Raw genomic sequence first — 50,871 nt, 5'->3', positions numbered from 1 at the left:
ATTGATATTTCAGGTTTATCAGACGGTTACCATCATCTCGCTGGTTTTATCCACCGACACAAACAAAATGAATTTACTTATTACTGTGTTTCGATCCAAGTCAAAAGCCAAGAATTAAAAGGCCATTGGAAAAAGTTTTATCATATTCCCATTCAAAAACTCAAATTAATTTACAAAGAATGCCTGCAAAAAAACCAAACACTTTATGCTTTTACAGCAGATACGGAATTTACTTACTATGAAATTCAAAAAGGATTCAACTACTATTTCAACTGCTCCTTTACGGAATACGAACAAAAATTAAAAATGTTGAAAGCAGCTGCGAATAATTGGATGATTAATGCTTCCCAATACACTACACATTCAAAATTTACAACTCAAAAACCATTAGACACATCCATCAACAAACGATACGACGAACCTTTATAACCAAATTGTAATGCTATGATCAATTATCAAAAACTATTATTTCACCTGGAACAACAAGGACGTAAACATATTCACCCGAATTACACTTTTCAAAAAGAGGATTTCCCATATATTGTCCGTTTAGCAGCCTATTTCCTAAACGACGAAGAAAAATGCAAGGAGTTAGCAATAGACCTAGACAAAGGAATTTTATTGACTGGACCTATCGGAATCGGTAAAACAACTTGGTTCAGATTAATGCAACGCATCATGGTCAAAGAACAAAAGTTCTTTTACACAACGTGTAGAGATGTATCATTTGAATTCATCAAAGAAGGGTACAACACCATCGACAAATACAGCAAAGGAATCCCTTTCGATTTCCCCATGAAAAACATTTGCTTTGATGATCTAGGTACAGAAAACAACATCAAATATTTCGGGAACGAATGCAACGTCATGGCAGAAATTATCCTTTCTCGCTACGACCTCTTCATGAACCTCAACATCAAAACCCACATCACAACCAACCTCTCCGCTTCCGAAATCGAAAAGTATTACACCGAACGTGTACGCTCTCGCCTTCGTCAGATGATGAATGTACTTTCTGTTCCTGCGGATAGGAAGGATAAGAGAAGTTAAATACAATATGATCTTTTCAATAAATTATTATATTCGTGTAAAGTATTTGTATTATGAAAACTTTCATTTTAGATATCATTTCAAAAATAACTTCATATTCTAAAGAGTTAGATGATAAATCTTTGATTATAAATAAAAAATGGATATTAGTAGATGAATCAGACGAAAAATCCTCGTTTATTTTTAGAGAAAATAATCAATTATTAATATCTGAAAATGGAATTATTCAAAAATCAAGTTGGGATTATATAACAAATGATTTGGTTTCATTAGAAATTAAGAATATAAACTACCTTTTTACACCTTCATTTTTAGATGAAAACCTGTTTATTTTAAAATTAGATGGAAGAAATGAATATGTAGTATTCATTAATGAAAATAAAGTTCAGGGAATTATTAATTCTCTTCAACAAATTAATGATTTTATTGATTATAAATACATTAAAAATAATACTAGTGAAAAATCCTTTAAGAATGAAAATATTGTACGTCCAGATTTTTATTTAAATACTATTAATACGTTAGATGGAATTCAGTTAAATATAAAAACGAAATTATCTATAGGATATACTATAGGTGATAAAGTTTTTATTAATGATAAACCAGCTCCAACAGGTAAATATAAATTAGGATGGTTAGATTATTTATACGTAAAAGATGGTGAAATTTCTAGTTTATAAATTATTTTAATCATCTTCAACTCCCCAGTTGAGTTTTTTTATTTAATACTTTCCTAATCTCTGCAATTCTATTGCACACTTATATCTTTACTTTGCCGTTCGAAGCAATTTTTATTTTATTAAATTTACAACTATTCATATTCGTTTATGGCTGTCAACAAAAACGCATTAATCAGATACAAAACATTAGACCAATGTTTCAGTAATCCATACCGTAAGTTTTATATCAACGATTTGATCGAAAAATGTAATGAAGTCTTGTCTAATCATTACGGTGAAGAAACATCTGTTTCTCGTCGTCAAATTTTATATGATATGGAGTTTATGGAAAGCGATGCAGGATATGAAGCACCTATCATTGGAATAAAAGACGGCCGTAAAAAATTTTACCGTTATGAAGATCCTAATTTTACAATTCAAAATAAACCATTAAACCAAGAAGAACAACTAGCCTTAGAAAATACGTTAGAATTACTTTCTCGTATGAAAGGGATTCCTGGGATTGATGCAATAGAAAATATTGAAGCTAAATTAAATGAAGTGAAAGATAACAAAGGCAATCAAAAATTAATTTCATTCGAGGAAAGCGAATTTTTGATAGGATTAGAACATCTAACACCCTTATATAATTTCATCAAAAACAACCAAACAATCAAAATAGTTTATCAATCATTTAAAACAGAAAATGAACAAGAATTCTGTATTTCACCTTATCACTTAAAACAATTCAATAAACGTTGGTTTTTATTTGGGTGGAACCATAAGGATCAATACCTTCAAAATTTGGCATTAGATCGAATTCAAGGGATCGAAATTAATAAGGAAACTTACATTCCAACAGAGGTGGATTTTGATGAGTATTTTGAGGATATCATTGGGGTTACAAATAATATAGAGAATAAACTTGTTTCTGTTAGGATAGAGCTGTCAGATCATATCATCCCCTACATCAAATCAAAACCGATTCATGGTTCTCAAAAAATAGCAGAGAATAGATTACAAATTAAAGTTAAGTTAAATTACGAATTAGAATCTTTAATTCTTTCGTATGGCGAAAATATGAAAGTAATAGAACCAATAGAATTAGTTCAAAATTTAAAATCAAGAATAGAAAAATTAAAAGATTTCTATTAATGCAATTAAGCTGCATAGATCAAAACTAGTTTGCAAAATAATCTTTTAAAAAAATTCAAATCATGAAAACAAAAAGAGAACATTTAGCAAACTTTCATATTGCAGGACTTACATTTTACGAAGCTGCATTATGTTTCAAAAAACTAAAAGTTGGAACAGAACTTAGGTTAGAATTAGAAACCGAAAATAAATTCGATGCCAGAGCCGTAGCTATATATTACAAAGATTACAAATTAGGTTTTGTACCACGTACCGAAAATAGAGTCTTTTATAAATTGCTTACGATGAACTATAATAAAATCTTTGACGCAGCGATACAACAAATAGATCCGACCGAGCATCCAGAACAACAAATTCGTGTGGTTGTGCATTTAAAACATAATAATCCAGAAAATATCTAATCAGTCGCAAACACTCATATACTATGCATTTTTATCTATCTTTACCCTTCAAACTTTTACCATGTTCACACAAGAATTACAGTCTAAAATAGACCAAGTTTGGTTAGCTTTTCACAGTGGAGGATTATCAAATCCTTTATCTGTTATTGAGCAAATCACTTTTTTACTTTTTATCAAACAATTAGATGAGTTACAGAATAGAGCCGAACAACAAGCTATTATTACAGGTAATACATCAAACTACATATATACAGACGAAAACCAAGATTTAAGATGGAGTAACTTTAAGAATGTTTCTCCTGAAGAAATGTATAAGCTTTTCCAAAAAGAGAATGGAGTCTTCGACTTTATGAAAAACTTTGGAGGGAAAAGTACTGCCTTTTCTAAGTTTATGAAGAATGCCAACTTTATGATTCCTACTGCTCGCTTATTAGCACAAGTGGTTGAGATGTTAGATAAAGTGGATATGGATGACAAAGATACCAAAGGTGATGTCTACGAGTATATGTTAGGCAAAATTGCTTCAGCAGGAAGTAATGGACAATTCCGTACACCAAGACATATCATCAAAATGATGGTAGAAATGATGAAGCCTACTCCTGAAGATACCATTTGCGACCCATCATCGGGAAGCTGTGGATTTTTAGTTGGTGCTGCAGAATATCTACAAGAAAATTATAAAGAGGATTTGCTAAAACCTGAAGTACAAAAACATTACTTAAATGAAATGTTTACAGGAATGGAGTTTGATCCAACCATGATTAGAATTGGGGCAATGAACTTAATTCTACATGGGATTGAAAACCCTCAACTAAAAGATGTAGATTCTTTATCACAAGCTAATGCAGATTTTGAAGAAAAAGTTTCTTTAATCTTAGCTAATCCTCCGTTTAAAGGAAGTTTAGATAAAGATGCTGTAGACGAAAAAGTGATTGCGTTAGTCGATTCTAAGAAGACAGAATTACTTTTTCTTGGTTTAATGCTAAAAGGACTGAAAGTTGGAGGTCGTTGTGCTGTAATTATTCCTGATGGTGTATTATTTGGTTCTTCTACTGCACATAAAAAGATTAGAAAAGAAATTGTAGAAAACCAAGCCTTAGAAGCAGTGATTTCTATGCCAAGTGGTGTGTTCAAACCGTATGCAGGTGTTTCTACTGCCATCTTAGTGTTTACAAAAACCAATGCAGGTGGTACAGAAAATGTATGGTTTTATGATATGAAAGCAGATGGGTATAGTTTAGATGATAAACGTGCACCTGTTAAGGAAAATGATATCCCAGATATTATTACAAGATTCCATACAAGAGAGAACGAAGTTGATAGAGCAAGAACGGAACAAAGTTTTTGTGTACCAAAAGAAGAAATTGCAAAGAATGCGTATGATTTAAGTATTAACAAATACAAAGAAGTAATCTACGAACAAAAGGTATATGCTAAACCTGCGGATATTATAGCTTCTATACAGCAATTGGATAAGGAAAGAAATGATTTAATGGTAGAATTATTAAATCTAAAATAATGTTTAAGACTGTAGAATTAGGTGAAGTTTTAAATTACGAACAGCCTACAAGATATATAGTAGAAAGTGATATTTATAACGATGAATATGATGTTCCTGTATTAACAGCAGGTAAATCTTTTATCTTAGGTTATACTAATGAAAAAGAGAATATTTATCAAAATTATCCTGTAATTATTTTTGATGATTTTACAACTGCAACAAAGTATGTAGATTTTCCATTTAAGGTGAAATCTTCTGCAATGAAAATTTTAAGTTGTGATGAAAATATAGCTGATATTAAGTTCTTATTTTATTTAATTCAAACTATTAAAATAAATTCTGAACAACATCAACGATATTGGATTTCTAAGTTTTCAAAAATCCAAATCCCCCTTCCACCATTAGCAACTCAAAAAGCAATTGCAGAAAAGTTAGACAAAGCAGATGCTTTACGCAAAAAAGACCAAGAACTTTTAAAGCAATATGATGAGCTAGCACAATCTATTTTTATAGAGATGTTTGGTGACCCTGTACATAATGAGAAAGGGTGGGATTTAATAAATTTTGAAGAAGTTTTAAAGTTAAAAAGGGGATATGACTTACCAGTTCAAGATAGAAATCAAAATGGTAATATACCTGTTTATGGCTCAAATGGAATTTTAGATTATCATACAATTTCAAAAACTAACAAGCCTTGTATTGTTACAGGTAGATCAGGTACAATAGGGAAAGTTCATAGAACTGAACAAAATTGTTGGCCTTTAAATACTACATTATATAGTTATGAAATTTATGATAATAACATTACTTATTTAGAATATCTATTAAATAATCTAAGAATAGATAGATTTGCTCATGGGGCAGGTGTTCCTACTTTAGACAGAAAAATAGTTCATAAAGAATTCATACCTAATATTAAAGTTGAACTCCAAAACCAATTTGCAGAAAAAATCAAGAATATAGAAGCGCAAAAAGAATTGGTGAAGAAACAAGCTGAAGCATCAGAAAACTTATTCCAAGCCTTGTTACAAGAAAGTTTTAGCTTCACATAAAAAAGCAAATAAAATTACGTAAATACGCAAATGTTTTATTTTAATCGTGCAAAAAATTGCACGATTTTTTTTTATATAAACTCTTGATAGTAGAGCATTTGTTGTTGTTGTTTGGCAAATAATTATTTTTTTATTGGCAAATAATTGTTTAATTTGGTGCAAATAATTTTATCATGTCAGCAACGTTTAGTCCTTACGAATTAAGTCTAATTCAACCAGATTTCGATTCGCCTCTTACCGACCTCATCATAGAGTTAGAACATTTACGTAAAAAAGACCTTGGTGGTTCTACACATCCTGCTGTTTTTTTTCAGTTAAAAAGTATTTTTCATTGGTTAGAAAGTATGGGATCTGCAAGGATTGAAGGAAACAATACAACAATTGCTGAATATGTAGAAACCAAAATTGATGATTCTCCAAGAGCGCTAACGTCAAAATTATTAGAAATAGATAACATTGATGAAGCAATGGAGTTTATAGAAGACAAGGTAAAAGAATATCCTATCAACAGAATAATGATTAGCGAATTGCATAAAATAGCTGTTAACAATTTACCTCCTCCACCTTATGGTGAAGGCGATTTAACACCTGGAGCATATAGAAATCATTCTTTAAAAATTAATAATTCTACCCATTTGCCACCAGAACCTTATTTGGTAGAAAGTTATATGGAAGAATTATTTTCGTTTATCAATTCAGAAAATTCAACCAAATACGATTTGTTAAAAGCAGCAATTGCGCATCATCGTTTTGTTTGGATACATCCTTTTGGCAACGGAAATGGAAGAACAGTACGCCTTTTTACTTATGCTATGCTTGTAAAAAGTGGACTTAACATAAATGCTGGTCGTATCATAAATCCAACTGCCGTTTTTTGTAGTAACAGAAACATATACTACGATATGTTATCAAAAGCTGATACAGGAACAAAAGAAGGAATCTTAGAATGGTGCGAATATGTATTGAGAGGATTAAAAGAAGAAATAGAAAAAGTAGATAAATTATCTGATTATAATTACCTGAAATCTAAAATTCTTATTCCTGCAATTAATTATTCTTTAGAAAGAAAATTTGTTACAGACGTAGAAGCAAAAATTCTAAAAAAAACGGTAGAATTACAAGTCATCAAAAACGATGATTTAAAAGATATTTTATCGAATAAAAACACTTCTCAAATTTCTAGAGAAATTAAAAAATTAGTTGATAAAAAGATGCTGATACCAGAAGAAGAAGGTGCAAGAAGATATATTTTGATGTTTCAAAACAATCACCTTCTAAGAGGAGTTATACATTTGTTAGATATAGAGGGGTTTTTACCAGTTAATGATAATTAAAACAACATGAGTAATTTTTATAATTATCCTACTGAATTCGAATTTGTTATTTCATCTGCCAAAGAAGCAGAAAAATACATCTACGAGAATTTAGACATTGCAGGTTTATATTTGAGGAAAACATTAGAAACGTGGGTAAACTTTATCTACGAGAGTGAGCCTACTTTGCGTTTGCCTTATGACACTTCCATCAATTCTTTGATGAAAGAACCTGCCTTTATAGAAATTATAGAAAGTCCAGAACTGTTGTCTATGATGCACGCTATTCGCCAATTAGGGAATAAAGCAGTGCATAATACAGGTAAAACCAAGATAACAGAAGACCAAGCTTTACATGTTTTGCAACTTTTGCATTCGGTTAGTTATTATTTAATGACCTTATATAGTGGAGATGTTGTTAGCAAACCTCTTTTTCAAGAAGATTTAATTCCACAATCTTTTTCTTCTCAGGTGAATGAGCAAAAAAAGATGATTCAACAACTGCAAGAAGAATTAAATGCAAAGACAGAACTTGAGAAAAAACAAAAAGAGGAACAAGAAGCTTTAGAAGCCAACAGAAAAGAAACGCAACAACAAATATTACCACCTGCCGATCCTAATGAAGCCAAAACAAGAGAACTTCTAATTGATTATATGTTAGAGGAAATGGGTTGGGATATCTCTCAAACCAATGTCAAAGAGTTTCGTGTAGAAGGTATGCCAAACAACAAAGAAGAAGGTTTTGCAGATTATGTCCTTTGGGGAGATAACGGAAAGCCTTTAGCCGTTGTAGAAGCAAAAAGAACATCAAGAGATATAAATTCAGGCAGACATCAAGCCGAATTATATGCCAAATGTTTAGAAAAAACTTTTGGTCAATTACCAAATATCTTCTTAACAAATGGGTACGAAATTTCTTTTTACGATTGGTTTTACCCAATTAGAGAAGTTCAAGGATATTATACCAAAGATGAGTTACAACTTAACATTCAAAGAAGAACCAATAAGCGTAATCTAAATGAAATGCCTATTGATGAAGATATTACCAATCGTTATTATCAGATAGAAGCCATAAAAGCTGTTGCCGAAAGATTTGAAGACAGACACAGAGGTGCTTTATTGGTAATGGCAACAGGTACAGGAAAAACAAGAACTTCTGCTTCTTTGGTAGATGTGTTATCAAAAGCCAATTGGGCAAAGAAGATTTTATTTTTAGCAGATAGAACAGCTTTAGTTACACAAGCCAAGAACAACTTAAACGATTATTTGCCTAATCTTCCTTCTGTAGATTTACGAGAAGAAAAAGAAGATGTAGGAAGTAGAATTGTGTTTTCTACCTATCAAACGTTAATCAATTTAATAGACGAAGATAAAACAGGAGATACTCGCACTTATGGAGTTGGACATTTTGATGTGATTATTTTTGATGAAATTCACCGTTCTATTTACAACAAATACAAAGCAATTTTTAATTATTTTGATGGGTTAAAGATTGGTTTAACTGCAACTCCTGTCGATTTTTCAGAAAGAAATACCTACGAATTATTTGGATTAAATGTAGGTAATCCTACTTACAATTATGATTTAGATAAAGCCATAAAAGATGGTTACTTAGTACCTTACAAATCTTTTTCTGTTCAGACAAAATTTCAAAGAGAAGGAATTAAATATAGTGAATTATCTCCCGAAGAACAGAAAGAATACGAAGAAGAATTTGCAGACCCTATAACAGGAGAATTTCCTGATGAAATAGAATCTACAGCTTTAGACCAATGGATTTATAACACCAATACTGCTGATGCTATTTTAGAGTATCTGATGGAGCACGGAATAAAAGTAGATGGTGGTAATAAATTAGGGAAGACAATCATCTTTGCTAAGAAAAATAAACACGCAGAATTTTTAAGACAAAGGTTTAATGCTACTTATCCTGAATATGGAGATCAATTCTTAAAAGTAATCGATTATACGGTAGAATACAGACACGACTTATTAAATGATTTCAAGATTAAATACAAAAATCCTCAAATAGCTTGTTCAGTAGATATGCTAGATACAGGAATTGATGTACCTGAAATTGTAAATTTAGTGTTTCTAAAACCTGTAAAAAGTAGAGTGAAATTCTGGCAAATGATTGGTAGAGGAACTCGTTTATGTGAAAATCTATTTGGTTTTGATGAACATAAAAAAGATTTCTTAATCTTAGATTTCTGTCAAAATTTTGAATTCTTCGAAGAGAATCCAAAAGGAATAGAACCTGTAAAACAAATGTCTTTAGCTGAAAGAATTTTCAGAATCAGACTGAATCTTGCACAAGTTTTATTAATTCAAGAAGATGAAGAATTAAAAGCTTTAGGCGAAGAATTATTAGCTTATGTTCATCGACAAGTTGTAAATATCAACAATGAAAAGAGATTAAGCTTTGTCGTAAAACCTTATCTAAGAACTTTAGATAAATACCAGGAAAAAGAAAAATGGTATGACCTGTCTAAGGCTGATACTTATGAGTTATTAAATGAGTTAGCACCTTTAGTCTTTGAAAAGAGTCAAGATACTTCTGCATTATCTTTTGATTTGATGATGTTAGATTTTATGACAGCTAATCTTAATGGAGAAAGAAGACAAGTTTATTTAACAGAAAAAGTCATAGGAATATCAAATAAATTAAAGAAGCAAACTTCAGTTCCTCAAGTAAAAGCAAAGTTGAATACCTTAAATCATATTACACAAGAGGATTATTGGAGTGATATGAGTGTATTAGGTTTAGAACATATAAGAGTTGAACTAAGAGATTTGATAAAGTTTTTAACAGAAGAAGCGAAGAAAATAGTAACTACAAGCTTCGAGGATAATATAATCGCTGTTAATGAATCACCTGAAATCTATGAAGCACATTCTTTTGATAAGGAAGCTTACAAAGAAAAGGTGGAAAGATATATCAAAGAGAATCAATTTGATTTAACGATAGATAAAATTAAAAAGAACATCAAGATAACTCCTGCTGACTTAACCTATATAGAAAGCTTCTTATTTGAGAAAGGAAGTCTAGGGTCTAAGTCATTATTCCAAGAGGTCTATGGAGATAAGCCATTAGGTGAATTTATACGTTCAGTGGTAGGATTAGATAAAGTTGAAGCACAAAATGCATTTTCTAAGATGGTAAATTTTGCAAATTTAAATACTCAACAAATTCAATTTATGAATTTAATAATAGATTATTTTGCTGTTAATGGAGTGATGGACTTAAACCAGTTATTTAATTCACCTTTTTCTGATGTGTATTCAGGAGGAATGATTCAACTATTTGGTCAAGAAGTATCAACGAAGATAGCAGGTACGATCAGAGAAATAAATGATAATTGTGTTGCGTAAAATTAGATAACATATATTTTAAATATAAACCTCAACAGAAAACCTGTTGAGGTTTTTTTATGAACTAATATTTTAAAAATGTGGTTTATTTTTTAATAAAAACATCTATGCAAATAGACTGCACTGATGAGCTGTAAACTTGCAATAGAAATTAATTAGCGTTTAAAACTAAATTCAAATAACGATGAAAAAAATTCTATCATTAGCTGTAGTTCTACTATCAATTAATATGTTGTATGCTCAAGAAAAAATCGAACAATTAACATATGAGAATACACAAGATATAAACTACTTTAATACCGTTAAAAATGGTACAGAAGTTACTCAATATATTACCAGTAGTAAAAATACTGTAAGTATTGGCGATACTTTAATTTTAGGTTCTCCTACGTCCGAAGAGATTAGAACAAAAACTGTAGCTGGTTCTTATGGTAATCAATTAAGAGGTGGTATAGGACAATCTAGAGGTGTTTCAAAAAAAACTTACGAATTTATACAAATGGGAAGACCTGCTGGTTTTGGTAATATAATGGCTGCAATGAATGGTGATGCTCCTAGTATGGCTGATAATAGTTTTAAAAATACGAAAGTCATTGTTAAAGAGATAAAAACGTTTCACAGAGGGAGTAAAAATAAACCTTTATATGTAGTAATGGTACTAGGTGAAATAAATGGAAGAGCATTTGGTGTTAATAAATATTTAAGTGTCATGGATTCAGAATTAGCAATAGAGTCTGGTGAAATACTATTAAAGAATAGAAAAATGACTCGTGAAGAAGCTATCGAAAAACTTAAAGAAGCTAAAGGATTAATGGAAATTGAAATGATGACGAAAGAAGAATTTGATCAATTAAAAGAAGAGTTAACTCCTATTATTAAACAATAAAAAACAATTACCAAACCTTAACTCCTTAGTTGAGGTTTTTTATTAATCCCCTCGTATAATTTTCATTCCCCATTAAAGAAATTTGTATCGAGAAGTAAGACGATAAACAGAATAAAATTATTTTTGAGTTATTTTATTGACACAAAAAAACCTCGAAAATAATTTTCGAGGTTTTGTATTTATTATTGAAATGATCTTCTTATTCTGCAATACTTGGAACTGAAATCAATTCGTTTGTATCAGCATCATAATCGATTTCATCAAAACTAAATCCAAACAATTGTAAGAACTCATCATGATAACCTTTGATATCAGAAATTTCTTTAATATTCTCAGAAGTTACAATTTTCCACAAATCATCCACTTCTTTTTGTACATCTTCACGCATTTCCAAATCATCAATACGAATACGTCCATTTTCATCCAAAGGAACTTCTCCATTTGCAGTATACAAGCGCTCTGCAAACAAACGTTGCATTTGCTCGATTGTACCTTCATGAATTCCTTTTGCTTTCATTACTTTGTACAATAACGAAATATATAATGGCACAACTGGAATCGCAGAACTAGACTGTGTTACCAAAGCTTTGTTTACAGAAACGTAAGAAACACCATTTAAATCTGCTAATAATTCGTTGATAACAGGAACCGTTTTTTCTAAATCGTTTTTAGCCATTCCAATCGATCCATCTTTGTAGATTCTATGCGTCAATTCTGGCCCTATGTATGAATAAGCAACAGTTTTTACTCCTTCAGCTAAAACACCAGCAGCTTTCAAATCTTCCATCCAAAATTTCCAATCCTCACCTCCCATTACAGCAATTGTATTATCAATTTCTTCTTGAGATTCAATCGGATCAATTGTAATATCTGTAACTTCTGCTGTATGAAAATCTACTGTTTTATTTGTAAATGGTTCACCAATTGGTTTAAGAACTGATGAATACGCAACACCTGTTTTTGGGTGTGTACGACGAGGCGAAGCTAAACTGTAAACTACTAAATCTACTTGACCTAAATCTTGTTTGATTAAATCAATCGTTTGTTGTTTAATCTCATCAGAAAAAGCATCTCCATTAATACTTTTTGCATACAAACCAGCTTCGTGTGCTTCTTTTTCAAAAGCAGCTGTGTTGTACCAACCCGCAGTCCCCGGTTTTCTTGGCGCAGCAGGTTTTTCAAAGAAAACACCTATTGTTGCAGCATTATATCCGAAAGCAGCTGTAATACGAGATGACAGACCAAAACCTGTCGAAGCTCCAATTACCAATACTTTTTTTGGTCCTTCGGCTGAAATATTTTTTGATTTTACGTACTCAATTTGATTGTGAACATTTTTTGCAGTTCCCTCAGGATGAGTCGTAATGCAAATAAAACCTCTTGTTCTTGGTTGAATAATCATTATACTTAATTTAGTCGCATAAATTTATAAAATAAATTCTATATAACGAAACGATCTTTTTGTACATAAAATCATTCTATTTTTGAGATAATTAATAGGAAAACTGATTTCAATTTCCTATATTTACGATTACTCAAAACCTACTAACCTATGAAAGATATTCACATGGGCTCTTTAATCAAAAAAAGAGTCGACGAACTTGGAATTGATATATCCCGTATCAAGGGCTTCTTCAAAACTTATTCTGAAAAGGAAATTAATGCCCAATAGTTAAGCAAAAGTATACAAACAGACGATTTATTAAAATGGTCGAAGTTGTTGAAATATGATTTTTTTTAGAATTTATACACTGAAGAAAAAAAGAAATTTCTAATGAATACAATATCCCTAAAAACACTATTCATAATTGGATAAAAAACTCCTACCAAAAAATTAAATCTTATGATTTGAATTCTGTTTTAGAACTTTTAAAAACTTCAACAAAAAAATACATCTATTGCTGATAAGTTTAAAATCAGTCGAAACACTGTAGCTAAATGGCGTAAAATATATGAGTATAAAAAAACGGTTTCAAAAAGAAACCGTTTTTTTTATTTATCTATTATTTTTATCCTCTTTTATTACTTTATGTACCGCCAAAGTTGCAAACGGAATAAATGCGTACATCACATAAATAATAAAATCTTCATCGTCCCATTTATATATTCTTCTGACTCTAAAAAGTAAAATCAAATAAGCTGTAAACCAAAAACCGTGAAAACAACCAGCAAATGGCATTGGCAAAACATAACCGAATTGATATTTTATTGGCATTGTGACCAAAAATAAGAGCGTACAACTTATCGTTTCCCACACACATGATGTGCTAAACCATTTTTTTAACTTTTCGTCAGATACGTTTAACATTTTGCAAATTTAATCGTTTATTGATAGTAGAGGTATGATAATCATTAGTTAAAAATTTTATTTTTACTCAATTATTGAAATAACTATTAATATTTATGATTATTAAACGTTATAATTATTACTATTCATGATAATTACACATAATAATTATCAATATTATTTATTAAATTTGTAAAAATCCAAAACCTTATAATTAATGCATGTAGATAATTTTATTTCAAAAAAATTCAATTTAGCTTTACCCTACTGGACAATTATCTGTCCCATTCTTGCCATTTTTTCATTAACAATAGCCGAAGGATTTAAAGATCAGATGTGGTTTTCTGGAGTCTTAGGAATCATTTTAATTTCAGCTGTTTTATCAGCTGTACATCACGCAGAAGTTGTAGCGCATAAAGTTGGAGAACCTTTCGGAACCATTATATTGGCTTTAGCTATTACAGTTATAGAAGTTTCGCTAATTGTTTCATTAATGATGTCCGAATCTACCGGCTTCCCTTCTGTTTTGGCAAGAGATACCGTTTTTGCTGCTGTAATGATTATTCTTACCGGAATTATCGGAATCTGTTTATTGGCTGGAGGAGTTCGTTATAGAGAACAGAACTTTATCAAACAAGGTGTTTCAACTGCTTTAATTACTTTAGTTGCAATATCTATATTGACCTTGGTTTTACCAAATTTTTTGACATCAGAAAAAGGAGGTGAATTCTCTTCTTCCCAGTTAATCTTTGTCGCAATTATTTCTCTTATTTTATATGGCGGATTTATTTCTGTCCAAACCATTCGTCATCGCGATTATTTCTTACCGCAAACTAGCAAAGATAATGTGACATCAGAATTACATGTCGAAAAACCAAATTTATTGACTACAATCTCGAGTTTAGTTTTATTATTAGTTGCTTTGTGTGCAGTTGTTTTATTATCAAAAAAATTATCGCCAACCATCGAAACAATTGTGATGGATTTAGGTGCTCCAAAATCATTGGTGGGAATTATAATTGCCGTAGTTATCTTATTACCAGAAGGTTTAGCCGCATATAAAGCCGCAAAACAAGACCGTTTACAAACAAGCCTTAACTTGGCTTTAGGCTCTGCTTTAGCATCAATTGGATTAACAATTCCTGCTGTAGCAATCGTATGTTATTTTACAGGACTAGAAGTAACATTAGGAATAGATGCAAAATCATCTATCTTATTAGTATTATCCTTATTCACTGTTTATTTATCATTAAATTCTGGTCGAACAAATATTCAGCAAGGAATTGTTTTATTAACACTTTTTGCTACGTATTTATTTACAACAATAGTTCCTTAAAGGAAATTTAAAGACATAAAAAAACGACTCAAAATTTAATTTTGAGTCGTTTTTTATTATTTTTTTGGTAAAGAAACCATATTCGAATCTAACTTTTGATCTTTTTCTAAGAATATTTTTCCTCTCAAAATACTTTGAATTGTATTGATTAATTCTTTCTCGAAAGAATCTCTTAATTGAGATTGATGAAAAATTAACGAAACTTCACGTGTTGGAACTGGCGACTCAAAGTTTTTAACAAATTTCTTATACTCTTGTGGCAAATCATCTGCAACCAAAGCAGGCAACAAGGTCATTCCATATCCATCATTTGCTAATTTAACTAAGGCTTCAAAACTTCCTGAATCTAACTTAATCGGACGATTTTTCAGATTAGAAGTATCACATAAAGCCAACACATTATTTCTGAAACAATGTCCTTCTTGCAAGATTAATAAATCAGAAGTGTTTAGATCATCTTCATTAATTTTATCTTTATCAGATAATCGATGTCCGTTTGGTACATAAGCTACCAATGGCTCATAATAAAGCGGTTTTTCGATAATTTGATCCTCGAAAAGTGGCGAAACCACAATTCCAAAATCCAACGAACCATCTTTTATTCCTTTTATAATTTTATCCGTTTGCAATTCTTTGATAATAAGATTTGATTTCGGATTATTTTTCTGAAATGTTTTATAAAATAAAGGTACCAAAGAAGGTAAAACAGTAGGAATAACACCAATAATGAAATCACCTTCTAATAAACCTTTTTCTTCGTTTACCAAGTGTTTCATTCGGTTAGCTTCCATTAAAATTGTTTTTGCTTGCGCAACAATTTTCTCTCCAATTTGAGTGATTTTGATTGGATGCGATGTTCTATCGAAAATATCAATATTCAATTCTTTTTCCAATTTCTGAATCTGCATACTCAATGTCGGTTGAGTTACAAAGGATTTATCAGCAGCAATTGTAAAGTTCTTATGCTCAGCCACTGCCAGCACATATTGTAATTGTACTAATGTCATATATAAAAATTGATATCTATAAATTTTTGTGATAAAGATATACATTATTATATTATCAATCTATATCATAAATCATAATTTAATCCATAAAAAAAGCTCGAATAAATTCGAGCTTATCATTAAATATAAATTTAATTATTTGTTTAATTGTTTCTGAATTTCAGCTGTCCAATCTTGTAATTTTTTAGCATCTTCTGGTTTCAAAGTTTGAGTAAAACCTTGTAATTCTTTTTGAAAATCTACTGATTGTTTTGTCAATTCAGCTAATTTATTTGCATCACCAGCAGTTGCAGCTAATTTCATGTCAGCAGCCCATTTGTTGTATTTTCCAACAAATTCAGTAATTTTTGGATCAGAGAAAGTTGGTAAATCTTTTGCTACATCAGCAACTTTATCCATTGTCTCTTTACCAGCTTCTACTTGGTCTTCTACTGTATTCGCTACATTTTCTTGTGTGTTTTCTACTTTTGCATCTACTTTTTCTTTTTCAGATTTACAAGAAGATAAAGAAACTACACCTAATACTGCAGCAGCTAAAAATAATTTTTTCATTTTTAATTAGAGTTTTAAAGTTAATATTTTTGATTGTTCAATTTAAACAAATCTAACGATTTATTTCTGTTAAATTTTTAATTTTCTTTCGAGAATTGGACTTCATATAAATTGGCATAATAACCTTTCTGTGTCAACAATTCGCTATGTGTACCTTGCTCAACAATCATGCCATTATCCATCACAATAATTTTATCTGCATTTTGAATCGTCGCCAAACGATGCGCAATAATAATAGAAGTTCTGCCTTGCGTTAGCTTATCAGTCGCTTTTTGTATCAATTCTTCCGACTCTGTATCAATAGAAGACGTTGCCTCGTCCAACACCAAAATCTCTGGATTATAAATATATGCTCTCAAAAATGAAATCAATTGACGCTGACCTACAGAAAGTGTCGAACCACGCTCGCTTACCTCACTGTAATAACCTTTTGGTAGTGACATGATAAAATTATCAATTCCAATAATTTTCGCAGCATTTTGGACTTCTTCCAACGAAATATCTTTATTACCTAAAACAATATTGTCATAAATCGTTGTATTAAACAAGAAAACATCCTGCAAAACAACTGCAACGTGTTGACGTAAATTCTTCAATTCCATATCATGAATATTTACATCATCTATTTTAATTGTTCCAGAATCGATGTCATAAAAACGACTCAATAAATTAATTATAGTAGATTTTCCAGCTCCGGTTGCTCCTACAATTGCAATTTTTTCTCCTGGTTTTGTCGAAAAAGAAATTCCTTTCAACACCAAATTATTCGGAACATAAGAAAACTTCACATTTTCAAAATCGATTTTACCTTTCACATGATCCAATTTTATTGTTCCATTATCTGGCAACGTTTGATCATCATCAATAATTTTGAACACACGATCTGCTCCTACCAAACCACGCTGAATGGTATTGAAACGCTCTGCAATTGCACGCATTGGCGCAGTTAACAACGTAACATATTGTGTAAAAGCAATCAAATCACCGACAGAAACATCTCCATAAACAGCAGTTCTAAGCCCTCCAAACCAAATCAAACTTCCCGTTGCTAAAGCCGAAATAATATCGACAACAGGAAACATTAATGAAAAATAGAAAACTGTTTTTAGATAGTTTTTCTTTAAATCATTATTAATCGAAACGAATTTATCATATTCTGCTTGCTGACGATTAAAAACCTGAATAATATTCATTCCAGTTAATCGTTCTTGCACAAACGTATTCAATTTCGCCACAATTGTGCGTTCTTCTTGGTAAACATTTTTCAATGCTTTTTGGAATAATCGTGTAATAATCATCATCAACGGAAGAATCACAATCACAACCGTTGCCAAAACCCAGTTCATCCAATACATCACAAAAACGATGAAAACGATTTTCAATACATCGCCTAACATCACTAAAATTCCATCATTGAAAACCTCAGCAATCGTTTCGATATCAGAAACTGAACGCGTTACCAAAACTCCATTTGGCGTTTTATCGAAATACCCAAGCTTGAATTTGATCAAATGATTGTACAAACGAACGCGCAACAAACGGATAACTCGCTGTGCAACAACATTCGCTAAATAAACCATAAAAAAGGATAAAATACCTTCGAAAACTAATACCAAAGATAGTTTCACGATTTGCATTTGAAGCCCTGGTAAATCTTTTGTCTGAATATAATCATCGATGATATTTCCCGTTAAATACGGACGATAAACAGAAAAACACGCACTAAAAACCGCTACAAAAACCACCGACCAAAACATCACTTTGCTTTGCGCCCCGATTTGTAAAACACGTTTTAATCCATTAAAATCAAACGATGTATTCTCGTTATTTGAACTCATTTTTAAATAATTCTTTTGGATATTGAACATCTACCAAATACAATCCTTGCGCTGGCGCAGAAGCTCCAGCCGAAGAACGTTGTTTTTGTTCAATAATTTCTTCAAAATCATGGATAGAAATTCTTCCTAATCCAACCTCAACCAATGTTCCAACAATTGCGCGCACCATATTTCGCAAAAAACGATCGGCAGTGATTTGAAAAATCAATTGTCCGTTTTCATTTTTGCGCCAAAACGCCTCTCTTACATCGCAAATATTTGTTTTCACATCGGTATGTAATTTAGCAAAACTTCCGAAATCTCCTTGCTTAATTAACAATTTTGCTGCTTCATTCATTTTTTCAATATCCAATTCACGGTTAAAAATCCAAGCGCTATCAAACGCAAAAGGATCTTTGAAAGGTGAAATAAAATAATTATATGAACGCGAAGTCGCATCAAAACGCGCATGCGCTTCATCATCCATCAAAAATAAACGATAAGCAGCGATGTCTTTTGGTAAAAAAGAATTTAATTTTTTGATTAAATCAACCGATAATTCATCTTCATAATCAAAATGAATAAACATCTTTTTCGCATGAACACCAGAGTCTGTACGCCCTGCACCGACAATCGAAATTTCCTTTCTTAAGATTTTAGACAATCTATCTTCAATAACTTCTTGAACCGAAATTTGATTGGGTTGAATTTGATAACCAAAATAATTTTTCCCGTTGTATGCTAATTCTAAAAAATATCGCAATTGTTGTAAATTTGAGCAACAAAAATACAACCTTTTGAAGAAAATTCTTTTACTTTCGGACACGCATTCTTATATCGACGATAGAATTTTGGAATATGCGCAACAAGCAGACGAAATTTGGCATGCTGGAGATATTGGCGATATTTCTGTAACCGATAAATTAGCTGAAATAAAACCTTTGCGTGCTGTTTATGGAAATATTGATGATAATAAAGCGCGCGCAGAATTCCCGCTCAACAACAGATTTACGTTGGAAGGTGTTGATGTTTGGATTACGCATATTGGTGGTTATCCAGGAAAATATAATCCTGCAATTCGAAAAGAAATCACAGAAAATCCTCCGAAATTATTTATTTGTGGACATTCACACATTCTAAAAGTGATGCCTGATAAGCAATTGGGTTTAATTCATATGAATCCTGGCGCAGTTGGTAAACACGGTTTCCAGAAAGTTCGTACGATGTTACGTTTTGAATTAAATAAAGGAAGAATTGAGAATTTAGAAGTGATTGAATTTAAGAAATGATTTTCGAATCTCGCATTTCGAGATTCGAAGTTCGCATTTCGCTTTATTTCGCCAACTTGAATTCTTTCAGAATTGTAATAAACTTCGGATTAGTGATATATTCTCTAAATTCGTGCGAATCTTGTCCGGAAAAATCAGTTTCTTCTAAAAATGTATAATTTTTAGAAAGTTCATCAAACAAATCTTTTTTGTAACCAAAATCTGTCGCAATCAAACTTCGAGATAAAAATCCAATCTTTACTTTCCCTAATACATAATCCGTGTCATTTATCGTGATATGCATACGTTTTAATTGAGGTGTAAACGTTTTTAATTGATTATTATCCAACGTAAAATCAATTTTTCCAATTGCAGGCGCCAACATAATACTATAAATTTTATTGTTATTTTCTAACAAAGTTTCTGCATTCGTAAAATCCACATGATGCGCATTTTCAGCACGTTTTATTTCACTTTCGCGTAACGAAGGATTCACAAGTGAACTCAAAACAACCGATGCGCCACGACTATGCGAAATCAAATAAACATCTTTGTTATGAATGACATTCAAAATTCTACGAAGTCCAAAAACGCCCGCCATTTGGCTATTTGTCGTTGCACTTACCCAAACTTTTGCTGCTCCAAAAAGACTTTCGTTCACCAATCCATCCCAATAAAAATTAATTACCTCATCATTCGAAGAATTAATATTCATATAAGTTTTGGCTTTGTTGTAATTTTTCAAGCTAAACATATAATCATTGTCAATTCCATGCACAAAAATGATGACACGTTTCTTATTTTTAACTCTTTTTTCGATATTTTTCAAACGCAAACTTTCATAAGAAGTTAATTGATTTTGAAAATTGCTTTCAGTCGCAATTTTCATTAATTAATAATCTCTACGACTTGCATTTTTAGGAGGTTTACCATACGATTTCAACCAATTATCTGGGTAAAAATTTCCGTTTTGATCCACAAAAGAACTTGTTGTATTTGGTTGAATAAAATTATTTGGATTCTGAGAGGTTGGCACATTATGTATTGCTGCACATGACGTTAAAAAACTAATCACGAAGATATAAAACAAGTTTTTCATATGATAAAAATTGGTATGCGAAGTAACTACAATTTTCTTTATTTCGCAATAGATTTTGTACCTTCAACCATAAGTTTAACAAGGTTTTAAGTGAAATATACAATCAAACAAATTTTAGACGAAACAAATCATCGTGCTTGGAAATATCCTTCAAAATCATGGAAATATTATCAAGAATGGAACAAAGCTTTATTTTTTCATTACAGAATTGACAAAGAAATTTTGAGAGAATTAGTTCCAAAAGATTTAGAAATTGATGAAATAAATGATTCTGCTTGGGTTTCTCTTGTCGCCTTTACAATGGAAAAAATTCGACCTCGCTTTTTTCCTGCATTCTCTCCTATTTCTGATTTTGACGAAATTAATTTGAGAACCTATGTGACAAAAGACGAAAAACCTGGCGTTTATTTTTTATCGATTGAAGCTGGAAAATTATTTTCTGCAATTTTAGCTAAATCATTATCAGGTTTACCATACGAAAAATCAAATATCAACAGAACCGAAAATTCTTATCAAGCCAATCATCCCAAACGAAATTTCTCTTTATTAACGGATTTCCATGTTGGAATGCAAGTAAAACACAAAACTGAATTGGATTTATTTTTGACTGAACGATATTGTTTGTATTTGGAAGATCACAATCAATTGTTTCGTTATGAAATTCAACATTTACCATGGAAAATCAATCAACTTGAATTAGATTTTTTAACGATTGATTACCAACCTCAAGATTTAAATATCCATTCGAGACCAGATTTAGTGCATTATTCAGAAGGTGTGCAAGTTGTCGCTTGGGAGAAAGAAAGAGTTTAACAATTAAATTTTCTTCTTCAACAAATGTTGCATTCCATTGAACCATTCACGTTGAGAACCGTCATCTATATAACCGACTTTTAGATACAAATCATATGCTGATTTATTGTTGAAATTAACCGCTAAAACCAATTCATCAATTGTAGGAAAATTATCTTTTACAAAATCATCCATCAAATTCATCGAAATTTTTCCGTAACCCTTTCCTTGAAATTCTGGATTTATCGATAAAGAACGCAACAACAACGAATTCGTATTATTCGTCATCTCCAATTTATCGTCACCATAATCTAACACAAAAAAACCAATTGGCACTTCATCTAACAAAATTGTAATTGGTTTTGCATGTCCATCTGTGCGTAATTTCAAACGCTCAAAAGTCTCGATAGGCAAGGCTGTAAAAGGAATTTGGTCTTCTGGCAAATTGTATAACAAAGCATCGTGATGTTTGGTTTCTGTATGTTTGAGTTGAATTGTCGACATGCTAATTATTTTAATTAAAATTAATCAAAACATTCTAAATCTTATGTAAAAACAACAAGGTTTATCTATTAAATTTTAACGAATTATCAATAAAAATTTAAAATCATTCTAACTAAAATACTTTTTAAATTGTAGATAATTTCAATCTAAAATCTACAATTATGGATAATCAAAATAAGTTAAATATTCAAATCGGGACAACTCAAAATACAGATGGTATCTATGTAGAAGTCACAGAAAATGGACCTTATATCTTGCACGGAAAACCTAAAATTGTTCAGCAATTTATCGTTCCAAATCAGCAAGGAATTTCTATCAATTACCAAGAAGGAGAAGAATTTGAAGCAAAAGATGCAACTTATATTTGTCGTTGTGGATTATCCCAGCACAAACCTTATTGTGATGGTTCGCATAAAAAAGCAACAGAAAATGGTGTGGATTTAACTGAAAAAGCAACTTTCAATCCCGAATTATTAACTGCAGAAGTTATAGAAGGACCTGTTGTTTCGCTCACTGATGACGAAAAATTATGTGCTTTTGCTCGATTTTGTGACAATGGAAAACGTATTTGGAACCAAGTTGAAGATTCTACACAAAACTCTGTTGATTTGAGTGTTGAAATGGCACATCATTGTCCTTCTGGACGGTTGATTGTTTGGGATGAAAATAATCAACCAATTGAAGATGATAACACCTCAGCTTCTGTTGGAATTATTGAAGATGTTGCGAATGATTTGAGTGGTCCTTATGCATTATGGGGAGGAATTCCGCTAAAAAGTGCGAATGGCGAATATTACGAAGTGCGAAATCGACAAACAATTTGCCGTTGTGGACAATCTTCTAATAAGCCTTTTTGTGATGGAACACATGCTTCTATGAGATTTCAAGATGGATTACCAAAGCAACCAAAAGCAGACGGGAAAGTTTTTTAATAAAATGATATTAACATAAAACGCTCAAGAAAATCTTGAGCGTTCAATATAATAATGATGTTTATATTTTTTAATTATTAATTACACCAGAACCTAAAAGTTCATCTTCAACATACCAAGCACAGAATTGACCTTCTGTAATTGCTGATTGAGGTTTTTCAAATTCAACATACATTCCGTTTTCAGCTTTGTGTAAGATTGCTTTTTGCAAAGGTTGACGGTAACGAATACGCGCCATCACTTCCATTGTTTCGTTCGCTTTTAAAGTTAAATCTTCGCGAACCCAATGTACTTCTTCCTCTTTTATAAACAATGCTTTCTTCAACAAACCAGGATGATCAGCACCTTGACCTGTGTAAACAACATTTGTCTCTACATCTGTATCAATAATAAACAAAGGTTCTACTTTTCCTCCAACTCCCAATCCTTTTCGTTGACCGCGAGTGAAATAATGTGCACCTTGATGTTTACCTACAATTTCTCCGTCTTCTTGTTTATATGAGAAACCTTTTGCTTCGAAATCTAATGCTTCATATTTATTTGCAAAAGTTGGAATTTCTCTTTTATATCCGTTCCAATCTTTGGCTATTTCTACAATTACACCTTCTTTTGGTTTTAATTGTTGTTGCAAAAATTCGGGTAAACTAACTTTTCCAATAAAACATAAACCTTGCGAATCTTTCTTATTCGCTGTAACCAAGCCTTGCTCTTGCGCAATTCTTCTTACTTCTGGTTTTTCTATATCTCCAATTGGGAATAATGCTTTGCTTAATTGATCTTGCGACAATTGACACAAGAAATACGATTGATCTTTATTGTTATCATAACCTTTTAACAATTGAAAAATCTCTTTTCCATTTTCATCAATTGTAGAAGTTTTTCGTGCATAATGTCCTGTTGCAACGTAATCTGCTCCAAGTTCTAAAGCTGTTTTCAAAAACAAATCGAACTTAATTTCTCGGTTACACAACACATCAGGATTTGGTGTTCTTCCTTGCTCGTATTCATTGAACATATAATCTACAATACGTTCTTTGTACGAATCAGACATATCAATTACCTGAAAAGGAATATCTAATTTTTTAGCTACCAACAAAGCGTCTGCACTATCTTCTATCCATGGGCATTCATCTTCCAACGTTACCGATGCATCGTTCCAATTACGCATAAATAATCCGATCACATCATAGCCTTGCTCTTTTAGCAAATAGGCTGTAACACTTGAATCTACTCCTCCAGAAAGTCCTACGACAACTCTTTTCATCTTAAAAAATTTCAGTCTACAAAGTTATAAAATAATATTCGACGAATGACGATCCAACATCAATCTATTTTTTGAATGAGTTTGACTGAAAAAATAGGATAAAAATAAGGGTACAAATTCCAGTTAAAAATGGATAATATAAGTTTGATAAAACATCAACCGAAGAAACCTTTGTTCTACTTGAAATTGTATTTGCAGCAGCAACAGCAGCCAAAACTTGTGCACCATAAGGTAAGATTCCTTGTACAAAACATGAAACCGTATCCAAAATACTTGCCACACGTTTTCCCTCTAAATCATGATGATCAGAAATATCTTTTGCAATTTTACCACAAATCAAAATTGTAATCGTGTTATTTGCCAAACAAGTATTCGCCAAAGCTGTAAGCGACGCAATACTCATCTCAGCCTGACGTTTTGTTTTAATATTTTTGGTTAGATGATAAATGATAAAATCTAATCCACCATTTAGACGAATAATTCCAACAATTCCACCAATAATTAAACAAATAATACTCAACTCAAACATTCCTTTAAAACCTTCATTAATAGAAGAAACTAAGTCTAGTAAAGGTACACCTGAATAGAACAAACCAATTCCAAAAAACGAAAGAATTCCTACAATTAAAGCCCAAATCACATTAATTCCAGACATTGCAAGTCCAAAAACTAATAGATAAGGTAAGATTAAAATCAAGTCAAAATCTAACTGTTTTCCTTGGAAATTGGTTGTGTCAAAATGTTGAGAAAGTGAAAAATATATAATCGTCGAAACAATAGCTGCTGGAACTACTATTCGAAAATTAGTTTTAAATTTAGATTTCATACTAACTTCTTGCGTGCGTGTTGCAGCAATTGTTGTATCAGAAATAAACGATAAATTATCGCCAAACATTGCTCCACCAACCACTGCTCCTAACAAAATTGGCATAGAACCTGGAATCATTTTATCCATTTGTACTGCAATCGGCGCAACGGTTACAATTGTTCCAACCGATGTGCCCAAAGCCGTCGCAATAAAACAAGACAACAAAAAGAATCCTGCTACAATAAAGGAAGCTGGAAGGTAATTCAAGAATAAATTAACTGTTGATTCTACAGCACCAATTGTAGATCCTAAACTTCCAAACGCTCCAGCGAGAAGAAAAATTAAAATCATCAACATAATTGTTTCTTCACCCGCATTCTTACAAAAAGCCTCGGCTTTCGTATGAAATGAAACCTTAGGGAATTGAACAAATGCAATTACGAGCGCCAACATGAAAACAACCAATGCTGGAACGGAGTAAAAATCGTTTAGATAAATAGATGCCGAAAAATAGACAAGTATGAAAATGATTAAAGGCAATAAAGCCCAAAAATTTCCTTTTTTTATGATCATATTACTAAAAATTCAGAAAAATATTCTGCAAATATCTATCGAAATTTTAAAACATGAAAATCAAATATTTATTGATTTATAAGTTTTTAGGACAGTAGAATAAAAAAAGGAACATCTTTCGAAAGATATTCCTTCATTTAGAAAAATTTTCTAAAAACTGTATTTTTATTTCGCAATTAATTTATTTGTTTGTGTAATTGCGCGCTCATTTTTTTCTTCAATCCAAGTTTTACCTTTTATTTTTCGCATCACATTATCGTATGTACGCATCAAAAATATGTTATAAATCGCTTCGGACAAATTTTTTGGTTTATGTGCCAACGAACGCAAACTCATCGAGAAACCTGGCGTCAAATATTTCATATAATGCCACCAACCTTCTGGCATATAAAGCATTTCTCCGTGTTTTAAGTCTGCTACCATCGGATTTATATTTTTCAACGCTGGCCATTTATCAAAATCAGGATTATCAAAATCAATATCTTCTCGACAAATTACCGAATGTGGAATTTTGTACATGTATTTCGAATCCTTTGGCGGAACAATAATACAACGTTTTTTTCCTGCAAAATGAAAATGTAAAATGTTCGCTAAATCGATATCATAATGCATAAAAACATTCGATCCTTCACCTCCAAAAAATAACATTGGCATCGATTTGAAAAGATTCAAACCCAAATCTGGCATTTTATAATCTTGTTGCAATTGCGGAACTTGACTCATCAAATTGTACAAAAATATACGCAAATCTGTCGGCTCACTTTGCAACAAATCTACATATTCAGACATTTTCATCTTTGCTATTGGTTCATTTACTTTCTTCGTATAATCAACCGGATCATTATTGTATAAAGGGACAACCTTGTTGCCTGCAACTTGTTTTATATACTCAAAATTCCACTTTTCGTACGCAGGCCAATCCTCTGTAATTCGCTCTACTACAACTGGTTTTTGAGGTTTAACGTAATATTTCTGAAAATCTTTTGCAGAAATACTTTCTACTCTTTCAACTTCTGTGAAATTAAAATTCATCTTTTATGTAAAATAAAGTGCAAATTTACTTAACTTTTTTGTTAAATCTGAACGATGCAATTATTAAACCAATCTTTTTTAAATATGATTTAATAATTATTTTTGATTTGACGATTTATTAAATATACATTAAACTTTACTATAACTGATGATAGAAAATACATCAATTCTTTCATTATCTTTACATTGAATTTTTAAAATCGATTCGTTGAACACAAAAAATCTATTTTTTTCCATTTTTTTTATTCTACTGAATACGTTTTGTTGTGCACAGCAAATTTTTCCGTATTTGGAACTTAAAGATGAGGACGATTTTGAAAAAATAGAAGCAATTTCTCTCGAAAATGACTATAATTTTCATCATTTATTGGGTAATTTGAGTCATAATTTTACATTTCAGAACAATTCTTCGGAAGATATTTTGGCTAAATTTATTTATCCTTATCAAGCTTCTCAAAATGTGTACGAATTAAAAGCTTTTGTAAATGATAAAGTTTTCGAAATTCAATCCAAATCTATTGTAGATATTCGAAAAGAGTTAAAAAATATTGATGCTTCAACTATTTTTAAAAATCAACAAAACAATCAAGTTTTACAATTAGATTTAGGAAAAATTCCTGCACATGCTACACTAAAAATTCAGCTAAAAGTTTCGAAAATTATTGAAGAAAATAGTTTGAATTATCAAGTTTCATTTTTAGAATTTATCGTGAAACGAACAGAATCTTTTACCCAAATTCATCGTTGGAACAATCAATTGAATGGTTACCCGAAAAACATAAATTCAGTTATTCATCTTTCGGGAAATTTTCCGATTTCAAAAATTGTTTCTGATTTAAAATTTTCAAAGGAAAATGATCGAAATTATGTTTCAAAAAATTTCGATAAAAAGATTCCAACTCTTCAATATGCTTATACAAAAAATGAACTACAAACAGGAATTGAAACGTTTACTGAAAATGGTTGCGATTATATTTTAGGAACAATTGAACCTGCAAATAATCCTTCTAAATACAATGCTCCGCGAGAATTTTTGTTCGTTTTGGATGCTTCTGGTTCTATGATGAATCAACCAATTGAAACCACCAAAAAATTGATGAATCAACTTCTTCCAAATCTAAACGAAACAGATAAATTTAATATGTTGGTTTATTCTACGAAAAATGAATTAATTTTTAATTCTTCTCAATTTCCAACGAAAGAAAACATCACTTTAGCTTTAGAAAAAGTTAATTATTTGAATGGAACTGGCGAAAAATTATTGGATGAAGCAATAGAGCAAATTCAGAAAAATCCTTTTGATAAAAACTATAAAAGAATCATCGCAATTATTTCTGATGGAGCGATAAATTTGAATGAAACGGTTTATAATTCACTCCGAAATTATGCAAAAGATACTCAATTTATAACATTAGGAATTGGAAAAGAATTAGATTATCATGCGATGAATTTCATAAGTTTAGCAACAGGAACGCTTCCGATTACAGTCAATGAACCAAAAGAATTGAATCAAAAAACAGCTCAATTTCAGCAAGCTGTTTTGAATTCTTCTATTTATCACCTTAAAGTTCAATCATCCCAAATCAACCTCAACGAAACGTTTCCGAAGAATTTCAATACGTATTTAGCTCAAAATTCGGTCAATTTTGTTTCGCGTGATTGCAATCGTCGTTATCCAAAAAAAATCGAAATCATAGGTCTTCAATCCAACCAAAATTTCACTCAAAACTTTGAGATTAAACAACCAAATCCAAGTGAATTTACAGAAGCAATTAAATTTTATTGGGCAAAACAAAAGATCGATTATCTCTTAAAAGATGAAGAACGTTGCGGTGAAATGTGCAAAAAAGATGGACGATATCGAAAAGAAATTGAGAAAATTGGAACTGAATTTAACATTTCAACACCTTATAATTTATTGATTCAAAAAGGAAATATAGAAAATTACAACAATGATTATGATACAGATGCCGATGGCGTGATGGATATCGAAGATGAATGTCCGTATATAAAAGGAAATCGTTTTGGAAATGGTTGTCCTGAAAGTAATTTGAGTGATAAAAAGATTGGAAATTATGTTCAAGATTATTCAAATTATTTGATGGAGACCGTCGAATTTGATTTTAATAAAGCTGAAATCAGAGCGATTGATTATCCAAAATTGAATGAAGTTGTTGCAATTATGAAACGAAATCCATCGCTTCATTTTATCATCGAAGGTCACACAGACGCAGTTGGAACAGAATCTTACAATTTCGATTTATCACAACGAAGAGCAAATGCTGTATTGAATTATTTGGTAGAAAAAGGTCTGAATAAAAATCGATTTTCAATTTCTGCCAAAGGTTTTTCGGATTTGAAATACAAAGAATGTAATCCTGCCACAAATTGTATTGATTGGAAAAATTTTGAGAATAGACGAGTTAGATTTAGGATAAAATAATTATTGTAACAAAAAAAGACCAAGCTTTCACTTAGTCTTTTGTATCTTATAATAATTAACAGCTTAAGAAATTCTTTCAATCAAAGCCATGTAAAATCCATCATAATTAGTTTGAGATGGATAATGCATTTTGTCTGAAACCATTTTATAATTTGGATTATTTTTCAAGAATTTTTCTACTTGTTGTTCATTTTCTTGTGGTAAAATAGAACAAGTTGCATAAACCATCATTCCACCAACTTTAATGATTTTAGAATAATCAGCTAATATTTTTTCTTGTGTTGCTAATATTTCGTCAATAAATTCTGGTCTTAATTTCCATTTTGCATCAGGATTACGTTTCAAAACTCCCATTCCAGAACAAGGCGCATCAATCAACAAGCGGTCAGCAGAATTTTCCATACGCTTGATTGTTTTTGCTTCAATCACCTTTGTTTGTACATTTTGCACATTGTTACGTTTTGCACGACGTTTCAATTCTTTCAATTTCCAATCGTACAAATCCATTGCAATAATTTGCCCTTTGTTTTCCATCAAAGCAGCTAAATGCAATGTTTTTCCTCCTGCACCAGCACAAGCATCTACCACACGCATTCCTGGTTGAACACGTAAATATGGCGCAATCAATTGTGATCCTGCATCTTGAACTTCGAACCAACCATTCTGAAATTCATCTGTACGAAAAATATTTGTTTTCTCTTCTAGCTCTAAAGCATCTTGATATTTCGATAAAACTTTCGTTTTTATTCTACGCTCCTTCAACGCTTTTTGTAATGTTTTACGGTCTGTTTTCAAGGAATTCACACGTAAAACTGTTGGTGCTTGCGAGTTCATTGCATGCACTTCATCTAACCAACGATTTCCCAACGACTTCTCTCCTAACTCGAACATCCAATCTGGATACGATTCAGCAACCGCAATATTTTTAGACGAATTGTGATGTCTTTTCAAGACTTCTTTTGGATAGATTTTTTGAAATTCTTCCCATTTTGGTAACGTTTGCTCTGGATCTAAAGCAAACCAAGTTCCAACAAACTCCCAAATTGTATCAGGAGAAAGCGGACGGCTCATTGCCCCTTCAACCAAACGTTTCCAACGAACTAAATCGTAAACCGTTTCGGCAATAAAAGCACGATCGCGCGCTCCCCATTGCTTATTAGATTTCAATGTTCGCTCAACTTCTTTATCTGCATATTTTCCTTCGAAGAAAATTTGTTGCAATGTGTCGGTAATTCCGACAAATAAATTTTTATATGGTAAAATCTTCATAACTCGGTGCAAATTTACAAAGACTTAAATGATTAGCGTAATTAATTTATAAGATTATACAACTTCAAAAAGATCTTTTATCTTTTGAGGAACCTCAACCACTTTATTTTGCTGATAATCGAAGGTCACAATTCCTGTTTTCGCTTTTGCAATTAATTTATCTTTTGTAGAAATTTTATAGATTACATCAAAACTAACACGCGAAAAATCTTGCACACCAATCTCAATCAACAATTCATCACCATAAAAAGCTTGATTTTTATACTCAATCGCAACATCACCCATAATCACACTTACACCTCCAAAATCTAATTCCGAATAGCCATAATGTTGAAAAAACTGAATTCGCGATTCATGTATAATGGACAATACTTTATCGTTTGCCAAATGATTTCCATAATTGAGATCAGTTATGCGTACTGGTATTATTGTTGAAAATAAAAATTTGTCTGAAAAATCTAATTTTATACGAGCCATTTTGTAGATATATTTGCTCAAAGATAAGAAAGTTGTATAAAAAAAAACGGGTTTAAGCTCCTCAGCTTAAACCCAATTGATTTTTAAAAAAACTTACACTAGTAAGTATAAATTTAACATTAAAAAAAATCAATCTTACTCTCTACTACCTAAGGTCAAATTTAGAAATAATTTAATAAACACCAAAACTTTTTAGAAAATTTTTATTATTCTTTTTTATTTAAAATAAGACTGATATTAAAAACTCTAAATATTAGATTATTATATAAAAAAAGCACTCTATTAAATACGACCTATATAAATAAAACATGCTATTTTTTATGTTTGTGAAAAATAGTAATTTGCAAGGCCAAACTTTTAACATGAATTTGATTCAATACATTCATCAACATCTTAATTCTATTTCAGAAAAATCAATCAACAATACAGTAAATTGTTTGAATGAAGATAATACCATACCCTTTATTGCGAGATATAGAAAAGAGGTCACAGGAAATCTTGATGAAGTTCAAATTTCTGCTATAAAAAAACTGCAAAATCAATACAATGAAATTGTTTCTCGAAAAGAATTTATTTTAAAAACATTGGAAGAGCAGAATCAATTGAGCAATGAATTACAACAACGTATTCAGAAAAGTTTTGATTTGGTTCAATTAGAAGATTTATATCTTCCTTATAAAAAGAAGAAAAAAACACGTGCAACCATTGCAAAAGAAAAAGGTTTAGAGCCTTTGGCAAAAATCATCATGAAGCAAAATAATATTCCTGATTTGGATGATTTAGCAAAAAAATATCTAAATGAAGATGTGACAAGTATCGAAGATGCTTTTGCAGGTGTACAAGATATTATTGCAGAATGGATAAATGAAAATGAATATGTACGTCATCGATTGCGAGATATTTTCAGAAAATCTGCTTTGATTGAAAGTAAACTAGTAAAATCTAAAATAGATGATGAAGATTCGGCTAAATACTCGAACTATTTTGAATACGAAGAATTATTGAAAAAAATTGCTTCTCACCGATTATTGGCTATTTTACGCGGCGAAAATGAAGGTTTTTTGAAAGTAAATGTATCAATTGATAAAAAAGAAGCCTTCAAATTTTTAGAATACACTTTAATCAAATCTATTCAACCAGAAGTTTCTTGGGTTATTGAGGAAGCGATAAAAGATGCTTACAAACGACTTTTAGCTCCTTCAATCTCAAATGAAGTGTTGAAAGAAGCAAAACAAAAAGCAGATGAAACATCAATAAATGTTTTTTCGAAAAACTTAAATCAATTGCTTTTGGCGCCACCTCTGGGAGAAAAACGAATTTTAGCGATAGATCCTGGTTACAAATCGGGTTGTAAAGTGGTTGTATTAGATGAGCAAGGTGATTTGTTGCACAACGAAAACATCTATCCGCATGCGCCTCAAAATGAAAAAACACAAGCCATCAAAAAACTAAAATCGCTTATCAATGCTTATAATATCGATGCAATTTCGATAGGAAATGGAACAGCTTCTCGCGAGACTGAAAATTTGGTTCAGAATATTGCATTTGATCGTCCACTAAAAGTTTTTGTTGTAAATGAAGCTGGTGCTTCGGTTTATTCGGCTTCTAAAATTGCGCGCGACGAATTTCCGGATAAAGATGTTACCGTTCGCGGTGCTGTTTCTATAGGCCGCCGTTTACAAGATCCTTTGGCAGAATTAGTAAAAATAGAGCCAAAATCGATTGGAGTTGGTCAGTATCAACATGATGTCGATCAAACTTTATTGAAAAATGAGTTGGATGATGTTGTTTCTTTCTGTGTAAACAAAGTTGGTGTAAATCTGAACACAGCAAGCAAACATTTACTAAATTATGTTGCAGGAATTGGTGAAAAAATGGCTGAAAATATTGTAGAATATCGAAGCGAAAATGGTGCATTTAATTCGAGAAAAGAGTTACTAAAAGTTCCTCGTTTGGGTGAAAAAGCATTCTTACAAGCTTCTGCTTTTTTACGAATTCCAAATGCAAAAAATCCGTTAGATAATTCTGCTGTTCACCCAGAATCGTATGCTCTTGTAGAGAAAATGGCGAAAGATTTGAAAGTTGATTTGAAAGATTTGATTCAAAATAAAGAATTGATTAATCAACTTGATTTAACCAAATATATTACCGAAAAAGTAGGTTTACCAACTTTAGAAGATATTAAAAAAGAACTTGAAAAACCTGGTTTAGATCCGCGTTCTACTGCAAAAGTTTTTAGTTTTGATCAACGATTAAAGAAATTCGAAGATTTGCAATTGGGCATGAAAGTTCCTGGAATTATTAATAATATTACCAATTTTGGCTGTTTTGTAGATATAGGAATCAAAGAAAATGGTTTGATTCATATTTCTAAAATTTCGAATGAATTTATTTCAGATGTAAATTCAAAAGTGCATTTGAGTCAACAAATTGAAGTAACCGTAATTGGAATTGATACAGAAAAACGTAAAATTCAATTGTCTTTGATTGATTAAGGAAAATAATTTCAAAATTAAAAGGCAATCTAACGAAAGATTGCCTTTTTGATTTTATTATTTTCTGAGCAGAAATTAATCCTCAAATTTTACTTTATATTGTTTATCAAACTCTTTTTTCTGCGCATCAGTCATTTTACTACGCATATATTTTATTGTAAATCCACCAATCATTTTATCACCTTTATAATACATCCAATCTGATAATTTAGTTGGATCTATCACAATTGTATCATTGTGTTTAACCAATTTTGTGTATTGAGGTACGTTGTCCACAATTCCTTTTAATTGATCGTTGTCCGAATATACATCACGAATCCAAATATGCTCTTTTTGTGTCGCATTCGGAATATCATACATTTGTTTGACAATAAAATTAGTTGTCGTTGTATCTTTCATCGACAACGCCAATTTGAAATCATCAAACGTTTGTTGCGCTTCCTTCCCAATACTATCCAAATCTTTTTGTTCTTGCTTTTGCTTATCCAAACCTTTATAAGCTTCTACTCCAGCATTTTCTTTGTTACCACAAGAAAATAATAAAACCGAAAAAGCTATTGCGAATAATGTATATTTCATAATTGTATTTCTTTGATTGTTGTCCTATAAAGTTACATAAATTTATTCAAAATAAGATAAATTCAACTCTTTTGGTGTTGGCTGAATCCATTTTTGATGACCAAAATAACTCCAAGTTGTATAAGCTAAATTGTAATTTGGATTTGTAAATTGATAATAATCGCTACCATTGACAGAAACTTTTGCATCCACAAAAACTTTGACATCTTTCACACCATTTTTCGCATAATCATATTTTACATAACGTGCAAATTGCCACATCATATCTGGGCTAACCGCCATTTTTGACATTTGTTTAAAGGTTAGATATTTAGTCAAATCTACTTTCTCGCGTTTCAAGAATTTACCTTTTTTCTGTGGATCTGGTTTCGAAACATATACCACAACTTCACCCGCTTTATTACGCAACATCATTCGCCAAGCCATGCGATGACCTTCCTCTGTCCAAAAAACATTTCCGGGAATAAAGTAATGGCGAACAGGTAAATATATTTGCCAAACTACGTAGAAAAACATCAAATAAGAGAACATGACACGACGAGTTGTCAATAAATTATCATCATCTGAACGATCCATCATAAATGATTTTTTAGGAAAAATAACTTCCTGAATTTTTACTGGATCATAAAAGAAAATTAACATTCCCAAAGCAAAGAAAGGAAATATCCCAATCCCGAAAACTGCTGAATTGAAAATATGAAAGGCTACAGCACATTTGAAAGCAATTCCGCGCGTTCTATTCATCAACATTGCAGGAATAATCAATAAATCGAAAAAGAATCCGCCCCAAGCAAACACTTGTGCAAACTCTAAACTACTTACAACTTTTCCTAAACCAACAAGATTATATTTTGTCGTCAATAAATCGCCATATTCGTGAAATTTCATTTGTAAAAAAACACCGTTAAACCAATCTGGATAAATCTTCGCGAAAGCAGCAAAAGTGTATACAATCAATAACTGAATAATGAATAAAGTTGGCACCCAATTGCGCATAGTTAGACGTTTTATTTTCGGGAAAATCAAACTATCAATCGAAAAGAAATGATGCGCAGGAATTATTGTCATCATCCAAGAAACTAGCATAAACAGATAATAATGGTTGTTGTAACTTGTTTTTTGCATGAAATACGTCAACGACCATAAAATAGAAAATACTATAATCGAAAATCGGTAAGCAAATCCAAACACGATAAACCAGCCTAAAATTCCCATGAGCACGTACAAATAAATCATATTTTGTCCCAAGAAGACATTTGTCCACTCGAATCCGATGAACGAAAATGTAATGTGCGGTTCAACAAAATTTGTTTGTACCCAACCTGTAAAAATGGCTCCCCAACATTCTGCAACAATTAATAAACCAAAGATTATTCGGAAAATTACAAGTGGAGAATTATCAACTTTTCGGAATAAATATTCGCTAAACATGATTGATTGTTAATTTTGGCTAATTTAAAAATAACCTTTAGAGTTTAGCTACTTTTAGCGTATATTTATTGTATGAAAACGAGGAAAATTATTTTGTTTGATGGAATTTGCAATTTATGCAATCAATCTGTTCAGTTTGTGATAGAACATGACAAAAAAAATCAATTTCAGTTTGCTTCATTACAATCTGATTTTGGACAAAATTTTTTGAAAGAAAATAATTTGGATGCCGCTCAATTTGATTCTATCGTTTTTATTGAAGATGATAAATTTTATACCAAATCATCTGCCGCACTTAAAATTTCGAAATATTTGGACGGAATAACTTCGTTGTTGACTATTTTTATGATTGTTCCAAAGCCTTTGCGCGATGTGGTTTATAGTTTTATTGCGAAAAATCGTTATCGTTGGTTTGGAAAACAAGAAAGTTGTTGGTTACCTAGTCCAGAATTGAAGGCAAAGTTTTTAGATTAAATTTTAAAGCTTTAACAAATAAAGCCAGTATTTTTTATCAAAAATTGGTTTTGTTCTTTGTTCATTACAAAACCTAAATCTTCATAAAGATGTCGAGCTGAATTCATAAATTCTGATGTATGAAGTGCGATAATTTTTTCATCTGATTCTTTTGCAAATAAAATACAAATTTTTATTAATTCTCTACCTATTCCTTTTCCTAAAAAATTAGGATGGACTCCAACCATTCTCAATTAAGTCCAATCTTTTTCGAATATTTCGGTAGGATTTCCTTTCGAAACTAAAAAAGCCATACCAATAATCTGATTATCGAATTCGCAAACAAAACAAGTAGATTTGGAAAGTAAATCTCTATACGATTGTTATGCACTTAAAAAAGAGTACATCTTATTCCAATTCAAAGGGTTTAAAACATGTTCGAATTGTTGATAAGAATCTATCCCAAGAGTACGAAGATTTTCAACATCAGATAATGTTGCTTCTCTATAAGTTAAAACCATATATATTTCTACTGACTTCTGTATTTCTCAATTGCAGCTTTTATTTTTTCGCGACGATTAGATGGTGATGGATGCGTACTCTGAAACTCTGGAACTTGGCTTCCTCCCGAAGCTTCTTCCAAAATATCCATTACACCAATCAATGCTTCTGGATTATATCCTGCTTGAATCATAAATCGAACGCCCAAATCATCAGACTCCAATTCATCATCACGACCATATTTCATGTTCACCATATTTGCCACAACTTGCGCATAATAAGCCGAATTTGCGTCTCCAGCTGCAACACCTGCCGCTCCTGCAATTCCTTGCGAAAGTTCTTGTTTCGACATTTGTTCTGCACTATGACGCGCAATAACGTGACCAACTTCGTGTCCCAAAACTCCAGCCAATTGATCTTCGTTTTGCAAACGCGTCAACAAAGCTTCGGTAATAAAAATTGGGCCACCAGGCAATGCAAAAGCATTTACAGTTCGATTATCTGCTAACACATAAAACTGAAATGGATAATTCGTTTTATGCGCATCACTAGTATTGACCACTTTCGCGCCTACTCGTTTTACAAGTTCTTGGTATTGGGCATTGCGAGATAGTCCACCAAACTCTTGAGCCATTTGCGGAGCCGAATTAATTCCCATCGCAATTTCGTCATCTTTGGTTAATGAAATATATTGCTTTTCGCCTGTAATTTCATTGACTTCCGAAGAAGAAAAATATTTTATAACAGAAAAAATAACAATTGCTGCGGCAATTATTAATTTCATCGACGTTCCGCCCTTTTGCATATCAATATAAGGTGTTAATTATTTTTTGTGCCTTTTCTTTAAAATCTCCAAAACATCTTTTAATTCAAAGCCACGCGCATGTAAAGCCATAAGGTAATAAAAGAAAACATCTGCCGATTCTTCCAAAAAGTTTTCGTCGTTATCTTGTTCCGAAGCAATCACCATTTCTACGGCTTCTTCCCCCATTTTTTTAGCGATTTGCGAATTACCTTTTTTATGAACACGTTTCATTTTAGATTTTTTCGCATCCTCTAATTTCGCCTCTTCCATCATTATTTCCAATTTCTTTAAGAATGGAAATTTTTTCTCTTTTTTGACTTCAGAAGTATTTTCATTAAGTTCCATAAAATCGTTTGTTTTCATAGATTTTTTTAAACGTAGAATAAATTTAAGAAATTCTACCGAATTATTTATCTCAATTCTATTGCCAATATTACTATTTTTTGAAAAAAAAGAAAGTTTTTATTCACATTTATTTCTAAAAAAATAAAATTCTAATCAATTCATTCAATTAATTTTTAAGATTGTTGTTCACTTTTATTTTAAGATAAAAAAACGTATTTTTACGCGAAAATAAACATAGCGCAAACACAATGAACACAAACGATTTTTCCATTAGACATATTGGAAACAATGCGCAGCAAGCAGCTGAAATGCTTTCTGTTATTGGGAAAGATTCTATTGATTCTTTAATTGAGGCAACAGTTCCTCAGAACATTCGATTGAAAAATGCTTTGGATCTACCAGAAGCTTTATCAGAATTTGAAGCTATTAATCATTTAGCTGAAATCGCTTCAAAAAATAAAAAAGTAAAAAATTATCTTGGATATGGATATTATGGTACAATTTTACCAGCACCAATTCAACGTAATATATTAGAAAATGCTGGTTGGTACACAGCTTATACACCATACCAAGCGGAAATTGCGCAAGGACGTTTAGAAGCTTTATTAAATTTCCAAACTGTTATTTCTGATTTAACAGGTTTACCTATCGCAAATGCCTCTTTATTAGACGAAGGTACTGCATGTGGTGAAGCAATGCACATGTTATTTGAATCTCGTTCTCGTGATCAAAAGAAAAACAATGTCAACAAATTTTTTGTAGCAGACAACTTATTCCCTCAATCTGTAGCAGTTTTAGAAACGAAAGCACACGGTTTAGGAATTGAATTAGTTGTTGGAAACTTTGAAACAACTGAATTAACAGAAGAATTCTTCGGAGCGATTGTACAATACATCGGAAAAGGAGGACAAATCAATAATTATAAATCATTTGTAGAAAAAGCAAATGCGGTTAACGTAAAAGTTGCTGTTGCAACAGATTTATTAGCTTTAACATTATTAACACCTCCAGGTGAATGGGGAGCTGATATCGCAATTGGTACTTCTCAACGTTTTGGTGTTCCAATGGGATACGGTGGACCACACGCAGCTTTCTTATCTTGTACAGAAGAATATAAGCGTGTAATTCCAGGACGTATTATTGGAGTTTCTCAAGATCGTTTAGGAAATTATGCATTGCGTATGGCTTTACAAACGCGTGAACAACATATCAAACGTGAAAAAGCAACTTCTAACATTTGTACTGCACAAGTATTGTTAGCAGTTATGGCTTCTTTCTACGCGGTTTATCACGGTAAAGATGGTTTACAATATATCGCTGATCAAATCCATACTAAAGCAGCTGTTTTACACGGAGGTTTAGAGCATTTAGGATTTAAATTAGTGAATACAAATTTCTTCGATACAATTCAAATTGAGGTTGAAAACTCTGACGAAATTGTGAAGATTTTTGCAGAAGAAGAAATTAATGTAAATGGATTCGAAAACGGAAAAATTTCAATCACAATTGATGAAATGACTTCTGAAGAAGATATTTTTGAAATTTTAAGTGTTTTTGCAACAATTAAAAACACAGAAGACGGTTTCGAATTTGAAGTAGATGATTCTTATTTACCTCAAGATTTAATCAGAACTTCTGATTTCTTAACACACGAAAACTTCAATTTATATCATACAGAAACAGAATTAATGCGTTACATCAAACGTTTAGAACGTAAAGATTTAGCGCTTAACCAATCGATGATTGCATTAGGTTCTTGTACAATGAAATTGAATGCTGCAACAGAATTATTGCATATGTCTTGGGAAAGAATGGGGAATGTACACCCTTTCACTCCAAAAGATCAAGTAGAAGGTTACCAAACATTAATCAAAAACTTAGAAGATTATTTAGCTGTAATTACAGGTTTTGATGCAACTTCTTTACAACCAAATTCTGGTGCACAAGGAGAATATGCAGGTTTAATGGTTATTCGTTCTTACTTTGAGGCAAAAGGAGAAGGACACAGAAATGTAGTGTTGATTCCACAATCTGCTCACGGAACTAACCCTGCTTCTGCTGCAATGGCTGGAATGCAAGTTGTTGTTGTGAAAAACTTAGAATCTGGTGAAACAGATTTAGTTGACTTGAAAGAAAAATGTGAAAAACATAAAGATAACTTAGCTGCATTGATGATTACTTATCCATCAACTTATGGCGCTTTTGATAGCAATATCGAAGAAGTTACTGAAATGATTCACGCATACGGAGGTCAAGTTTATATGGACGGTGCAAATATGAATGCACAAGTTGGATTAACTTCTCCAGGAAATATTGGTGCAGACGTTTGTCACTTAAACTTACACAAAACATTCGCTATTCCTCACGGAGGTGGAGGACCTGGTGTAGGACCAATTTGTGTTAAAGCACACTTAGCTCCTTTCTTAGGATCTTCTCCATTAATCGAAACTGGAGGAAAAGAAGCGACAAATACATTTGCTGCAGCTCCTTATGGTTCTGCGTTCATTTTACCAATTTCTTACTCTTACATTTTAATGTTAGGAGCAGAAGGTTTATTGAAAGCGACACAAGGTGCAATTTTAAATGCTAATTACATGAAAACTCGTTTAGAGAAACATTTTGACATTTTATATACAAATGGAAACAATGTAGTGGCACACGAATTTATCTTAGATTGTCGTCCATTCAAAAAAGCAGGTATCGAAGTTACTGATATTGCAAAACGTTTGATTGATTACGGATTCCACGCACCAACAGTATCTTTCCCAGTTGCTGGAACGTTGATGGTAGAGCCTACAGAATCAGAAAACAAAGCAGAATTAGATCGTTTTTGTGATGCATTAATTTCTATTCGTCAAGAAATCGACGAAGTTGCAAACGGAGATTATCCAGTTGACAACAATGTATTACACAACGCGCCTCACCCAATTCACTTGATTACAGCAGACGAGTGGGAATATCCTTACTCTCGTTCTAAAGCTGCATATCCAGCAGAATGGGTTCGCGAGCGTAAATTCTTTGCATCTGTTTCTCGTATTGATGATGCTTACGGAGATCGTAACTTAATTTGTACATGTGCTCCTATCGAAGCCTATATGGATTAATTATTCTAGAAAGAATATATTATAAATACAAATCGCTCTGAGAAATCGGAGCGATTTTTTTATTGAAATAATTTAAATGTTTAAAATGTTTGTATTTCTTAATTTTTTTTAAAATTCATTCTAACTAAACTTTTAATATTAAAACATTTATGAAAAATTATGCTGCCGAGTTTTTCGGTACTTTTTGGTTAGTTTTCGGAGGTTGTGGTAGTGCAATCTTTGCAGCTGGTATTCCCGAATTAGGAATTGGTTACGCTGGTGTTGCATTAGCATTTGGTCTTACTGTATTAACAATGGCTTATGCAGTTGGTCATATTTCTGGAGGACATTTCAACCCTGCTGTCTCTTTCGGATTATTTGCTGGAGGACGATTTGATGGAAAACAACTTATTCCTTATATTATTTCACAAGTACTCGGAGCAATTGCTGCAGCTGGTGTATTATACTTAATCTCATCTGGAAACTCAGATTTTGCAATTGACAATACCAAAGCTGGTGCATTCGCTTCCAATGGATATGGAGCCTTTTCTCCACATGGTTATAGCATGTTATCTGCTTTTCTAATTGAATTTGTCTTAACAGCCTTCTTCTTAATTGTTATTTTAGGTGCTACAGATAAATTTGCAAACGGAAAATTTGCTGGAATTGCAATTGGTTTGGCTTTAACATTAATTCATTTAATTTCTATTCCAATCACTAACACATCTGTAAATCCTGCCCGTTCTACATCACAAGCTATTTTTGTAGGCGGCGAACCTTTAACGCAATTATGGTTATTCTGGGTAGCACCAATCGCTGGAGCAATTGTAGGTGGATTAATTTATAAATTATTATTACAAAAAGACGAAAGTCAAGCATAAACTAAAAGCTCCGCATGAGCTTTTTTTAATTTATTATTAAATGATATTCTGGATACAATTCCTTTATTATTTCTTCGGAATGCTTAGGTAAATAATAGCACGAAACATATAAAATTAAAAATAATAGGGGTAACAATATAGCTGCACCTAAATTCAAATAAAAGAAATTAACATTAAAATGAAGAATTGACTGAATACCTAAATTAAATATTCCCGAAGCAGCTGAAATAGATATAAAATTTTTATAAATCGTTTCTACCAAAACTAATTTTATACCCAAATTTTTTGTTTTACGTTTATATTCCCTATTCAATCGTATAAGTTGAAAAATACTAAAACCATAAAAAAGTATTACTACAACAGCAAAAGTAATTTTTTCATCAATCAAAGTAAAAAGCATATAAACAAGAGCAAAAAGTAAAATCAATCCAATGTATTCTTTCGTTTTTAGATGATCTAAAATTGCTCTATTAATCAGTTTTTTATATTTCTTCTGAAGTTCTAATTTCCTGTTGTCAACAATATCTGAAAATCCAAATACACCAAATTTTTTAAACTCAATTTTTAAAGCATCTTCAAAAGAAATTGTTTCATCAAAATTCCATTGCTCTTCAATTCCACAAGCCAAATGATCAACTAACTCAATCTGTAAATCATAATATTCTACATAATGATTCTTAGTAAATTGAAATAATTTTTCAATTTCAATCTCATTTAATTTTCTCATAGATTAGACAATTTAGGATTAATTAAATTCTGTATTTGATCTATTGTTTCATTCAGTGACGCTAATCGATTGACAGTTTCTTCTTGTCCAATTTCGGTTAATTTGTAATACTTACGGATTCTTCCATTTATTTTTACTGCTTCAACTTCAATTACATTTTGGGTTTCGAGCTTATGTAAAATAGGATACAGAGCACCTTCTTTGATTTCAAATTGATTATTAGAAAGGATTTTTATTTTACTTATAATCTCGTAACCATACATTTTACCATTATCTTGTAATAATTTTAAGATAATTGGTTGTAAGGTTCCTTTATAAAATTGAACATCTATCATATACCTAATTTACTTATGTATAATAAAAATAATATTTTTTTTTAATTATTCTCCTCTTTCAGTAAAAAATCTGTAAAATAATATGTTAATTAAAATATAGGATTGTTCGAAGCTTCCTGTTACAATTCTATTCCTTTGTTTTGATGTTTTCTTTGTATACAAAATGTTTTAATAATCGCAATACAACATAAAGCACAATTAATACAATTCTATATTTGTATAATTTTTCTAATCCTTCGATTGGAAAGAAATTAACCGAAAGAATTAAAAATAACAAAATTGCAAGAATACAACAACTTAAAGGATTGATTAATTTACTCATTTAGATCATTTTCAATATTAGTTGATTTTTTAGATTACTTGTTACAAAATATGGTAAACAAAAATCCGTTCAAGTAGAACGGATTAAATTTTATTTTAAATATTTTGGTGCTTCATTATTCTTCATCATTTTATTTAAGCTACGTCCAATTCCTTTTGTGATTGTTGAAAGATTTTTAAAATTAATCACCGAAATTTCATCATTAACTTGATGATAATGATGTTGATTTTCCATATTGACCGATGAAAGTGAGTGAGAAACCACCTTATGATTGACAAAGTTTACATTATCTGAACGGAAAAACAATTGCTGTTGTAAATAAGGATCGTGCTCTACGTTAAACGTTTTGCAAGAATTTTTATTCATAATCTCCATCAAATCCGAACGATCACTTCCTGTCATATACACTTTACCTTCGCCAAAAGCAGATACCGTTCCAATCATTTCTAAATTCAACATCACTTTCATTTGCGGTAAATATTTTTGGAAATCCGGATTTTCAACCAACATTTTAGAACCAATTAATCCAATTTCTTCTGCATCAAAAGCCATAAACATCATGTTTTGCTTCACTTTCTTATTCTTAAAATAATCAGACAACGCCATTACAGCCGATGTTCCACTTGCATTGTCATCAGCACCATTAAAGATTTTATCTTCGCTTTTATCACTTGTTCCAACATGATCAAAATGTGCACCTACAGCATAAATATCAGTCGATTTACCTTCTTTGATTCCGCAAACATTTTGTCCTGTTTTCCCATTGTATTCAAATTCGATTAAATACGAATCACCAACACATGGTTTTAGATTATTTTCTTTGAACTTTTTTGCAATTAATTCAGCAGCCAATCGATTTTCTGGTGTTCCAAATTTTCGACCTTGCATAGCATCAGAAGCTAATTCTTCGACATATTTCTTTTGATTTTCTTTTGAATATTGCGCGTTTGCTTGATTGAAAGCAAGTAATCCAATTGCAAGTAAAGTATATTTTTTCATTTTTATATGTGTGATTAATTTGACGGAAGATACGAAAAATTAACTTTTCTTCTCAAACATCAATTCTTTTACTTTTTCTTTGTCTTCTTTTTCATTCTTTAGGTCGAACATTGTTCCGAAAATACGATCCCAAAACGTATTGGAAACGCCAAAACCTAATTCTTCGTCTTTATAATGATGCAAATGATGATTACGCCAAAGTGGTTTCATAAACTTGAAAGGTGGTGCAATAGCATGAATCAAATAATGCATAGATGCATACAATAAATAGCCAATCATAAAACCAGGAAAGAAAGCAAAGGCATATTTCCCTAAAATTAAATATTGAATCAAGAAAATGATTGATGCCAAAAGAATACTTGGAACTGGAGGCATAAACAAACGTTGTTTATCGCGTGGATAATGATGATGATTTCCGTGAAAAATGTAAACAATTCGTTTTAGACTTGGTTGTTCGGCTGTCCAATGAAAAAGATAACGATGCGCAAAATATTCGAACAAGGTCCAAAATAGCATCGCACCAAAAAAAATTGAAATAACTGTTATTGTAGATAAGTCGTAGCTATAAATACCATAATAAATACAATAGGAAAGTAGAGGAATGTACATTCCCCAAATAACTGCGGGATGACCTTTTGTCAACATTTCGAGGTATTTGTTTTCAAAGATTTGCGCTTGACCTTTATTATGTATTTTCTCAAATTTCATGGTTACAAAATTTAATTTACTTAAAAATAAGGTTTTAACATATTTTAAACAAACAATCTCTAAAAATTAATTGTTAAAAAAAATCCGAAAATCAAAGTTTGATTTTCGGATTATATGATAAATAAGAAAATTCTTATCTGTTTTCAATTTCAACGTAATCACGTAATGGTGCTCCTGTGTATAATTGACGAGGGCGACCAATTGGTTGATTTGTTTCGCGCATTTCCATCCACTGTGCAATCCATCCTGGTAGACGTCCAACAGCAAACATAACTGTAAACATTTCAGTTGGGATATCTAACGCTTTGTAGATAATTCCTGAATAGAAATCTACGTTTGGATATAAGTTTCTTGATTTGAAATACTCGTCTTCTAAAGCAGCTTGCTCTAATTTTTTCGCAATATCTAAAATAGGATCATTGATTCCTAATTTCTCTAAAACGTTATCCGCAGCTACTTTGATGATTTTCGCACGAGGGTCAAAGTTTTTATAAACACGGTGTCCAAATCCCATTAAACGGAATGGATCGTTTTTATCTTTTGCTTTAGCTAAGTATTTTTCAACATCTCCACCATCATTTTTGATTGCTTCTAACATTTCTAATACTGCTTGGTTAGCACCTCCGTGTAATGGTCCCCATAATGCAGAAATACCTCCAGAGATAGAAGCAAATAAACCTGCATGAGAAGAACCTACTAAACGTACACTTGATGTAGAACAGTTTTGCTCGTGATCTGCGTGTAAGATTAATAATTTGTCAATTGCATCAATAATAACTGGATCTAAGTCTAATTCTTGACCTGGTTTTTTGAATAATAATTGATAAAAGTTTTCTACATAAGATAATTTGTCGTTAGAGTAGTTAACTGGTAATCCTTTAATTTTTCTTTGTGTCCAAGACGCTAATACTGGGAATTTACCTAATAAAGTAACTGCCGCTTTGTACATATCATCTGGAGAAGTAACATCAACAACTTTTGGGTTGAATGCTGATAAAGCAGCTGTTAAAGATGTTAATACTCCCATTGGGTGAGCAGAACTTGGGAATGCATCTAAGATTTTGATTAAATCTTCTGACACATAGTTATACTCATTAATATCAGCGATAAATTTATCTAATTCAGCTTGTGTAGGTAATTCTCCTTTGATTAACAAATACATTACTTCTACGAAAGAAGATTTCTCTGCTAATTGTTCAATAGGATATCCACGGTACATCAACTTACCTTCTTCACCATCTAAAAAAGTAATTTTAGATTCGCATGCCCCTGTATTTTTGTAACCTGGATCCATTGTGATTAATCCAGTAGCACTTCTTAACTTGGAAATATCAATAGATTTTTCATCCATTGTACCAGTTGTAACAGGTAGCTCCAACTCATTTCCGTTGTAATTTAATATTACCTTATCTGACATTTTATAGTTTATATTATTTATTGCGTAATTTACACTTTTTTTATTAATTTGAGACTGATAAATATCAGTCTCAAATTATTTTATCGCTTAACTTTAAAAGCCTTAAGCCCTGGAAAAATTGCAGTTTCTCCAAGAATCTCTTCAATACGTAATAGTTGGTTGTATTTCGCCATACGATCAGAGCGAGAAGCAGAACCAGTTTTGATTTGTCCTGTGTTCAAAGCAACAGCTAAATCTGCAATTGTAGCATCTTCTGTTTCTCCAGAACGATGAGACATAACTGCTGTATAACGTGCATTTTGTGCCATTTGTACTGCTTTGATCGTTTCTGTTAACGTACCAATTTGATTGAATTTTACTAAGATAGAATTTGCTGTTTCAGCATCAATTGCTTTTTCTAATTTAGTTACATTCGTTACCAGTAAATCATCTCCAACAATCTGAACACGTTTACCGATTTTATCTGTTAAGATTTTCCAACCTTCCCAATCGTTTTCATCCATACCATCTTCAATCGAAATAATTGGATATTTCTCTGTCAATTCTGCTAAATAAGCTGCTTGCTCTGCAGAAGTACGGATAGCTCCTTTCTCTCCTTCGAATTTTGTATAGTCATATTTTCCATCGTGATAGAATTCTGATGATGCACAATCTAGTGCAATCATAATTTCTTCACCTGCTTTGTAACCTGCTTTTTCTATTGCAGAAATTACAGTATCTAAAGCATCTTCTGTACCATCAAAAGTTGGTGCAAATCCACCTTCGTCACCTACTGCTGTAGATAAACCACGGTCGTGTAAAATTTTCTTTAATGCATGAAAAACTTCTGTTCCTTTGCGTAAAGCGTCAGAAAAAGATGCTGCCTGAACTGGCATAATCATGAATTCTTGGAACGCAATAGGCGCATCAGAGTGAGAACCTCCATTTACGATATTCATCATTGGAACTGGTAATGTGTTTGCATTAACTCCACCGATGTATCTAAACAATGGTAAACCTAATTCTTCTGCTGCAGCTTTTGCAACCGCCAAAGAAACACCCAAAATTGCATTAGCACCCAATTTAGCTTTGTTTTCAGTTCCGTCTAAATCAATCATTACTTGATCGATTAAATTTTGTTCAAAAACAGAAAAACCAATTAATTCTGGAGCAATCACTTCATTTACATTCTCGATAGCTTTCAAAACTCCTTTACCTAAGTACAAGTCTCCACCATCACGTAATTCTACTGCTTCATACTCTCCTGTAGATGCTCCTGATGGAACAGCTGCACGACCTAAAACACCTGATTCTGTATACACGTCTACTTCTACAGTTGGGTTACCACGAGAATCTAAAATTTGTCTTGCATGGATATGCGAAATAATGCTCATTATTAATATTTTTTAATTGATAAAATTTTGATTTACCAAAAATAATGGATTTGAGTAATCTTTACAACGAAATTATCTTTTTTTAAAAATAATTTAATTCAAAAACAATTCGAAAAACTTATGCATGCATAATAAAGAAGTATAATTTCGATGCCTGCAAAGATTATTATTTTTTGAGTGAATTAAAAAAACTTTAGATAAAAAATTTAATTTGTTATTGTAAGGGTTCCGTTGGAATTCACATAAACTTGGTATGTTCTTGGCGCTCTATTCGCTACTTTTGTAGGTTGTCCTGTTAAAAGTATCCACTCAGCACCATCTTCTTTACAAACAATCTTGATGTCATCTTCCACAAATAAAGTGGTCTTATCAGTTGGGCAAATATGTGGTGCATTACGATCATAAGCTTTATAGCCCGTAGCTGTTCGTACAACAATAAGTCCTCTTGTACCCGTCGCTGGTCCATCTACATACACCCAACCTCCAGGATTATTAAGATTAGAATATAATGGTAAATTGATATTGATTGATACATTCACAATTGTATTTGGCACACAACTTACTGTACCATCATCTGAATTGCAGCCTTGAAATAAGCCAGCAAAAACACAAACCAAAATAACCTTATTTAGAATCGTTTTAATAAATTGTTTCATTTTTAATTTGCTGTATTTTTTTTATTATCTTTGTAGTACAATAACTAAATAGTCCTGCGCATAGTATTACATATGTGTAGGATTATTTATTTTATAAGATCTATTTAATAAAAAATTAAACATTGTTGTTATGGCAAATATACAATATGTAACGAAAGAGGGATTAGAAAAGTTGCGTGAAGAGCTTCATCAGTTAGAAACTTTTGAGCGTCCAAAAATTTCGCAACAAATTGCTGATGCGCGTGATAAAGGAGATTTATCTGAAAATGCAGAATATGATGCTGCAAAAGAGGCTCAAGGAATGTTAGAGATGCAAATTGCTAAATTGAAAGAAGTTGTAGCATATGCACGCGTAATTGATGAATCTAAATTAGACCATTCTAAAGTATCAATATTATCAAAAGTTAAAATAAAAAATACAGCGAACGGACAAGAATTAGTGTACACTTTGGTACCTGAATCTGAAGCTGATTTAGCTAAAATGCGTATCTCTGTGAATACTCCAATCGCAAAAGGATTGTTAGGAAAATCACTTGGAGAAGTTGCAGAAATTACATTACCTAACGGAATGACTTTAAATTTTGAAATTTTAGAAATATCTTTGGACTAAGATTTCAAAAATTAAAAACATATGGCAAGCATTTTCACTAAAATTATAAACGGAGAAATACCATCATACAAAATTGCTGAAAACGATCGTTACATCGCTATTTTAGACGCCTTCCCTTTGGTAGAAGGACATGTATTGGTAATCCCGAAAAAGGAAGTTGATAAAATCTTCGATTTAGACAAAGAAACCTATTTAGGTTTAATGGACTTTTCGTATGAAATTGCACAAGCTATAGAAAAAGCAATACCTTGTCTACGCGTTGGTGTAGCAGTTGTTGGATTAGAGGTACCACATGTACATGTACATTTGGTTCCTCTAAATTCAATGCAAGATATCAATTTCTCAAATCCAAAACTTCAATTATCTGCCGAGAAAATGAATGAAATTGCAGATAGTATCAAATCATATTTATAAACGATGAACAAATACATTAAATTAGTAATCGCCGCTGTATTAATCGCTTTAGCAATCTTTTTGTTTAGCACTCGCGAATATGGTTGGGGATTTGTTTCGTTATTAGTCGCTGTATTTCCTATTTTATTTTATTTCAGAAACGAAAACATCTTGTTAGCGTTCTGGTTTTTACGCAAAGAGGATATGGCAAAAGCGAAAAAATGGTTACAAAAGATCAAAAATCCATCATCAGAATTAATTCCTAAACAAATGGGATATTTTCATTACATGATGGGAATTACTGAAGCGCAAGATAATGTTGCCGTTTCAGAAAAATACATGAAAGAAGCCTTAAACTACGGTTTATCGTTTGATCATGACAGAGCAATGGCTAATTTATCTTTGGCTGGAGCTGCAATGTCAAAAGGTAAAAAGAAAGAAGCGGAAGGTTACATTAAAGAAGCGAAGAAAAACGATTCGAAAGGAATGTTTACAGATCAAATCAAAATGATGAACGATCAAATGAAACGTTTCAACGTAAGTAATTCGCAATTACAAAACCCACATATGCGTCACAAAGGACGTAAATTCTAAATGGATATATCAAAATTTACAGAAGAATCATCATCAAACACCAACAAGTGGAAACTGATTGAAGAATTCTTTCAACAAAATTTCACAGACGGTGAAAGACCAGATTTAGATACGATTCTTTTTTTGATCGGTGTTCAAGAGTTAGGACAAGGAAAAAAACGATTCAAAAAAGATGATAAACTCAATTTATTACACATTGCAGTTTGTCGCGTGTTAGAACCTTTTGGTTTTTATCGTTTCGATGGGTTAGATCCTGATGGTTGGCCACATTTTGAGTTGTTGGAAGATTTACCTCCTCTCAAAACAAATGAACAAACCTTGTTGATGAAATACGCCGTTATACAGTATTTTGATGATCAAAAAATAATAAACTTCGAGTCTTAAGATTCGAAGTTTTCTTTTTTATACAAATCAACGACCACTTTATCCGCATCTAACGTAAATTTCTCCGCATTTAACTCTTCTTTGGATAACCATAACAATTCGTTGATATCCGCATCCAAAACTTTCAATTTATCCAATGCTTTCTCTGTAATTGTCGCTTTATAATAAATCAATAAAACCTGTTCTGTCGGATCAAAAGCATTCAGCACAAAAAAATCTTGTGTATAAAAATGTTCATGAACTTCTACTTTCAAATTCAATTCCTCTTTTATCTCTCTCCTTATACAATCTTTCGTTCCTTCACCAAACTCCAATCCACCGCCAGGAAACTTATAAATTAACTCTCCCTGAAACGGCTCGTGAATCACCAATACCTTTCCCTTGTGTTCCAATAACGCATATACACGCACATTAAATGGTTTCATATCCTATTTACTTTAAAACCTAAATATATAAAAATTCTTCATTTAAATGCGTATTATTATAGCGTTCCCTTCGGTCGGGTATCCGTTGCAATCTTTTGTAGAAGAAGATTAGAAGTGATTACAGAAAATCCAACTCCTACAAAAGGATTTACACTACTATCCCTAACGCGGGTTGTAAGTTCTGAGTTTTGAGTAATAAGTTATAAGACGTAAGATTTAAGACTTACAGGAATAGAAGTAGAAGTTAAAATATCCACTTGAGGGAAATAGGGGCTTTTCGATTTATGAGTTGTAAGTTATAAAGGAAGCTTCCTTTTTATAAAGAAGAAGCTTCTCGTTGACTAATTAGAAGCTTCTTGTTGGATGAAAGGAAGCTTCTTGTTTCATAGAACATAGTTTGAAGATGCATTAAGCTTACAGCCTTCAGCCTAAAGCGAAATCCATAAACACAAAAAAGCCTAAAGAAATAAATCTTGAGGCTTTTAATAAAAACTGGCGACGACCTA

The 50,871-nt window shown here is 31.7% G+C and carries 50 protein-coding genes and 1 pseudogene; 23 read left to right on the top strand and 28 right to left on the bottom strand.

The window, feature by feature from the left end:
* The 10 genes and pseudogenes from B2X73_RS03895 to B2X73_RS03850 form a co-directional block, all read left to right on the top strand.
* A pseudogene (locus tag B2X73_RS03895) lies at positions 1–429 on the top strand (hypothetical protein); the annotation flags it as partial.
* Between the two features lie 15 nt (positions 430–444).
* Positions 445–1,050 carry an ATPase gene (locus B2X73_RS03890; RefSeq protein ID WP_291095784.1) on the top strand — a complete coding sequence of 202 codons (606 nt, stop codon included), beginning with the start codon at positions 445–447 and terminating at the stop codon, positions 1,048–1,050.
* 53 nt (positions 1,051–1,103) lie between these two features.
* Positions 1,104–1,730, top strand: coding sequence for a hypothetical protein (locus B2X73_RS03885; RefSeq protein WP_286475131.1), 627 nt, complete (start codon positions 1,104–1,106; stop codon positions 1,728–1,730).
* A gap of 147 nt (positions 1,731–1,877) precedes the next feature.
* Positions 1,878–2,864, top strand: coding sequence for a helix-turn-helix transcriptional regulator (locus tag B2X73_RS03880; protein WP_291095782.1), 987 nt, complete (start codon positions 1,878–1,880; stop codon positions 2,862–2,864).
* 62 nt (positions 2,865–2,926) lie between these two features.
* Entirely contained in the window at positions 2,927–3,265 is a 339-nt protein-coding gene (locus tag B2X73_RS03875) for an HIRAN domain-containing protein (RefSeq protein WP_121935438.1), read from the top strand.
* Between the two features lie 61 nt (positions 3,266–3,326).
* Positions 3,327–4,784, top strand: coding sequence for a type I restriction-modification system subunit M (locus B2X73_RS03870; protein ID WP_291095780.1), 1,458 nt, complete (start codon positions 3,327–3,329; stop codon positions 4,782–4,784).
* Complete coding sequence (locus B2X73_RS03865; RefSeq protein ID WP_291095777.1) at positions 4,784–5,818, top strand: restriction endonuclease subunit S; 1,035 nt, start codon at positions 4,784–4,786, stop codon at positions 5,816–5,818. The genes B2X73_RS03870 and B2X73_RS03865 overlap by 1 nt, the downstream gene beginning before the upstream one ends.
* Before the next feature lie 173 nt (positions 5,819–5,991).
* The gene (locus tag B2X73_RS03860) at positions 5,992–7,152 is read left to right on the top strand and encodes a Fic family protein (protein ID WP_291078557.1); all 1,161 of its coding nucleotides are present in this window, start codon (positions 5,992–5,994) and stop codon (positions 7,150–7,152) included.
* A 6-nt stretch (positions 7,153–7,158) separates the two neighbouring features.
* Positions 7,159–10,503, top strand: a complete 3,345-nt coding sequence (locus B2X73_RS03855; RefSeq protein WP_291095775.1) for a DEAD/DEAH box helicase family protein — start codon at positions 7,159–7,161, stop codon at positions 10,501–10,503.
* Positions 10,504–10,687: 184 nt separating this feature from the next.
* Positions 10,688–11,389 (top strand): hypothetical protein, encoded by a 702-nt coding sequence (locus tag B2X73_RS03850; RefSeq protein ID WP_291077408.1) that lies wholly within the window; start codon positions 10,688–10,690, stop codon positions 11,387–11,389.
* Between the two features lie 199 nt (positions 11,390–11,588).
* Here B2X73_RS03850 and fabV read toward each other — a convergent pair whose 3' ends face one another.
* Both fabV and B2X73_RS03840 read right to left on the bottom strand, forming a co-directional pair.
* Positions 11,589–12,791: an enoyl-ACP reductase FabV gene (gene fabV / locus B2X73_RS03845; protein WP_286495398.1), complete on the bottom strand. Its 1,203-nt coding sequence runs from the start codon at positions 12,789–12,791 to the stop codon at positions 11,589–11,591.
* Positions 12,792–13,385: 594 nt separating this feature from the next.
* Positions 13,386–13,697 carry a DUF3817 domain-containing protein gene (locus B2X73_RS03840; protein ID WP_188319693.1) on the bottom strand — a complete coding sequence of 104 codons (312 nt, stop codon included), beginning with the start codon at positions 13,695–13,697 and terminating at the stop codon, positions 13,386–13,388.
* Between the two features lie 196 nt (positions 13,698–13,893).
* Between B2X73_RS03840 and B2X73_RS03835 the strand changes: the two genes are divergently transcribed.
* A complete protein-coding gene (locus B2X73_RS03835) occupies positions 13,894–15,012 on the top strand; it encodes a calcium:proton antiporter (protein ID WP_291095774.1) in 1,119 nt (372 codons plus the stop codon).
* A gap of 56 nt (positions 15,013–15,068) precedes the next feature.
* Here B2X73_RS03835 and B2X73_RS03830 read toward each other — a convergent pair whose 3' ends face one another.
* The 4 genes from B2X73_RS03830 to truA all read right to left on the bottom strand — a co-directional run bounded on the left by B2X73_RS03830 (position 15,069) and on the right by truA (position 19,151).
* The gene (locus B2X73_RS03830; protein ID WP_038333906.1) at positions 15,069–16,019 is read right to left on the bottom strand and encodes a LysR substrate-binding domain-containing protein; all 951 of its coding nucleotides are present in this window, start codon (positions 16,017–16,019) and stop codon (positions 15,069–15,071) included.
* A 135-nt stretch (positions 16,020–16,154) separates the two neighbouring features.
* Positions 16,155–16,571: a hypothetical protein gene (locus tag B2X73_RS03825; protein ID WP_180906020.1), complete on the bottom strand. Its 417-nt coding sequence runs from the start codon at positions 16,569–16,571 to the stop codon at positions 16,155–16,157.
* A gap of 77 nt (positions 16,572–16,648) precedes the next feature.
* Entirely contained in the window at positions 16,649–18,409 is a 1,761-nt protein-coding gene (locus B2X73_RS03820; RefSeq protein WP_286502339.1) for an ABC transporter ATP-binding protein, read from the bottom strand.
* Complete coding sequence (gene truA / locus B2X73_RS03815; protein ID WP_115001980.1) at positions 18,396–19,151, bottom strand: tRNA pseudouridine(38-40) synthase TruA; 756 nt, start codon at positions 19,149–19,151, stop codon at positions 18,396–18,398. The genes B2X73_RS03820 and truA overlap by 14 nt, the downstream gene beginning before the upstream one ends.
* Positions 19,152–19,185: 34 nt before the next feature.
* On the opposite strand from truA, the gene B2X73_RS03810 reads away from it, so the two are divergent.
* On the top strand, positions 19,186–19,677 hold the full coding sequence (locus B2X73_RS03810) for a metallophosphoesterase family protein (protein WP_115001978.1): 492 nt from the start codon (positions 19,186–19,188) through the stop codon (positions 19,675–19,677).
* A 43-nt stretch (positions 19,678–19,720) separates the two neighbouring features.
* Here B2X73_RS03810 and B2X73_RS03805 read toward each other — a convergent pair whose 3' ends face one another.
* Both B2X73_RS03805 and B2X73_RS03800 read right to left on the bottom strand, forming a co-directional pair.
* Positions 19,721–20,545, bottom strand: a complete 825-nt coding sequence (locus B2X73_RS03805; protein WP_291095770.1) for an alpha/beta hydrolase — start codon at positions 20,543–20,545, stop codon at positions 19,721–19,723.
* Between the two features lie 3 nt (positions 20,546–20,548).
* Positions 20,549–20,755 carry a hypothetical protein gene (locus tag B2X73_RS03800; protein ID WP_291095768.1) on the bottom strand — a complete coding sequence of 69 codons (207 nt, stop codon included), beginning with the start codon at positions 20,753–20,755 and terminating at the stop codon, positions 20,549–20,551.
* Positions 20,756–20,845: 90 nt separating this feature from the next.
* Here B2X73_RS03800 and B2X73_RS03795 point away from each other — a divergent pair, with 90 nt between their 5' ends.
* Positions 20,846–21,568, top strand: coding sequence for a YqjF family protein (locus B2X73_RS03795; protein WP_291095766.1), 723 nt, complete (start codon positions 20,846–20,848; stop codon positions 21,566–21,568).
* Positions 21,569–21,571: 3 nt separating this feature from the next.
* Here B2X73_RS03795 and B2X73_RS03790 read toward each other — a convergent pair whose 3' ends face one another.
* Positions 21,572–22,051 (bottom strand): GNAT family N-acetyltransferase, encoded by a 480-nt coding sequence (locus tag B2X73_RS03790; RefSeq protein WP_286495389.1) that lies wholly within the window; start codon positions 22,049–22,051, stop codon positions 21,572–21,574.
* A 161-nt stretch (positions 22,052–22,212) separates the two neighbouring features.
* On the opposite strand from B2X73_RS03790, the gene B2X73_RS03785 reads away from it, so the two are divergent.
* Positions 22,213–22,983: a CDGSH iron-sulfur domain-containing protein gene (locus B2X73_RS03785; RefSeq protein ID WP_286495388.1), complete on the top strand. Its 771-nt coding sequence runs from the start codon at positions 22,213–22,215 to the stop codon at positions 22,981–22,983.
* A 70-nt stretch (positions 22,984–23,053) separates the two neighbouring features.
* Here B2X73_RS03785 and mnmA read toward each other — a convergent pair whose 3' ends face one another.
* From mnmA to B2X73_RS03770, 3 genes are all read right to left on the bottom strand, one after another.
* Positions 23,054–24,247, bottom strand: coding sequence for a tRNA 2-thiouridine(34) synthase MnmA (mnmA, locus tag B2X73_RS03780; protein ID WP_291095764.1), 1,194 nt, complete (start codon positions 24,245–24,247; stop codon positions 23,054–23,056).
* 64 nt (positions 24,248–24,311) lie between these two features.
* Positions 24,312–25,628, bottom strand: coding sequence for a Na+/H+ antiporter NhaC family protein (locus B2X73_RS03775; RefSeq protein ID WP_291095762.1), 1,317 nt, complete (start codon positions 25,626–25,628; stop codon positions 24,312–24,314).
* Positions 25,629–25,793: 165 nt separating this feature from the next.
* Positions 25,794–26,660 (bottom strand): cupin-like domain-containing protein, encoded by an 867-nt coding sequence (locus B2X73_RS03770; protein WP_291046982.1) that lies wholly within the window; start codon positions 26,658–26,660, stop codon positions 25,794–25,796.
* A 289-nt stretch (positions 26,661–26,949) separates the two neighbouring features.
* Between B2X73_RS03770 and B2X73_RS03765 the strand changes: the two genes are divergently transcribed.
* Entirely contained in the window at positions 26,950–29,103 is a 2,154-nt protein-coding gene (locus tag B2X73_RS03765; RefSeq protein ID WP_291095760.1) for an OmpA family protein, read from the top strand.
* Between the two features lie 63 nt (positions 29,104–29,166).
* Here B2X73_RS03765 and B2X73_RS03760 read toward each other — a convergent pair whose 3' ends face one another.
* Positions 29,167–30,372 (bottom strand): RsmB/NOP family class I SAM-dependent RNA methyltransferase, encoded by a 1,206-nt coding sequence (locus B2X73_RS03760; RefSeq protein ID WP_038333863.1) that lies wholly within the window; start codon positions 30,370–30,372, stop codon positions 29,167–29,169.
* Between the two features lie 54 nt (positions 30,373–30,426).
* A complete protein-coding gene (locus B2X73_RS03755; protein ID WP_221856687.1) occupies positions 30,427–30,849 on the bottom strand; it encodes an acyl-CoA thioesterase in 423 nt (140 codons plus the stop codon).
* 362 nt (positions 30,850–31,211) lie between these two features.
* Between B2X73_RS03755 and B2X73_RS03750 the strand changes: the two genes are divergently transcribed.
* Positions 31,212–33,344 carry a Tex family protein gene (locus B2X73_RS03750; protein ID WP_291046986.1) on the top strand — a complete coding sequence of 711 codons (2,133 nt, stop codon included), beginning with the start codon at positions 31,212–31,214 and terminating at the stop codon, positions 33,342–33,344.
* A gap of 75 nt (positions 33,345–33,419) precedes the next feature.
* Here B2X73_RS03750 and B2X73_RS03745 read toward each other — a convergent pair whose 3' ends face one another.
* Both B2X73_RS03745 and B2X73_RS03740 read right to left on the bottom strand, forming a co-directional pair.
* Positions 33,420–33,923: a DUF2314 domain-containing protein gene (locus tag B2X73_RS03745; RefSeq protein ID WP_219034560.1), complete on the bottom strand. Its 504-nt coding sequence runs from the start codon at positions 33,921–33,923 to the stop codon at positions 33,420–33,422.
* A gap of 42 nt (positions 33,924–33,965) precedes the next feature.
* Positions 33,966–35,354, bottom strand: coding sequence for an HTTM domain-containing protein (locus B2X73_RS03740; protein WP_221856680.1), 1,389 nt, complete (start codon positions 35,352–35,354; stop codon positions 33,966–33,968).
* A 72-nt stretch (positions 35,355–35,426) separates the two neighbouring features.
* Here B2X73_RS03740 and B2X73_RS03735 point away from each other — a divergent pair, with 72 nt between their 5' ends.
* Entirely contained in the window at positions 35,427–35,828 is a 402-nt protein-coding gene (locus B2X73_RS03735; RefSeq protein ID WP_291095758.1) for a thiol-disulfide oxidoreductase DCC family protein, read from the top strand.
* 11 nt (positions 35,829–35,839) lie between these two features.
* Here B2X73_RS03735 and B2X73_RS03730 read toward each other — a convergent pair whose 3' ends face one another.
* The 3 genes from B2X73_RS03730 to hisE form a co-directional block, all read right to left on the bottom strand.
* Complete coding sequence (locus B2X73_RS03730; protein ID WP_260509645.1) at positions 35,840–36,055, bottom strand: GNAT family N-acetyltransferase; 216 nt, start codon at positions 36,053–36,055, stop codon at positions 35,840–35,842.
* A 281-nt stretch (positions 36,056–36,336) separates the two neighbouring features.
* Entirely contained in the window at positions 36,337–37,113 is a 777-nt protein-coding gene (locus tag B2X73_RS03725; protein ID WP_286495379.1) for a M48 family metalloprotease, read from the bottom strand.
* A gap of 18 nt (positions 37,114–37,131) precedes the next feature.
* On the bottom strand, positions 37,132–37,476 hold the full coding sequence (hisE, locus tag B2X73_RS03720; RefSeq protein WP_125350653.1) for a phosphoribosyl-ATP diphosphatase: 345 nt from the start codon (positions 37,474–37,476) through the stop codon (positions 37,132–37,134).
* 230 nt (positions 37,477–37,706) lie between these two features.
* Here hisE and gcvP point away from each other — a divergent pair, with 230 nt between their 5' ends.
* The gene (gcvP, locus tag B2X73_RS03715; RefSeq protein WP_286495377.1) at positions 37,707–40,562 is read left to right on the top strand and encodes an aminomethyl-transferring glycine dehydrogenase; all 2,856 of its coding nucleotides are present in this window, start codon (positions 37,707–37,709) and stop codon (positions 40,560–40,562) included.
* Between the two features lie 149 nt (positions 40,563–40,711).
* Complete coding sequence (aqpZ, locus tag B2X73_RS03710) at positions 40,712–41,422, top strand: aquaporin Z (RefSeq protein WP_125350651.1); 711 nt, start codon at positions 40,712–40,714, stop codon at positions 41,420–41,422.
* Positions 41,423–41,447: 25 nt separating this feature from the next.
* Here aqpZ and B2X73_RS03705 read toward each other — a convergent pair whose 3' ends face one another.
* The 8 genes from B2X73_RS03705 to B2X73_RS03670 form a co-directional block, all read right to left on the bottom strand.
* Complete coding sequence (locus B2X73_RS03705) at positions 41,448–42,149, bottom strand: hypothetical protein (protein ID WP_291077435.1); 702 nt, start codon at positions 42,147–42,149, stop codon at positions 41,448–41,450.
* Positions 42,146–42,484 (bottom strand): PadR family transcriptional regulator, encoded by a 339-nt coding sequence (locus B2X73_RS03700; RefSeq protein ID WP_291077437.1) that lies wholly within the window; start codon positions 42,482–42,484, stop codon positions 42,146–42,148. Before B2X73_RS03700 ends, B2X73_RS03705 begins: the two co-directional genes overlap by 4 nt.
* 127 nt (positions 42,485–42,611) lie before the next feature.
* Positions 42,612–42,806, bottom strand: a complete 195-nt coding sequence (locus tag B2X73_RS03695) for a hypothetical protein (protein ID WP_291077439.1) — start codon at positions 42,804–42,806, stop codon at positions 42,612–42,614.
* Positions 42,807–42,896: 90 nt separating this feature from the next.
* On the bottom strand, positions 42,897–43,805 hold the full coding sequence (locus B2X73_RS03690) for a M28 family metallopeptidase (RefSeq protein ID WP_291077441.1): 909 nt from the start codon (positions 43,803–43,805) through the stop codon (positions 42,897–42,899).
* 39 nt (positions 43,806–43,844) lie between these two features.
* The gene (locus tag B2X73_RS03685; protein WP_286496397.1) at positions 43,845–44,513 is read right to left on the bottom strand and encodes a sterol desaturase family protein; all 669 of its coding nucleotides are present in this window, start codon (positions 44,511–44,513) and stop codon (positions 43,845–43,847) included.
* A 133-nt stretch (positions 44,514–44,646) separates the two neighbouring features.
* Positions 44,647–45,930 carry a citrate synthase gene (locus B2X73_RS03680; protein ID WP_125350643.1) on the bottom strand — a complete coding sequence of 428 codons (1,284 nt, stop codon included), beginning with the start codon at positions 45,928–45,930 and terminating at the stop codon, positions 44,647–44,649.
* Between the two features lie 80 nt (positions 45,931–46,010).
* Positions 46,011–47,303, bottom strand: a complete 1,293-nt coding sequence (gene eno / locus B2X73_RS03675; protein WP_286496395.1) for a phosphopyruvate hydratase — start codon at positions 47,301–47,303, stop codon at positions 46,011–46,013.
* 206 nt (positions 47,304–47,509) lie between these two features.
* Entirely contained in the window at positions 47,510–47,959 is a 450-nt protein-coding gene (locus tag B2X73_RS03670; protein ID WP_291077445.1) for a hypothetical protein, read from the bottom strand.
* A 130-nt stretch (positions 47,960–48,089) separates the two neighbouring features.
* Here B2X73_RS03670 and greA point away from each other — a divergent pair, with 130 nt between their 5' ends.
* Genes greA through B2X73_RS03650 form a run of 4 tightly spaced genes read left to right on the top strand, consistent with a single transcriptional unit; the run spans position 48,090 to position 49,940 of the window.
* Positions 48,090–48,569: a transcription elongation factor GreA gene (greA, locus tag B2X73_RS03665; RefSeq protein ID WP_019976987.1), complete on the top strand. Its 480-nt coding sequence runs from the start codon at positions 48,090–48,092 to the stop codon at positions 48,567–48,569.
* Positions 48,570–48,590: 21 nt separating this feature from the next.
* Complete coding sequence (locus B2X73_RS03660; RefSeq protein ID WP_171623962.1) at positions 48,591–48,983, top strand: HIT family protein; 393 nt, start codon at positions 48,591–48,593, stop codon at positions 48,981–48,983.
* 3 nt (positions 48,984–48,986) lie between these two features.
* A complete protein-coding gene (locus B2X73_RS03655) occupies positions 48,987–49,556 on the top strand; it encodes a tetratricopeptide repeat protein (RefSeq protein ID WP_291095755.1) in 570 nt (189 codons plus the stop codon).
* The gene (locus tag B2X73_RS03650) at positions 49,557–49,940 is read left to right on the top strand and encodes a hypothetical protein (RefSeq protein ID WP_052217679.1); all 384 of its coding nucleotides are present in this window, start codon (positions 49,557–49,559) and stop codon (positions 49,938–49,940) included.
* On the opposite strand, the gene B2X73_RS03645 is transcribed toward B2X73_RS03650, so the two are convergent.
* Complete coding sequence (locus B2X73_RS03645) at positions 49,937–50,365, bottom strand: NUDIX hydrolase (protein WP_286496393.1); 429 nt, start codon at positions 50,363–50,365, stop codon at positions 49,937–49,939. The two genes, B2X73_RS03650 and B2X73_RS03645, sit on opposite strands and share 4 nt — an antisense overlap.
* Between the last annotated feature and the right edge of the window lie 506 nt (positions 50,366–50,871).

It is taken from the genome of Empedobacter sp. UBA7252, assembly GCF_002472765.1.
Taxonomy (GTDB): Bacteria; Bacteroidota; Bacteroidia; order Flavobacteriales; family Weeksellaceae; genus Empedobacter; species Empedobacter falsenii_B.
The sequence above is the reverse complement of the archived record's forward strand: the minus strand, read 5'-3'. Positions and strand labels throughout refer to the sequence as shown.

What these genes read in the sequence shown, in the direction of transcription:
- B2X73_RS03890 (WP_291095784.1), top strand. Translation starts at nt 445, where the DNA reads ATGATCAATTATCAAAAACTATTATTTCACCTGGAACAACAAGGACGT.
- B2X73_RS03885 (WP_286475131.1), top strand. Translation starts at nt 1,104, where the DNA reads ATGAAAACTTTCATTTTAGATATCATTTCAAAAATAACTTCATATTCT.
- B2X73_RS03880 (WP_291095782.1), top strand. Translation starts at nt 1,878, where the DNA reads ATGGCTGTCAACAAAAACGCATTAATCAGATACAAAACATTAGACCAA.
- B2X73_RS03875 (WP_121935438.1), top strand. Translation starts at nt 2,927, where the DNA reads ATGAAAACAAAAAGAGAACATTTAGCAAACTTTCATATTGCAGGACTT.
- B2X73_RS03870 (WP_291095780.1), top strand. Translation starts at nt 3,327, where the DNA reads ATGTTCACACAAGAATTACAGTCTAAAATAGACCAAGTTTGGTTAGCT.
- B2X73_RS03865 (WP_291095777.1), top strand. Translation starts at nt 4,784, where the DNA reads ATGTTTAAGACTGTAGAATTAGGTGAAGTTTTAAATTACGAACAGCCT.
- B2X73_RS03860 (WP_291078557.1), top strand. Translation starts at nt 5,992, where the DNA reads ATGTCAGCAACGTTTAGTCCTTACGAATTAAGTCTAATTCAACCAGAT.
- B2X73_RS03855 (WP_291095775.1), top strand. Translation starts at nt 7,159, where the DNA reads ATGAGTAATTTTTATAATTATCCTACTGAATTCGAATTTGTTATTTCA.
- B2X73_RS03850 (WP_291077408.1), top strand. Translation starts at nt 10,688, where the DNA reads ATGAAAAAAATTCTATCATTAGCTGTAGTTCTACTATCAATTAATATG.
- fabV (WP_286495398.1), bottom strand. Translation starts at nt 12,791, where the DNA reads ATGATTATTCAACCAAGAACAAGAGGTTTTATTTGCATTACGACTCAT.
- B2X73_RS03840 (WP_188319693.1), bottom strand. Translation starts at nt 13,697, where the DNA reads ATGTTAAACGTATCTGACGAAAAGTTAAAAAAATGGTTTAGCACATCA.
- B2X73_RS03835 (WP_291095774.1), top strand. Translation starts at nt 13,894, where the DNA reads ATGCATGTAGATAATTTTATTTCAAAAAAATTCAATTTAGCTTTACCC.
- B2X73_RS03830 (WP_038333906.1), bottom strand. Translation starts at nt 16,019, where the DNA reads ATGACATTAGTACAATTACAATATGTGCTGGCAGTGGCTGAGCATAAG.
- B2X73_RS03825 (WP_180906020.1), bottom strand. Translation starts at nt 16,571, where the DNA reads ATGAAAAAATTATTTTTAGCTGCTGCAGTATTAGGTGTAGTTTCTTTA.
- B2X73_RS03820 (WP_286502339.1), bottom strand. Translation starts at nt 18,409, where the DNA reads ATGAGTTCAAATAACGAGAATACATCGTTTGATTTTAATGGATTAAAA.
- B2X73_RS03805 (WP_291095770.1), bottom strand. Translation starts at nt 20,545, where the DNA reads ATGAAAATTGCGACTGAAAGCAATTTTCAAAATCAATTAACTTCTTAT.
- B2X73_RS03800 (WP_291095768.1), bottom strand. Translation starts at nt 20,755, where the DNA reads ATGAAAAACTTGTTTTATATCTTCGTGATTAGTTTTTTAACGTCATGT.
- B2X73_RS03790 (WP_286495389.1), bottom strand. Translation starts at nt 22,051, where the DNA reads ATGTCGACAATTCAACTCAAACATACAGAAACCAAACATCACGATGCT.
- B2X73_RS03785 (WP_286495388.1), top strand. Translation starts at nt 22,213, where the DNA reads ATGGATAATCAAAATAAGTTAAATATTCAAATCGGGACAACTCAAAAT.
- mnmA (WP_291095764.1), bottom strand. Translation starts at nt 24,247, where the DNA reads ATGAAAAGAGTTGTCGTAGGACTTTCTGGAGGAGTAGATTCAAGTGTT.
- B2X73_RS03775 (WP_291095762.1), bottom strand. Translation starts at nt 25,628, where the DNA reads ATGATCATAAAAAAAGGAAATTTTTGGGCTTTATTGCCTTTAATCATT.
- B2X73_RS03770 (WP_291046982.1), bottom strand. Translation starts at nt 26,660, where the DNA reads ATGAATTTTAATTTCACAGAAGTTGAAAGAGTAGAAAGTATTTCTGCA.
- B2X73_RS03760 (WP_038333863.1), bottom strand. Translation starts at nt 30,372, where the DNA reads ATGAAGATTTTACCATATAAAAATTTATTTGTCGGAATTACCGACACA.
- B2X73_RS03755 (WP_221856687.1), bottom strand. Translation starts at nt 30,849, where the DNA reads ATGGCTCGTATAAAATTAGATTTTTCAGACAAATTTTTATTTTCAACA.
- B2X73_RS03750 (WP_291046986.1), top strand. Translation starts at nt 31,212, where the DNA reads ATGAATTTGATTCAATACATTCATCAACATCTTAATTCTATTTCAGAA.
- B2X73_RS03745 (WP_219034560.1), bottom strand. Translation starts at nt 33,923, where the DNA reads ATGAAATATACATTATTCGCAATAGCTTTTTCGGTTTTATTATTTTCT.
- B2X73_RS03740 (WP_221856680.1), bottom strand. Translation starts at nt 35,354, where the DNA reads ATGTTTAGCGAATATTTATTCCGAAAAGTTGATAATTCTCCACTTGTA.
- B2X73_RS03735 (WP_291095758.1), top strand. Translation starts at nt 35,427, where the DNA reads ATGAAAACGAGGAAAATTATTTTGTTTGATGGAATTTGCAATTTATGC.
- B2X73_RS03730 (WP_260509645.1), bottom strand. Translation starts at nt 36,055, where the DNA reads ATGGTTGGAGTCCATCCTAATTTTTTAGGAAAAGGAATAGGTAGAGAA.
- B2X73_RS03725 (WP_286495379.1), bottom strand. Translation starts at nt 37,113, where the DNA reads ATGCAAAAGGGCGGAACGTCGATGAAATTAATAATTGCCGCAGCAATT.
- hisE (WP_125350653.1), bottom strand. Translation starts at nt 37,476, where the DNA reads ATGAAAACAAACGATTTTATGGAACTTAATGAAAATACTTCTGAAGTC.
- gcvP (WP_286495377.1), top strand. Translation starts at nt 37,707, where the DNA reads ATGAACACAAACGATTTTTCCATTAGACATATTGGAAACAATGCGCAG.
- aqpZ (WP_125350651.1), top strand. Translation starts at nt 40,712, where the DNA reads ATGAAAAATTATGCTGCCGAGTTTTTCGGTACTTTTTGGTTAGTTTTC.
- B2X73_RS03705 (WP_291077435.1), bottom strand. Translation starts at nt 42,149, where the DNA reads ATGAGAAAATTAAATGAGATTGAAATTGAAAAATTATTTCAATTTACT.
- B2X73_RS03700 (WP_291077437.1), bottom strand. Translation starts at nt 42,484, where the DNA reads ATGATAGATGTTCAATTTTATAAAGGAACCTTACAACCAATTATCTTA.
- B2X73_RS03695 (WP_291077439.1), bottom strand. Translation starts at nt 42,806, where the DNA reads ATGAGTAAATTAATCAATCCTTTAAGTTGTTGTATTCTTGCAATTTTG.
- B2X73_RS03690 (WP_291077441.1), bottom strand. Translation starts at nt 43,805, where the DNA reads ATGAAAAAATATACTTTACTTGCAATTGGATTACTTGCTTTCAATCAA.
- B2X73_RS03685 (WP_286496397.1), bottom strand. Translation starts at nt 44,513, where the DNA reads ATGAAATTTGAGAAAATACATAATAAAGGTCAAGCGCAAATCTTTGAA.
- B2X73_RS03680 (WP_125350643.1), bottom strand. Translation starts at nt 45,930, where the DNA reads ATGTCAGATAAGGTAATATTAAATTACAACGGAAATGAGTTGGAGCTA.
- eno (WP_286496395.1), bottom strand. Translation starts at nt 47,303, where the DNA reads ATGAGCATTATTTCGCATATCCATGCAAGACAAATTTTAGATTCTCGT.
- B2X73_RS03670 (WP_291077445.1), bottom strand. Translation starts at nt 47,959, where the DNA reads ATGAAACAATTTATTAAAACGATTCTAAATAAGGTTATTTTGGTTTGT.
- greA (WP_019976987.1), top strand. Translation starts at nt 48,090, where the DNA reads ATGGCAAATATACAATATGTAACGAAAGAGGGATTAGAAAAGTTGCGT.
- B2X73_RS03660 (WP_171623962.1), top strand. Translation starts at nt 48,591, where the DNA reads ATGGCAAGCATTTTCACTAAAATTATAAACGGAGAAATACCATCATAC.
- B2X73_RS03655 (WP_291095755.1), top strand. Translation starts at nt 48,987, where the DNA reads ATGAACAAATACATTAAATTAGTAATCGCCGCTGTATTAATCGCTTTA.
- B2X73_RS03650 (WP_052217679.1), top strand. Translation starts at nt 49,557, where the DNA reads ATGGATATATCAAAATTTACAGAAGAATCATCATCAAACACCAACAAG.
- B2X73_RS03645 (WP_286496393.1), bottom strand. Translation starts at nt 50,365, where the DNA reads ATGAAACCATTTAATGTGCGTGTATATGCGTTATTGGAACACAAGGGA.